This window comes from Pseudonocardia sp. GCM10023141 (genome assembly GCF_042653605.1).
In genome coordinates, this window is sequence record NZ_JBHSIR010000014.1 from 1 (window position 1) to 56498 (window position 56498).

Annotated in this window: 55 protein-coding genes and 1 tRNA gene (1 of these 56 running past the window's edge); 18 read left to right on the forward strand and 38 right to left on the reverse strand. The window is 70.3% G+C overall.

All coding sequences use genetic code 11. From position 1 onward, the window contains the following. Nucleotides 1-65: 65 nt before the first annotated feature. The 8 genes from ACFPFQ_RS07440 to ACFPFQ_RS07475 all read right to left on the reverse strand — a co-directional run bounded on the left by ACFPFQ_RS07440 (nt 66) and on the right by ACFPFQ_RS07475 (nt 5991). Nucleotides 66-338 (reverse strand): cation transporter, encoded by a 273-nt coding sequence (locus ACFPFQ_RS07440; RefSeq protein WP_379616148.1) that lies wholly within the window; start codon nt 336-338, stop codon nt 66-68. Nucleotides 339-402: 64 nt separating this feature from the next. After that, nucleotides 403-612: a hypothetical protein gene (locus ACFPFQ_RS07445; RefSeq protein ID WP_379616417.1), complete on the reverse strand. Its 210-nt coding sequence runs from the start codon at nt 610-612 to the stop codon at nt 403-405. A 5-nt stretch (nt 613-617) separates the two neighbouring features. Next, complete coding sequence (locus tag ACFPFQ_RS07450) at nt 618-782, reverse strand: metal-sensing transcriptional repressor (protein ID WP_379616150.1); 165 nt, start codon at nt 780-782, stop codon at nt 618-620. A gap of 162 nt (nt 783-944) precedes the next feature. Further along, nucleotides 945-1223, reverse strand: coding sequence for an SHOCT domain-containing protein (locus ACFPFQ_RS07455; protein WP_379616152.1), 279 nt, complete (start codon nt 1221-1223; stop codon nt 945-947). Beyond that, nucleotides 1220-1570 (reverse strand): DUF2933 domain-containing protein, encoded by a 351-nt coding sequence (locus tag ACFPFQ_RS07460; protein WP_379616154.1) that lies wholly within the window; start codon nt 1568-1570, stop codon nt 1220-1222. Before ACFPFQ_RS07460 ends, ACFPFQ_RS07455 begins: the two co-directional genes overlap by 4 nt. A gap of 264 nt (nt 1571-1834) precedes the next feature. Further along, nucleotides 1835-2761 (reverse strand): decaprenyl-phosphate phosphoribosyltransferase, encoded by a 927-nt coding sequence (locus ACFPFQ_RS07465; RefSeq protein WP_379616156.1) that lies wholly within the window; start codon nt 2759-2761, stop codon nt 1835-1837. A 354-nt stretch (nt 2762-3115) separates the two neighbouring features. Further along, complete coding sequence (locus ACFPFQ_RS07470) at nt 3116-4411, reverse strand: lipopolysaccharide biosynthesis protein (protein WP_379616158.1); 1296 nt, start codon at nt 4409-4411, stop codon at nt 3116-3118. Beyond that, entirely contained in the window at nt 4408-5991 is a 1584-nt protein-coding gene (locus tag ACFPFQ_RS07475) for an ArnT family glycosyltransferase (protein ID WP_379616160.1), read from the reverse strand. The genes ACFPFQ_RS07470 and ACFPFQ_RS07475 overlap by 4 nt, the downstream gene beginning before the upstream one ends. Nucleotides 5992-7664: 1673 nt before the next feature. Between ACFPFQ_RS07475 and ACFPFQ_RS07480 the strand changes: the two genes are divergently transcribed. Beyond that, a complete protein-coding gene (locus ACFPFQ_RS07480; protein ID WP_379616162.1) occupies nt 7665-8432 on the forward strand; it encodes a F510_1955 family glycosylhydrolase in 768 nt (255 codons plus the stop codon). 1106 nt (nt 8433-9538) lie between these two features. Here the strand turns inward: ACFPFQ_RS07480 and ACFPFQ_RS07485 are convergent. Both ACFPFQ_RS07485 and ACFPFQ_RS07490 read right to left on the reverse strand, forming a co-directional pair. Continuing rightward, nucleotides 9539-10159, reverse strand: a complete 621-nt coding sequence (locus ACFPFQ_RS07485) for a DUF305 domain-containing protein (protein WP_379616164.1) — start codon at nt 10157-10159, stop codon at nt 9539-9541. A gap of 662 nt (nt 10160-10821) precedes the next feature. Then, the gene (locus ACFPFQ_RS07490) at nt 10822-11088 is read right to left on the reverse strand and encodes a DUF5710 domain-containing protein (protein WP_379616166.1); all 267 of its coding nucleotides are present in this window, start codon (nt 11086-11088) and stop codon (nt 10822-10824) included. 484 nt (nt 11089-11572) lie between these two features. Between ACFPFQ_RS07490 and ACFPFQ_RS07495 the strand changes: the two genes are divergently transcribed. Further along, on the forward strand, nt 11573-12199 hold the full coding sequence (locus tag ACFPFQ_RS07495; RefSeq protein ID WP_379616168.1) for a hypothetical protein: 627 nt from the start codon (nt 11573-11575) through the stop codon (nt 12197-12199). Between the two features lie 1185 nt (nt 12200-13384). Here ACFPFQ_RS07495 and ACFPFQ_RS07500 read toward each other — a convergent pair. The 13 genes from ACFPFQ_RS07500 to ACFPFQ_RS07560 all read right to left on the reverse strand — a co-directional run bounded on the left by ACFPFQ_RS07500 (nt 13385) and on the right by ACFPFQ_RS07560 (nt 25665). Next, complete coding sequence (locus ACFPFQ_RS07500; RefSeq protein WP_379616170.1) at nt 13385-13945, reverse strand: hypothetical protein; 561 nt, start codon at nt 13943-13945, stop codon at nt 13385-13387. Between the two features lie 73 nt (nt 13946-14018). Next, nucleotides 14019-18581: a MobF family relaxase gene (mobF, locus tag ACFPFQ_RS07505; RefSeq protein ID WP_379616172.1), complete on the reverse strand. Its 4563-nt coding sequence runs from the start codon at nt 18579-18581 to the stop codon at nt 14019-14021. 413 nt (nt 18582-18994) lie between these two features. Beyond that, nucleotides 18995-19573, reverse strand: a complete 579-nt coding sequence (locus ACFPFQ_RS07510; RefSeq protein WP_379616174.1) for a hypothetical protein — start codon at nt 19571-19573, stop codon at nt 18995-18997. Next, on the reverse strand, nt 19570-20091 hold the full coding sequence (locus tag ACFPFQ_RS07515) for a hypothetical protein (protein ID WP_379616176.1): 522 nt from the start codon (nt 20089-20091) through the stop codon (nt 19570-19572). The genes ACFPFQ_RS07510 and ACFPFQ_RS07515 overlap by 4 nt, the downstream gene beginning before the upstream one ends. Further along, nucleotides 20091-20765 carry a hypothetical protein gene (locus ACFPFQ_RS07520; protein ID WP_379616178.1) on the reverse strand — a complete coding sequence of 225 codons (675 nt, stop codon included), beginning with the start codon at nt 20763-20765 and terminating at the stop codon, nt 20091-20093. Before ACFPFQ_RS07520 ends, ACFPFQ_RS07515 begins: the two co-directional genes overlap by 1 nt. Then, nucleotides 20765-21103: a hypothetical protein gene (locus ACFPFQ_RS07525; protein ID WP_379616180.1), complete on the reverse strand. Its 339-nt coding sequence runs from the start codon at nt 21101-21103 to the stop codon at nt 20765-20767. The genes ACFPFQ_RS07520 and ACFPFQ_RS07525 overlap by 1 nt, the downstream gene beginning before the upstream one ends. After that, nucleotides 21100-21600 carry a hypothetical protein gene (locus ACFPFQ_RS07530; protein ID WP_379616181.1) on the reverse strand — a complete coding sequence of 167 codons (501 nt, stop codon included), beginning with the start codon at nt 21598-21600 and terminating at the stop codon, nt 21100-21102. The genes ACFPFQ_RS07525 and ACFPFQ_RS07530 overlap by 4 nt, the downstream gene beginning before the upstream one ends. Beyond that, nucleotides 21597-21848, reverse strand: a complete 252-nt coding sequence (locus tag ACFPFQ_RS07535) for a hypothetical protein (protein ID WP_379616183.1) — start codon at nt 21846-21848, stop codon at nt 21597-21599. Before ACFPFQ_RS07535 ends, ACFPFQ_RS07530 begins: the two co-directional genes overlap by 4 nt. A 125-nt stretch (nt 21849-21973) precedes the next feature. Beyond that, nucleotides 21974-23989 carry a TraM recognition domain-containing protein gene (locus tag ACFPFQ_RS07540; protein ID WP_379616185.1) on the reverse strand — a complete coding sequence of 672 codons (2016 nt, stop codon included), beginning with the start codon at nt 23987-23989 and terminating at the stop codon, nt 21974-21976. After that, nucleotides 23986-24705: a DUF2637 domain-containing protein gene (locus tag ACFPFQ_RS07545; protein WP_379616187.1), complete on the reverse strand. Its 720-nt coding sequence runs from the start codon at nt 24703-24705 to the stop codon at nt 23986-23988. The genes ACFPFQ_RS07540 and ACFPFQ_RS07545 overlap by 4 nt, the downstream gene beginning before the upstream one ends. Continuing rightward, nucleotides 24702-25175 (reverse strand): WhiB family transcriptional regulator, encoded by a 474-nt coding sequence (locus tag ACFPFQ_RS07550; RefSeq protein ID WP_379616189.1) that lies wholly within the window; start codon nt 25173-25175, stop codon nt 24702-24704. The genes ACFPFQ_RS07545 and ACFPFQ_RS07550 overlap by 4 nt, the downstream gene beginning before the upstream one ends. Beyond that, nucleotides 25172-25387 carry a hypothetical protein gene (locus ACFPFQ_RS07555; protein WP_379616191.1) on the reverse strand — a complete coding sequence of 72 codons (216 nt, stop codon included), beginning with the start codon at nt 25385-25387 and terminating at the stop codon, nt 25172-25174. Before ACFPFQ_RS07555 ends, ACFPFQ_RS07550 begins: the two co-directional genes overlap by 4 nt. A gap of 20 nt (nt 25388-25407) precedes the next feature. Continuing rightward, complete coding sequence (locus tag ACFPFQ_RS07560; protein WP_379616192.1) at nt 25408-25665, reverse strand: helix-turn-helix domain-containing protein; 258 nt, start codon at nt 25663-25665, stop codon at nt 25408-25410. 115 nt (nt 25666-25780) lie between these two features. Between ACFPFQ_RS07560 and ACFPFQ_RS07565 the strand changes: the two genes are divergently transcribed. After that, on the forward strand, nt 25781-26143 hold the full coding sequence (locus ACFPFQ_RS07565; protein WP_379616193.1) for a winged helix-turn-helix domain-containing protein: 363 nt from the start codon (nt 25781-25783) through the stop codon (nt 26141-26143). Nucleotides 26144-26385: 242 nt separating this feature from the next. Further along, entirely contained in the window at nt 26386-27780 is a 1395-nt protein-coding gene (locus ACFPFQ_RS07570) for a hypothetical protein (protein ID WP_379616195.1), read from the forward strand. On the opposite strand, the gene ACFPFQ_RS07575 is transcribed toward ACFPFQ_RS07570, so the two are convergent. The 7 genes from ACFPFQ_RS07575 to ACFPFQ_RS07605 all read right to left on the reverse strand — a co-directional run bounded on the left by ACFPFQ_RS07575 (nt 27777) and on the right by ACFPFQ_RS07605 (nt 36794). Further along, a complete protein-coding gene (locus ACFPFQ_RS07575) occupies nt 27777-28679 on the reverse strand; it encodes a phosphotransferase enzyme family protein (RefSeq protein WP_379616196.1) in 903 nt (300 codons plus the stop codon). The genes ACFPFQ_RS07570 and ACFPFQ_RS07575 overlap by 4 nt on opposite strands. Nucleotides 28680-28710: 31 nt before the next feature. Continuing rightward, the gene (locus ACFPFQ_RS07580; protein ID WP_379616198.1) at nt 28711-30063 is read right to left on the reverse strand and encodes a tyrosine-type recombinase/integrase; all 1353 of its coding nucleotides are present in this window, start codon (nt 30061-30063) and stop codon (nt 28711-28713) included. 94 nt (nt 30064-30157) lie between these two features. After that, nucleotides 30158-30231, reverse strand: a tRNA-Thr gene (locus ACFPFQ_RS07585). 84 nt (nt 30232-30315) lie between these two features. Further along, a complete protein-coding gene (locus ACFPFQ_RS07590) occupies nt 30316-31467 on the reverse strand; it encodes a DNA polymerase III subunit delta' (protein ID WP_379616204.1) in 1152 nt (383 codons plus the stop codon). Then, nucleotides 31464-33458, reverse strand: coding sequence for a bifunctional MFS transporter/dTMP kinase (locus ACFPFQ_RS07595; RefSeq protein ID WP_379616206.1), 1995 nt, complete (start codon nt 33456-33458; stop codon nt 31464-31466). Before ACFPFQ_RS07595 ends, ACFPFQ_RS07590 begins: the two co-directional genes overlap by 4 nt. Nucleotides 33459-33697: 239 nt before the next feature. Beyond that, nucleotides 33698-34369, reverse strand: a complete 672-nt coding sequence (locus tag ACFPFQ_RS07600) for a hypothetical protein (RefSeq protein WP_379616208.1) — start codon at nt 34367-34369, stop codon at nt 33698-33700. Nucleotides 34370-34475: 106 nt separating this feature from the next. Further along, nucleotides 34476-36794, reverse strand: coding sequence for a penicillin-binding protein (locus ACFPFQ_RS07605; protein ID WP_379616210.1), 2319 nt, complete (start codon nt 36792-36794; stop codon nt 34476-34478). A 233-nt stretch (nt 36795-37027) separates the two neighbouring features. Between ACFPFQ_RS07605 and ACFPFQ_RS07610 the strand changes: the two genes are divergently transcribed. Beyond that, nucleotides 37028-37354 (forward strand): WhiB family transcriptional regulator, encoded by a 327-nt coding sequence (locus ACFPFQ_RS07610; RefSeq protein WP_379616212.1) that lies wholly within the window; start codon nt 37028-37030, stop codon nt 37352-37354. Nucleotides 37355-37360: 6 nt separating this feature from the next. Here ACFPFQ_RS07610 and ACFPFQ_RS07615 read toward each other — a convergent pair whose 3' ends face one another. Further along, nucleotides 37361-38569: an ArsA family ATPase gene (locus tag ACFPFQ_RS07615; RefSeq protein WP_379616214.1), complete on the reverse strand. Its 1209-nt coding sequence runs from the start codon at nt 38567-38569 to the stop codon at nt 37361-37363. Continuing rightward, the gene (locus tag ACFPFQ_RS07620) at nt 38566-39594 is read right to left on the reverse strand and encodes an ArsA-related P-loop ATPase (RefSeq protein WP_379616216.1); all 1029 of its coding nucleotides are present in this window, start codon (nt 39592-39594) and stop codon (nt 38566-38568) included. Before ACFPFQ_RS07620 ends, ACFPFQ_RS07615 begins: the two co-directional genes overlap by 4 nt. A gap of 72 nt (nt 39595-39666) precedes the next feature. Here ACFPFQ_RS07620 and ACFPFQ_RS07625 point away from each other — a divergent pair, with 72 nt between their 5' ends. Genes ACFPFQ_RS07625 through ACFPFQ_RS07640 form a run of 4 tightly spaced genes read left to right on the forward strand, consistent with a single transcriptional unit; the run spans nt 39667 to nt 43335 of the window. Further along, a complete protein-coding gene (locus ACFPFQ_RS07625; protein WP_379616218.1) occupies nt 39667-39846 on the forward strand; it encodes a hypothetical protein in 180 nt (59 codons plus the stop codon). Between the two features lie 4 nt (nt 39847-39850). Further along, nucleotides 39851-40324: a RidA family protein gene (locus ACFPFQ_RS07630; protein WP_379616220.1), complete on the forward strand. Its 474-nt coding sequence runs from the start codon at nt 39851-39853 to the stop codon at nt 40322-40324. Nucleotides 40325-40357: 33 nt separating this feature from the next. Further along, nucleotides 40358-40960, forward strand: a complete 603-nt coding sequence (locus tag ACFPFQ_RS07635; RefSeq protein ID WP_379616222.1) for a hypothetical protein — start codon at nt 40358-40360, stop codon at nt 40958-40960. Nucleotides 40961-40983: 23 nt separating this feature from the next. Beyond that, nucleotides 40984-43335 (forward strand): hypothetical protein, encoded by a 2352-nt coding sequence (locus ACFPFQ_RS07640; protein WP_379616224.1) that lies wholly within the window; start codon nt 40984-40986, stop codon nt 43333-43335. Between the two features lie 5 nt (nt 43336-43340). Here the strand turns inward: ACFPFQ_RS07640 and ACFPFQ_RS07645 are convergent, their stop codons facing one another. After that, a complete protein-coding gene (locus tag ACFPFQ_RS07645; RefSeq protein ID WP_379616226.1) occupies nt 43341-44234 on the reverse strand; it encodes a Gfo/Idh/MocA family protein in 894 nt (297 codons plus the stop codon). 38 nt (nt 44235-44272) lie between these two features. On the opposite strand from ACFPFQ_RS07645, the gene ACFPFQ_RS07650 reads away from it, so the two are divergent. Further along, complete coding sequence (locus ACFPFQ_RS07650) at nt 44273-45085, forward strand: NUDIX hydrolase (RefSeq protein WP_379616228.1); 813 nt, start codon at nt 44273-44275, stop codon at nt 45083-45085. Further along, on the forward strand, nt 45085-45870 hold the full coding sequence (locus ACFPFQ_RS07655; RefSeq protein WP_379616230.1) for an MBL fold metallo-hydrolase: 786 nt from the start codon (nt 45085-45087) through the stop codon (nt 45868-45870). The genes ACFPFQ_RS07650 and ACFPFQ_RS07655 overlap by 1 nt, the downstream gene beginning before the upstream one ends. Nucleotides 45871-45991: 121 nt before the next feature. Here ACFPFQ_RS07655 and ACFPFQ_RS07660 read toward each other — a convergent pair whose 3' ends face one another. From ACFPFQ_RS07660 to ACFPFQ_RS07670, 3 genes are all read right to left on the reverse strand, one after another. Beyond that, complete coding sequence (locus ACFPFQ_RS07660; protein WP_379616232.1) at nt 45992-47230, reverse strand: MFS transporter; 1239 nt, start codon at nt 47228-47230, stop codon at nt 45992-45994. A gap of 108 nt (nt 47231-47338) precedes the next feature. Beyond that, nucleotides 47339-48013, reverse strand: coding sequence for a Crp/Fnr family transcriptional regulator (locus ACFPFQ_RS07665; protein ID WP_379616234.1), 675 nt, complete (start codon nt 48011-48013; stop codon nt 47339-47341). A gap of 180 nt (nt 48014-48193) precedes the next feature. Next, on the reverse strand, nt 48194-48445 hold the full coding sequence (locus ACFPFQ_RS07670; RefSeq protein ID WP_379616236.1) for a hypothetical protein: 252 nt from the start codon (nt 48443-48445) through the stop codon (nt 48194-48196). Nucleotides 48446-48685: 240 nt separating this feature from the next. On the opposite strand from ACFPFQ_RS07670, the gene nth reads away from it, so the two are divergent. The 4 genes from nth to ACFPFQ_RS07690 are packed head-to-tail and all read left to right on the forward strand — an operon-like array spanning nt 48686 to nt 51954. Further along, the gene (nth, locus tag ACFPFQ_RS07675) at nt 48686-49399 is read left to right on the forward strand and encodes an endonuclease III (RefSeq protein ID WP_379616414.1); all 714 of its coding nucleotides are present in this window, start codon (nt 48686-48688) and stop codon (nt 49397-49399) included. Then, nucleotides 49396-50052, forward strand: coding sequence for a TlpA family protein disulfide reductase (locus tag ACFPFQ_RS07680; RefSeq protein ID WP_379616238.1), 657 nt, complete (start codon nt 49396-49398; stop codon nt 50050-50052). Before nth ends, ACFPFQ_RS07680 begins: the two co-directional genes overlap by 4 nt. Then, nucleotides 50049-50744: an NUDIX hydrolase gene (locus ACFPFQ_RS07685; RefSeq protein ID WP_379616240.1), complete on the forward strand. Its 696-nt coding sequence runs from the start codon at nt 50049-50051 to the stop codon at nt 50742-50744. The genes ACFPFQ_RS07680 and ACFPFQ_RS07685 overlap by 4 nt, the downstream gene beginning before the upstream one ends. Before the next feature lie 13 nt (nt 50745-50757). Next, nucleotides 50758-51954, forward strand: coding sequence for a MarP family serine protease (locus tag ACFPFQ_RS07690; RefSeq protein ID WP_379616242.1), 1197 nt, complete (start codon nt 50758-50760; stop codon nt 51952-51954). 59 nt (nt 51955-52013) lie between these two features. On the opposite strand, the gene ACFPFQ_RS07695 is transcribed toward ACFPFQ_RS07690, so the two are convergent. After that, nucleotides 52014-53294 (reverse strand): adenylosuccinate synthase, encoded by a 1281-nt coding sequence (locus ACFPFQ_RS07695; protein WP_379616244.1) that lies wholly within the window; start codon nt 53292-53294, stop codon nt 52014-52016. Between the two features lie 66 nt (nt 53295-53360). Here ACFPFQ_RS07695 and ACFPFQ_RS07700 point away from each other — a divergent pair, with 66 nt between their 5' ends. Beyond that, entirely contained in the window at nt 53361-54086 is a 726-nt protein-coding gene (locus ACFPFQ_RS07700) for a hypothetical protein (RefSeq protein ID WP_379616246.1), read from the forward strand. Further along, the gene (locus tag ACFPFQ_RS07705) at nt 54083-55153 is read left to right on the forward strand and encodes a winged helix DNA-binding domain-containing protein (RefSeq protein ID WP_379616248.1); all 1071 of its coding nucleotides are present in this window, start codon (nt 54083-54085) and stop codon (nt 55151-55153) included. Before ACFPFQ_RS07700 ends, ACFPFQ_RS07705 begins: the two co-directional genes overlap by 4 nt. On the opposite strand, the gene ACFPFQ_RS07710 is transcribed toward ACFPFQ_RS07705, so the two are convergent. Next, on the reverse strand, nt 55146-56069 hold the full coding sequence (locus tag ACFPFQ_RS07710) for an oxygenase MpaB family protein (RefSeq protein ID WP_379616250.1): 924 nt from the start codon (nt 56067-56069) through the stop codon (nt 55146-55148). The genes ACFPFQ_RS07705 and ACFPFQ_RS07710 overlap by 8 nt on opposite strands. A 74-nt stretch (nt 56070-56143) precedes the next feature. Between ACFPFQ_RS07710 and ACFPFQ_RS07715 the strand changes: the two genes are divergently transcribed. Further along, nucleotides 56144-56498, forward strand: the 5' portion of a protein-coding gene (locus ACFPFQ_RS07715; protein WP_379616252.1) for a TetR/AcrR family transcriptional regulator. Its footprint extends 275 nt past the window's final position; 355 of the gene's 630 nt are visible here — the first part of the coding sequence; it begins with the start codon at nt 56144-56146; its stop codon lies off the right edge, out of view.

Below are 56498 nucleotides of genomic sequence, written 5' to 3' on the forward strand. Positions count from 1 at the left end.
CCCCGCACGAGCCAGGGTGGGGCCAGATCAGACCATCACAGTGGGGCCAGATGGGGTTGTCATTCTCAGATGTGGGCAGTCGGTTCGATCAGCGGGTCGCACACGTGGGCCGGCACCGATTGGCCTTGGCAATGGTAACCGCAGTCGCGCACCCAGTTGGCCAGCTCGGCCACCGAGGTCTCAGCCGGGTCGTAGCTGATGGTGGCGGTCTGCGCGACCGGGTTGGCGTCGACGGACCGCACCCCCGGCCGACGCCCCAAGACGGCCTCGACTGTTGCCTTCTGCGTGGCCCATTGCACCCCGGAGACCTCAAGAACAGCGGTCTGTGCAACGGTCATCGGGAGCTCCTCATGGTGGCCAGGTCGTCGATCTCGGTTGTGGTCCGCCGGCAGGTGCGCTCGGTCACGGCTGGGTCGACACGGTGCGGAACCGGCGTAGCCGCAGGCTGTTGCTGACCACGAACACCGGGGACAGCGCCATCACGGCGCCGGCAATGAGCGGTTGGGCGGTGTAGACGATCGCTGAATGAGCTGGCTTGATCGCCATATATTTGCGCCGTACAGCCAGATTGCGCCGCCCGCAGCGCGGAGGTTGCCATGGACCAGCGGTCATCAACGTCAGCTCGACCGCTGCAATGCCTTGGCGGCGGCAGCGACCTGGGTCAGTATGTCGATGCAGTAGCTATCGGAATCGACCATTTGCGCTGCAGGCTCCCGTACCTCGCCCTCGGCCCACCGCAGTCGGGTGAGCAGCGCGTCCTTGCCGTCGATGCAGCCAGCCACGTCAGCCTCTCTCCCCAATCTTTATACCCCCGGGGGGTATATCTGTAAACCCATACTGGGTAAGGAGTTTGGAACTGGCTCATCTATGAGTGCGGGATCCGGCTGCCGACCTGCAAGCTCACCAGGGTCGACCCCGCGCGCTCGCGATGCCGACCAGGAGCGTCAGGGCTTGACGAGTGGTCGGGGCCCGCCGCGCAATGCGTCCAACCGCTGCCGGTACTCCGGTTCGTCGATCTGGCCGTGGGCGAATCGCTCGGCCAGCACCTGCTCCGGGACGGGCCGCGTGGCCGCCACCGAGCGTTCTTGGCGCCCGAGGTAGCGGAACATGGCGATCACGCCGTAGATGACCAGTCCCCAGAACAGCACCATGCTCACCGCCATCAGCCCGTAGCCCCAACCGTCCATCCCGTTGCCGTTGCCGTTGCCGTACCACCACATCATCGCAAGCACTCCCTCAGTCGATCAGGTTGTTGTCGAGCAGTCAGCGCGTGCCGAGAGGTCGGCGATCCCGCCGCGAGTGCGGAGTGATCCTTGGCGGCATCGACACGGCCCACGCTGTCGCCGCCGCGCCCGCCGTGGCCGACACCGCCGTGCATGCCACCCATCATGAAGATCATCATTAATGGGCAAAGCACCACGAAACCGACGATCCACAGACTCGATGTGGGGACGCTCAGCGCGATCGCCGCCACAAAATGGATCGCCGCAACGATGACGTAGAGCGGTTGACGTAGAGCGGTCGAAAACGCTTCATCACCGAACCTCTCTTCGACGCGCCGAACTACCACTCATGGTGTCCTTGCCGGCTCGGTGTCGCTTCGGTCCTCGGCCCCTGCTTCACGGGCCAAAGGTCCCGATCTGCCGATTCTGAGCACGAGCAGCACCGTGGGTGACGGGGTCGACGGCTTCGGCGTTTGAGTTGAGCAGCAAGGTCTGCTGGACAGGGCGGCTCGGCCGTGTCCGGACCGAGAACTACGACGAGCGCCAGGGCGCGAGTTCCGCGCCCGGCGCCATCTGCAGCACATCCAATCCGATGAAGTATCTGCCACCGTTCACGTGTAGACGGCGAAGGTGAGCGTGCCGATCCAGGCCAGTGCGAGCACCTGGAGCACGCGATCGCCGAGCGCGATGTCCTCCGGGGCGCCGCCACGGCCGCCGTCGACGTCGACGGAGTAGCGCAGCACCGCCACGACGAACGGCACGATCGAGATCACCGACCACACCGAGTTGTGGTGCGCGTCGCGGATCTCGAACGCCCACAGGCAGTACGTCATGATCAGCACGGTGGCCGAGAGCGCCCAGACGAACCGCAGGTAGGACGCCGAGTAGCTCTCCAGCGACTTGCGGATCTTGGCGCCGGTGCGCTCCGCGAGCATCATCTCCGCGTAGCGCTTGCCCGCCACCATGAACAGCGACCCGAACCCTGCCGAGAGCAGGAACCACTGCGAGAGCGGGATGCCGGTGGCCGCACCACCGGCGATGGCCCGCAGCAGGAAGCCGGACGCGACCACGCAGATGTCGAGCACGGGCTGGTGCTTGAGCCCGAAGCAGTACGCGAGCTGCACCGCGATGTACACGGCCAGCACGACCAACAGGTTGACGCTGGCCAGCAGGCACAGCGCGAGCGAGCCCACCAGCAGCACCGCCGCGACGACCACCGCGAGCCGGGCCGGCACGATCCCGGCCGCGATGGGCCGGTTGCGCTTCTTGGGGTGTGCGCGGTCGGCCTCGACGTCGTTGGCGTCATTGATCAGGTAGATGCCCGACGCCGCCAGCGAGAACGCGATGAACGCGATGGCCAGGTGCAGCCCGATGGAGCCGCCGAACAGATCGCCCTTGGCGAACGGTGCGGCGAGTACGAGCACGTTCTTGACCCACTGGCGCGGGCGCATCGTCTTGAGTACGCCACGGGCGACCTTGAGCGGGCCGAGGTGCGGAGGCTGCTCCGCCTGCTGCGCGGGCACGTCGGTGCTCGTCATCGGATTGCCTTCCGGGAGCGCGCCATGCTGGTTGGTCTGCGCCGCGGACCGGATATCAGTCACGAACTCGTCTGCCTTCTACTCATGTCACATCGGCCACACTCGCACGTAACCCTCCCGGCCAGCGGGCGGAATTACGGCTCAATACTGCGACTCCGGGACAAATATTAATGGACGCGAATGCCGCGACCCCGCCTTGCCCTAGAACCCCGATTCCCGCCACGGCAACTGATCTGGACGTGAACTACGAAGCAGTCTACGATGCGTTCGAGACTTTGACGATCGGGCCTTTTCTTCGACATGCTCGAAACATGCCGGATCAGTCGAAAATCGGACGACTTCCTTCCATTTTGGTCAGCTGGTCGGGTTGACTTCCGGTCGCTGCCGGATATTTCGCACGAGTGGTCCGAGTACGATCGCGAAGCACAACGCCTCTGATGCCAGGTAGGCTACGCCGATCCCGGTGATTCCCCAGGGTTTCACGAGCACGAGGGCCAGCGCCACGACGGAGATCCCGTTAACGAGCTGGAGGGCAACCATGCGACCGACCTGCTGTCGTGCGCGCAGGATCGCTCCGTACAAGCTGCCGATAGCGGCCAGCGGTAATGCCAACCCCATCATCTGCAGCAGCACTGTGCCTTCGGCAGCATAGGCCCCTGGCAGCAACGATAGCAGCAATGGCGCCCCGAAGAACAGGGACGGGGTCCCGGCGAGCGCGATCAGGGCGAGCAGGCGGGCGGTGCGGCGCGTTAGTGCAGCCATGTTCCCGATGTCGTTCGATGCCTCGGCGAGGTAGGACGACGACACATTCCACATCAAGGAAACAACAGCTTCAGAGATCAGCCAAGGTAGTGCGTAGTACGCATTAGCCTGGGTCCCCCATTGGGTCACCACGATGAGCGGCATCAACAGCGGCACGACGACAGCCATCGCACCCTCAGCGTATTCGCCCGCAATCAACCTCGCCAGCGTCCGGCGCCCCGGCAGCGCCACGGCACCCTCGACGACAACACGCCTGGGCAGGACGCGCAGAAACAGCACGGCCGAGACAACGACAACAGCCAAGGCCGACGGCGCGACCCAGGCGATGACAATGCCGTTCCGCAGCGCGGACACGGCGAAGATCGACACGAGACCGAACTTGATGCCGGAGAACAGCAACTGCTCAACCGGCACCCATCGGGCGGCCTGCAGGCCGATCAGTACCCAGTCCTGCAGCGTGAAAAGCGCCAGGACCACGACGAGCAGAGGGAACGCGAACCGTTCCGTGGTCGAGGCAAATAGAGCGTCGTCGGCGAACAAGACTACGAACCCTGCGCCCAGCACAAGCGCGATCACGCCCGTCACGACGTACCCGCCCAGCACCATGCGACCCGCTCGCGGCCCTACCGAGCCGAGGAATCGGGCAAATACGAGGCCGACCGCAAGCCCGGCCACGGTGCTGAGCATCATGGCCGTCGAGATCAGGGCAGAGGTACGGCCCACCTCTTCGGCCGGGTAGCGGGCAGCGACCGCCCAGAACACGAGGCCGAACAGCGCGGTCATCCCGGACGAGGCCATCAAGGCGATGGCGTTGAGCTCCAGCCCCCTCAATCGCCAGCGCGATTTGGGCGTCGCCCGATCGGCCTCCGGTGGTTGACCGGTGATCACGTTCGTGTCCGTAGCGACCACATATCGCAGCCGCCAACCATTACCGAGCGCACCTGTTGCGCGTTCTCGGCGAGCCACCGTGTCAGCGGCGCACCCGGGGGCAGCAGCGACGGGTCGGGTTCGACGAACCAGCGGGCCCCAGCAGCCAGATAGGACGCGACCAGGGCCGGGTCATGACGATCGGCCGGCAAGCTCCACCCCTTGCGGTCGGCCAGGTAGAAGACCGTGGGCTCCTCGAAGTTGTTCGACGTCCCGCGATCGACCGCGACGCTGCTCGTAGCGACGATCACAAGATCAGTGGGGGCGGACTTGGACTGCAGGACTTGTGCGCACCCGGCGAGTACGCCTCTGCGGTCGACGAACGACTGCGCGAATACCGTGATGCTCGCTACGGACAGCGCCACGACCGCGACCACGGCCAAGAGACCGCGATATCCGCGCCGCACCTCGTGCCGCCTCAGCCACTGCCCTGCCGCGGTCACACCGAGTCCGACCACGATCGCGGCGAACGGCAGCGAGAACACGTGATATTGCGGACCCAGCTCCATGCTGTAACGGGCCACGGCGACATAGAACACTGCAACGGCCGGGATGCCAGCGGCTAACACAACCGGCCCACGAGCGCGCCACGCCGTCCACGCGCCGAGCACCGCAAACGGGACACCGGCGACACCGAACACCAGCATCGTCTCGATCGTGGCGTTTCCCGTCCAAAACAGCGGTGACGTCCACAGCGCGAGATTGCCGAACTTGCTGTCCCCACCCGAGATAACCCCGAAGGTGTTGCCATAGGTCCGGTACAGGTTGCTCGCGTGCCACAGCCAGACCGCGACCGGAACCACAGCGGCCACCGCCGCGACGTAGAGCATCGGTCCCCGGAAACGTCGCCGGTCGGCGAGCAACAGCCAGATCAGCAGCACCAGTCCGACGTGCAACGATGTCGGTTTCACCAACGCCGCGACCGCGACGGCACCGGCGGTGGCTGCCAACCAGACCCCGCGGTCCTCGCTGAGCCACCGCTGAAACCCCAGCAGCGCGAGCACGTAGAAGGCCAGCACCGTGATATCAGGCATGAAGGCGTTGCCCCACGTCATGACAGCGGGCGACACCACGAACGCCAGCAACGCCCACCGGGCCGGCGTCGGTGGCAGGATTCGCCGCACCAGGCCCCAGAAGGCGAGCACGGCGACGATCGTGAACACCACCGAGATCATTCGGCCGACCCACGCGTGCTCGCCGACGAGGTGATACCCCGCAGCTGCGAGCCACGGGACGAGCTGGAGCTCTGCTTCGACGTACCCCGGACCGTTCCCGCCCCAGTTGATCTGTGGGAAGAACAGGTTCATACCGCCGCGGTAAAAGTTGCGGGCAATCGTGGCGGTGTCGGCGGGCCGCCAGATATCGCCGAGCCAGGGCATCGGGAGTAACGCACGGATCGCGGACAAGGTCGTGACGACTGCAACAACGCCGAGCACGAGGCGTCCGAATCGGTCGTCTCGAAGGCGGGGGCCGGCGGCAGCGGGCAGGCGGATCTCCTCGGTTACCGCAGTGCTGTTGCTGGGGGTGCGGACAGGTGGCATCGCGGTTCTCCTGACGAACACACCGTCGGCTGCCGACGGTGCGGGACACGTGGGGACGCTCGAGCCCGGCCCGGGATGTGCGGGCGCGGCGAGGTCTCCTATGTGCGCATCACGCAGAGAAGATGCGAAACCGGTGGCAGCGGCAGGAGTAGGTCAGGCGGCGCAGGGCCGTCGCCCAGCTCAAGTTGAGCTGCCGGCGCGCGGCCACCCTGTGACCAGATGCCGGTCGAGGTCGGGTGGACTGTCGTGGCGGCCTCAACGGCGCCCGCACCGCCGCAGCTCTCCTCAGCCCCTACCTGTACCGAAGCCTCGATGTCAGCAACCCGATCGACACCGTGACCGCCACCAGCCGAGGCTTCGTGCGGCGGCTCAAGTGACGCGATGGTGGCCGGGTCAGGTGTCGCGGCCCAGGACGTCGCCTCCTCGGCGCAGCAACACGCCGCGAACAGGGCAAGGAGTAATCCCACGACGACCGCCAGCGTGCAAGCCCTCGGCCATGCCCGCACGGGGCGATCAGCGCGGGCGGCGAGCATGACCTAAAGCCTACGCAACAGGTGCTGTGACAACGCTGAGCAACCGGCCGGCGTTCGCGACGGTTCATCTGCGACGTACGGTTACCGTCCTGACGATGCGTCACCTACTAGGATTAGGATCGTCACGTTGCTGCCACGCTCAGTCACGATCGAGACCGGTTCGCCGTTCACCTGGCTGCCAATGAACCTCATCGCGACAACACCACCCTGGCGCGCGCGTGATCCTAGACGTCCTTCGCGCGCACACGGCGCCACCTCTCGCGGCTCCGGGACCGATAACCCCGCACCTCGTCGACACGTCATGGCGATCTCGTGACCCCCGGGTACGCCACGAGCCGTGAGGCTTGAGTGCAATCGCCAACTCCCCCTTTGCGCGCCGATGCGGCATCATCGTTGACGATGCTGGCCAGCGGAGAGTCCTACGGCACCGGCCGCTTCGTCGTCGTCTCGCTCCTCGCGCTCCTGCTCATCGCCGGCGTGCTCGCACTCCAACACTGCGACCCGACAGCTGACCACACAGGGCATCTCCCGCCAGCCGCCTCTGTGCACATCTCAAATATTGAGCGCCAAAGCACCGACGGTCAGTTCGGCACGGCCTCCAGTCCCGTGAAGTGGATGGCGCCGTCTCACGGCATGGGCATCGCGGACGTTCTGGGAGGCTGCATTCTTCTGCTGTGCACTCACGTGGCTGTGTTGATGTTACGAATCCGGCACCCGCCGAAGCCGCGGCGGTACTCGTGCAAGACCTCGCCCCTACCCCCAACCACGCGACGATTTGCGACTCCTCTTTGTCCCGATGCGGTCCCGATTCTGTGTGCTGCGTCAGTGATGTGGCCGAGGTCCCATCCTGCGCGGCTACAGGTCGAACGATCCCGTGGTCGAGCGGTTTCGTGCCCTTCGGGTCACTGGGAGCTACTTGTCGATCAACTCAGCCGCCTCGCGTACCTGTCAGACCAGCGCAGCGCAGCCGCGTGAGCGGCCTGCCGCAGCAGCGACACCTCGAAGGCCACCATGTCTCGCGATCGACCTAAGCACGCCCACGCAGGCGCTGCCATCGCCCTACTTGCCGGTGCCCTGATCGCCGGATGCGGCCCGCCAGCACCGGACGCGCAGGTCCCGTCTGGAACCGGGTTCGGACACGTGCACGGACTGGCGAACAATCCGCAGAACGGCACCGTCTACGCCGCCACACATACAGGGCTCTTTCGCCTCGGGGCGGTCGTTCCGCGCCGCGTGAATCAACCCGACGGAGTCAATCGATTTCCCGACACCATGGGTTTCGCAGTGATCGGGCCGAACCGGTTCCTGGCAAGCGGACACCCCGGCCCGGGCGAGGGCGGCCCGTCGAACGTCGGTCTTCTGCGCAGCGAGGACGGCGGCCGCACTTGGGTTGCGGTCGCGTTGCCAGGGCAGGCCGACTTTCATGCCCTGTCCGTGGCAGGTGAAACGGTGTACGGGTGGGACTCGGCAACGGCAGCAGTGATGCGCAGCGACGACACCGGAACCACCTGGCAACGCGGTGCGCACCTCCCGGACGTTGGCTCGCTCGCGGTCGACCCCGACCACCTGCGGCGCGTTCTCGCCACCACCGCCACCGGCCTGCTGCGTAGCGACGACGGCGGGAACACCTTCGCTCTGGCGCCCGTGCAGCCCCCCCAACCGCTGGTCGTTCTGGACCACGCTCCTCGCACCGGGGGCGGCGGTGACACCGTCCTGGCCGGAATGGATCGGACCGGGACGGTCTGGACCTCGATCGACGGGACGTGGTCGCGCGGAGGGTCCATCGGCAGGACACCGCAGGCGTTCTCCGTACTCGGGCCCCAACGCTACGTGGTCGCCACCGATGACGGGGTGCACTCCACTGAGGACACGGGTCGGACATGGAAACTCCTCGCCGCGTCGAGCTGAGCTCCCCAGCGCTGCCGCCCTTGCGCTTCGCCGGGGATGTCGTTACTGGGTGTCGTCTCGGCGGCCATCGCCGTGATCGTGGGGCCCGCCGCTCTGGGCATGGCCGGCCTGGCGTGGATGGTGTGGCCGACCACAGGAGCGGCCAGCAAGGACCAGATCCGCAACGCCGAGGCCATCGTCGCGACCGGCGCACCTTGCAGGTCCCCGAGCGGGGGCAGTGGATCGCGCCACTCACCGCAATGCAGGAGTCCGGGCTGCGCAACCTCCCCTACGGTGATCGTGACTCGCTGGGACTGTTTCAGCAACGCCCATCACACGGCTGGGGCAGTCCCAGCCATGTCCTTGACGCGGAGTCTGCCGCAGCCCAGTTCTTTAACCGTCTGGTCGCTATTCCTGATTGGACGACGATGCCGCTGTGGCAGGCTGCGTAATCCGTGCAACAGTCAGGATTCCCGATGGCCTACGCCAAATGGGAACAGGACGCGGCTGACCTGCTGGCCATCCTCAGCTCGACAACGCCCTCTGCCCGTCCCAGCTGGACGCCCGGATGCACCCAGCCCGGCCCCGCTGGGGCAGTCCCCGCCGCACCTGGCGGGCCGAGTGGCTGCGTCGAGGACGACCCACGACCAACGGCTGCGTCACGTCCACCACACGCCTCCCACTCACCCAGGCCGAGATCACATTCGGCGGGCTACGCATGGGTCTGATCACCCGATCGACCGGCTGTTACTCTCCACGCCCGGCCAGCCAGAAAGCGACACCCTCTGGGACGAGCCTACGACGTCTTTCCCGGCACTGCCGGCCGTTTCACTAGCTGGCTGGCGCTGGACATCGGATAGCGCGCGGCGGGATGGTTTCGTACCCATGCCGCGGCAATGCAGGTTGCGTACGTGATTTGGCAGCGCCGCATCTGGACCCCGGGCATCCCCCGACCAGAACAGCTGTGGAACCCTCCACACTGCCGGCGGCATTCACGACGCAACCGACGCCACCGGCGGCCACTACAATCACCCTCCGCGTCCGCTTCGAGACGTAAGGTGGCCTGGTGAGTCGGCGCGCGCACGAACGGTGGGCCCGGCTGAGGATGCCGGGCCCACCGGGATCGATCAGACCGTGGGGAGTAGCTGCTGCATCGTGGTGATCTCGGCCTGCTGCGCGGCGATGATCTTCTGCGCCAGGGCCTTGGCGTCGGAGCTCTGTCCGTCACGTACCTCGGCCTGGGACATGGCGACAGCGCCGGTGTGGTGTTCGATCATCATCTGCAAGAACATCCGATCAAACACCGCTCCATTCGCGGCACCAAGCTGCTGCATCTGCTGATCCGACATCATCCCCGACGTCGCACCACCGTGCTCCATACCCGCCATTCCAGACGTTCCCCCCATGGAGCCGGTTGGGGCCGCAGCAACGTTCCAGGCCTGGAGGAAGCCCTGCAGCTGAGTGATCTCCGGGCCCTGCGCCTGGGTGATCTGCGCGGCAAGCTCGCTGACTTTCGAGGAAGCGACACGCCCTGCCGCGAGTCGAGACATCGCGACTGCCTGCATGTGGTGCGGGATCATCCCATTCACGAACGCCACATCGGCGTCGTTGTGTAGCGTAGCCGCGGGCGCCGCCGACGACGTGCCGCCGGCGGCCGAGGACGACGGCGAGGCAGCCGTGCCGCAGCCCGCGACAATCACCACGGCGAACGCGACTGCAAGCATGCTGATACTGGTCTTGCGGTTCATTCGATGGACTCCTCTGCGAATGTGCACAACGGATCGAGCCAGTGGGTGAGCTGGCTGATCAGTTCCGCAACACGCAGAGTTGAGCGAGTCTGACAGCCATTCGTGGTGGCGACCGTGGCCGGACAATCACGACCGCCGGCGCGCGCGGAGCGGGAGTGTTATCGCGCCGACCCCATGCCAGGAAGCCAGCCATCGCGAGGCCGAGCAGGATCGCAGCCACGAGCACCGCGAGGCATAGATGCAGCAGCTCATGGAGCATAGACGCGGGCATGGGCGGAGGAGGTTTAGTAGCGCCCATCACCGTTATCGGTTGCGCAGTATCGAGGCCTGCCCCGATGCTGCGCATTGCGGCGTCGCCGGCACCTGCAGGCGAAGACTGGGCCAAGGCGTGATCCGCCCGATCGTGCGCGGGCATTCCGGGCGCGACCGTCGCGTGCATCGCCACGACGCCGAGCAGTAGCACAACCAGCAGGAGCATCCGCCCCCACGGCAAGCGCCGCATCAACATCACCAGGGCAGGATAGCCCGGTGGGGTATGGAGCAGTCTGTGGCGGTAGCAACGACCGATCGCGAGGCGGTGCTTGCGGCGGCACATTCCTGGTGCCCACGGCGTCAGCGGCTCGCTCCTTCCGCTGTCGCGGATTGTGTCCCGGTCGGCGTGCTCATGGTGACAGGCCGCCGACCTGTAGGGGTGACGAGCGGTCCTCCCCCGGCAACAGATCCGGCACCTCCGCCAACGCCGCCCACCGCTGCAGGCCAGCCGTAGGTGGGCGGGGGTCGTACCAGCGTTTGACCTGCTGATCCCACCGGGCACCGAACGACTTCGCCGCGTCCTTGTCCGCGTACGGCACGTCCAACCAGACCCCCTCGCCCGACCGTGACGGCGTCGAGCCCGGTCGCGGATTCGCTGGTGCTGGGTGCTCGACCATGAGTGCTGCCCCGATCGCTCGATGTCACATCCCCAGGTCAGAGTCGCATCCGCCACCGACACCGCGGACCGGAACGAGCGCATCCGCCGCGCGACGGTCTCCGGGCTGAGTGGCTCCATCGTCGATCGGGCGTGCGTAGCAACGCCGCGCCGTCAGCAGGGGGTGCAAGGCGCGTCGCGGGTGGTGGGCGCGAGGCGTGTAGTTGGCCTCGTGCTCACTGCCTGGGCGCATCTTTGCCTTGCGGCCCCTGCTGACGGTGTGGCATCCCTTCAGGGCGACCGATCGACGCTGGAGACACGACCCCACCACCCACACCTCAACCACGACGTATCCGGACGTCCACGAGTTGGCCGGCACCATTGGAGCGAGGGCCGGGGTTCGGGGCAGCGCCCCGAGATCTCTTGCGCTGCCGCGCCGCTTCGCCGCGTTGGGCAGCTTTGCGAAACGGCCACGCCCGCGGGGTACTGCGACCTACGCTCCTTTCGTGCCCGCACGGACAGTCCGGGCCGGCCGCAGCAGAGGGGGACGTCCGGTGTGGTTCCGTAGACGAGCACGGCGCGACGATGATCGGCAAGCGCAGCAACAAACCAGCGAGCTACTTGATCAGTACCACCCGCGCGCCAGCATGAACGATGGCGAGCGGATGATCGTCGCACCGGGGAAAGTGCTGGAAAACATCGCGTTCTCGATGGAGCGTCTCGACACCGACATCAACACTCCGATCAGCATCGAAGACGACGTCGTCGCAGTCGACGAGCTCTTGAATCTCGTCCAAAACCTTCGAATGGGCCCGACACTGGCAGTTCACGTCGTCAACACCGCCCTGAAGATCATGGCTGCCCGCTATCCAGCCGAGCTCGTCCACAACCCCCTACCCGCCGCGTACGACCTCCGGGCAATCACACCGATCGACGTGACAGACCGCGAGCACGACGCTGCCAAGTCAATCTTCAATCTGCGTACCACCGCAGCCGACGATCTCGACCCAACGGACGTTGCCGCCGAGTTTGCCGATCTCGACGTGCCCGAGCAGATGAACGTCTTTGCGGCCTTGTACTACATGTTCGGAACGAAATTGGGGGCGCTGAAGGATCGGACGGGTGTGGAATAGCGGCCATCGTCGGTCAAGAATTGCGCTCCGGCCAGGTCCCGTGAGGCGTACCGGACCAGTGGACTTCCTGGAGCCCGATTCGATCTGCACCAGGCATCCGTGGGCGGGTAGCGTGCTGTGGGTCATCCGCGCTCCCCCGCGGGTATGTCGTCACATCCTGGGGAGCAGCAACGATGACCGGTGAGACACGGGGCCGCGGAACCTTTCAATGGACTGCCGCTGGCTGTGGCGGGTACCGGATCGAGCCGCTTCTCCCTCCCACCCTGTGCCTGGCGGTACCGATATGGGTTGGGCTACGCCACCACGACAAGCCCCGTCATGTCGTCGGCAAGGGCTTCGCCTGCGACGTCCATCGCGAACATCTAGACGTAGCCCACCTCATGACGGAACGCGACCAGGCTGATCTACAGCGCCGCCGTGACGGCGTCCGCCCTGAGCCGCTCGCGGTCGGTCGTGAGGCAGCCGACCTCATCGCTAGAGCGCGCCGATGGGCGGCCGCACGGTGATCCCCCGAGTCCGGGGGGAGGAACTCTGCGCATGCGATCTGCGGCACTGCCACGATCGACCCGACGGCTCTCGTGGCCGGTTTACACCATCAACCGCTATAAACGGCAAGAAAAATCATCCTTTCCATCACCGCCGTCGCCATTACCATCGCTGGTATGCGAAAGTTCACGACATGAATCGTCACGCTGGTAGCTACGGTCGCCATGACGGCCGCCGGTAGCGGGGTCGCTTCCGCGGCCAGCGCCGTCTCATCGCCAAGCACTGCTGCAGCTCGGACCCAGACCGCCCTGATGGACCCTGGAAAGTGCGGCGTCCGCCATTCTGGGCCGGACCCGGCGAGCCATGGGCATTTCTCCTACAGCGTTCAGAATAAGTGCGCCAACGCAATTTTGTTTACGTCGTTAATACGACCGGACTTGAAGTAACAGCCTGCGCAACGATCAATCCGGGCGCCATCGGAAAGCTCATCGGCTGGGGCTATTGGCCGAACTGAGCAGCCGGGACCTGCTGACCTGAGCATTGTGCCCTGCAATCCCTCACGCCCGTTCATTGCAAAACGCTAGCGATCTGGACGGAAGTCGGTACCTGAATCATTGAGCGACGCTTGTCGTCGCCGGGGTCCGCAGGACCTTACCTTCCTCTGCAGGTCGGAGAATGGGCCGAGCGATCTCGGGCCTCTCAGGCGTGCGAGTATCGATATGGCTGGTAGGGCAGTACCGCTGGACGGTTGGGCGGGGTGACGAGGTTGTCACCGGGCCAGAGCGGGCCGCTGGCCCGGAACTGGCGCAGGTGCTCAGCGAGGGTGTCGAGTTCGTGTTGGCGATGTTCCGGGCCGCGGTGCTCCGTCGTTCCGTCCGGGCGATGCAGGACGTTGTTCGTGTAGGGGCCCATCGACAGTAGGAAGAAGGGAATCTGCGGAAGGCCCAGCGTCATCGCGTCACACCGGCTGGCGCGCGAGACCGCCACAAGCGCGTCGGTGACGGCTTCCCAGTCGCCGATCTGGGGCCAGAGGTCGCCGCCGGCGAGTTCGTAGGTCAGCGTGGACACGGGCACGATCTCGCCGGGTCGGCGGTGGGGGAATTCGGTGAGGCAGCGATACATCATCCCGCCGTCGGGCTGGGGCACGTCGGGGTGCAGCAGCGTCAGCGCGTGCACGATCAGGGAGTTGATCGGCACCGGGTGGCGCGGGTCGGTGTAGGGCTCGTGAGCGGTGAGCAGGTAGACGTCCGGCTGTGCCATGGCGGGCTCCCCTCGGCGATGCACGTGGGCACCGTCGAGGGTCGCACCGGCCACCGACACTTCGTCGTGCTGCTCAGCGGGCCAGCGAGTCCTCGTCCCGGCCCGCGTCCGCATCATCGACGGGCGGGTGGGAGCGGTAGAGATCGTCATCGTCGACGCGCTCGACCGGATCGTGCTCGACGAGACTGGCTTGCTCGGCGCTGCGACGGTCGGCGACCTCGTTGAACGCCACCCGCGCCCGCGTGACCGCGGCGGTGGTTTCGTCACGGGGTGGGACACGGCGGCGCTGCTCGGGATCGGTGCGCTCACGCGGGTCGGGCTCGGAGACCTGGCGCAGATCGACAGGCGGCACATTCTCGACCAGCCGCGGATCCCGAGACTCCAGACGGTCGTGGTCGGGATCGGCACGCTCCCAGTGCGTCTCGACCTCCAGTGGGCCGTGGTTCTGCAGATCCTCGCCTTGATCGGGCGGGGCAATGTCGCGGGTGGTCTCGTCGGTCGAGAGGTCGACCTCGGTGACGATGCGTTCGGCGTCGCTGGCGGCGTGGTCGGCGGCCTGGGCGTCGAGCCAGTCCTGGGTGGTGACATGTTCGCCGGGATGGTCGAGGTCGATACCGCGCCACCCGGCGGCGACCCGAGCACGTTCGGCGTTGTCGCGGGTCACGATGCTGTCCATCCGCCACAAATCCCGGGCTTCATCGGCGAACTCCAGATCCCGGACCTGCTCGGCCAGGGTCTCGACCTGCGCGGCCGCGTGCTCGGCCGCTGACCGGAGTTCTTCGCGGGTTTTCGGGTCGGTTTCGACCTCGGCGCGCGCCGCCCAGAGGGTGGCGTCGTCGCGGGCGGTGCGCAGGGCGTCGTGGGTGGCTTCCAGCTCGTCGGCGACGTAGCGGGGCGCCCACCGGAGTTCGTGCTCCCACGCCGCGATCCGCGCCCGCAGGCGCCCTTCCGACATGGTCTCCTCTTCCGCGCCGAAGGTGGGCAGGTCCAGAGCGGCGTGCGCGGTGCGGAACAGGGCGTGCGTCTCCGGGAGCCCCGCTGGCGGGGCGGCACCGAGCGGGTCTTGCTCGGCGGTGTGGTCGGCGAGTTCGCGATAGGCCGCCGCCCATCCCGCCCGCTCCTCCCAGCGTGCGCGCCCGTCCGGATCGTCGGCGACATCGGGGGCCGGGCCGAGGGCCTCGCGGGCCCACTGCGGCGGATCGAGCGCCGTGAGTGCGCCGAGCTCAGCTCGGCGAGTGTCCGCGGCGTCGGCGAGTGCCTCGAGCCCGGCCCGGGTCTGCTCGGTGAGGTGGCGCGGCAGCAAATCAGCGAAGCTCGATACCTGCGGGGCCAACTGGTCTTTGAGGGCGGCGCGGATGCGGAAGTGCAGCACCTGCGCCACCGACGCCGCCCCGTCCAGCGACGTGGTCGTGACCGCGTCGGACAGGATCTGCGCGGGGTCGTGGCCGGCGAGCTCGGCGGTGCGCAGCAGCTGCTCCACCGAGGTGCGGGCCTCGTCGGCGGCGAACCCGATCCGGTGGTGTTCCGGGAGCGCCCCGGTCGCGGCGAGCTGATCGAGCCAGCCCTCCACCCGCCCAGGCGTGGACTCCTCGATCACGGCGAGCATCGGGTCCAGGTGCGCGCTGGTGGACCGGGCCTGCTCGGCCGCGACCTCCGCTTCGGTGAGCGCGGTGCGGTTCCGGTCCAGGTCGGGAGGTCGGATGATGTCGGCGAGGATCTCGGCGGGGCTGCGCTGGGCGACCTTGTGGGTTTCACCGGTGGCGGCGGAGTCGGCGACGTTGCGGGTCACCATGAACAGCAGGTTCGTGTCCCGACCGCGGGTCGACATCACATAGGCGGCGCCCGCGTCGGTGCCCGGGGCGGGCACGCCGAGTCCGACCCCGACGGTGCGGCCCAGCGCGGCGTGCGCGGTGGAGGCGTAGGCCAGGGTGACCTGCTCGCCCACATAGGAGCCCGGGAGCTGAATCGGGTCGGCCAGCTGCTCAGCCCCGTCCTCGTCGCGGCCGGTGACCCGGGCGACGCTCAGCCCACCACCGGCACGCAGGCCGGTGACCCGGTAAACGGTGCGGTTGATCGGGGCCTCGGTGTTGCCGCACCACCCATCCAAATGCCACGCATTCCGTCGGGCCTGGACCAGGTCCCCGACCCCGGCGATGGAGCCTTCCCACCCGGGCATACCCAGCGGCACCCCCTCGTCGGCGACCTGGCCCAGGCGCACGAGCTCGGCGCGTAGCTGGTTCGAGGTGCGCGCCGCGGCGGCGTTGCTGCCGACGGTCAACAGTGCTTCCTTGCCGTCCAGTGTCGCGGCCAGCCACGCCCGCGCGGCAGCGGCCTCAGCCTGCTCCGGGGTGCCCCCGTCGATCAGGCGCCCGTGTTTGGCGTACTCGTCCACCACACCCTGGTCCCCGTCGCGGAGACGTAGGGAGGCGGTGGCTTCCCAGGGTTGGTGGAATCGGCGGACCTCGGCCAGGTCGTAGGCGATCCCGCGGTCGGTGATGTCAGCCAACGCGCCACCCGCACCGACTGCGACGAGTTGCTTGTGATCGCCCACGAGGAGCAGCTTCGCCCCGGCCAGTTCGCAGAAGCGGTGGATCGCGACCAGGTCCGGTGTCGATGCGGTCCCGGCCTCGTCGACCACCAGCAGATCCCCGGCGCGTAGCCGGAACCTGTGGTCGTCACCGACCGGGCGGTCGTCGGCGAGGCGGTGTTGGGTGTCGAGCCAGCGCCGAATGTTGCGGGCGGTGACGCCTTCCTCGGCGAGGATGTCGGTCTGGCGCTGCCCGGCCGCGATCCCGAACACTCGCAGCCCCTCCCCCACCGGCTGCTCCGACGGACCCGGATCAGGGGTCGGGTCGGGGTTCGGGGTGGTGTCGCCCGGTGAGGGCGACGGGTCGGGCAGGCCCTGTCCGGTGAGTGGCCAGGTGTCGGCGAGGGTGCCGACCAGGAACGACTTCCCCGTCCCGGCCGGGGCGTTGAGGACCTCGACCGCGGCACCGGAGGTGAGGATCCCCCGAAGAGCAGCAGCCTGATCCACACCCAGCACGCGCCCGCCCCGGGCGAGGACGTCCATGACCTGGTCGACCTGCTCGCTCGTCCAGGTCGGGGCGCCGCGGCGGACCGCGGCCGCGCGCAGCTCCTCCTCCCCGAGGAGTTGGTTGGCGGTGGCGTAGCGCTGGGCGTGGGGTTTGACGAACACGCTCTCCCCGTCCGCGCGGTAGTACTGCGGATCCAGACCCTCCGGGCCGGTCCGCGGGTTGAGGTGCTGGGCCAGGATCTGGGCGCGGTCGGTCAGGCCTTCCAGCAGGCCTTCGATCTGCTCGGTGTCCACCCCGAGATCACCGGGCAGCGCGTTGGAGATGGCGAGCATCAGGTTGGAGCGGGTCCAGGACTGCCGCGACTCCTCCATCTCCCCCAACGCCCGAGAGATCACGTCACGCTCGGACCACAATGCGGCGGTGGCTTGTTCGCCCGCGGCGAGGGCGGTGGTGGCGATGTGGGTCATGGTGCGCCCGAAGTGGGCGTCGTACTCCGCCGCCCACCGCGACAACTGCCCGTCGCGGGTTTCGCCGCCGAACACCTTCGACTGCTTCGTGACCACGCTGGCCTGCTCGGCCAGCCCAGTCCGCTCCCGCTTCGACGGATCCCGCCCGGTCTCCGCCCTAAACTGCGCGATCTTCGCCTCCAACGCCGGCGTGATCGCCGACGTCCGCTTCGAGAACAGAATCGACTCCGCGATCTCGACCCCGGCCACCTCCCGGGCTTTCCCGTCGGCGCGGGTCTGCCACGACAACCCGATCTGCTGCGCCGCATAAGCCTCGGCGACCCGTTCCCCGTAGGCGGCGGCGGCGTCGTGCCACTGGGTGAACAGGGTGAAGTCCAGGGCGCGGACTTTCCCGTCGTCGCACTCGACCATGTTCGCGACCGTGCCGTGCACATGCAGCTGCGGATCATGCTCACGGGAGTCGTGCTGCAACCACTGCGCCGCGATCAAACCACCGGAACCATCCAGCCACTTCCCCGCCCCACCGCCGTGGTGCCCGGCGCGGGCGAAGGTGGCGTTGGACTCCAGGAACGACAGCACGGCGCGGTGCCCGACCATCAGCGAGTCCTCGATCGTCGCCGCCACCTGCCGCCACTGCTCGGCTCCAGCCGTGTCGCCGTTCTGGTCGGCGTCGTGGGCGCCGCGCTCGCACGCCACCCACAACAACGTCAGCGACTTCGGCGCGGAGAGGACCACGTCGTAGAACGACACCGACTCCCGCGCCGACCGGGCCGCCTGCCCGCGCAGCTCCGCACGCTCCTCCGGGCCCGCGTCGGGGTGCTTGTCGAGCAGGCCGGCGTAGATCTCGTCAGCCTTCCGATAATTCCGCGGCGGCGACCCGTACCGGGCCGCCTGATGCCACGTCTCACGAGAAGCGACGTTCGGATCCCGCGGGTCCAAGCGGTGGGTGAACACCGCTTTGATCACCTCAGCGTCGACCTCACCGGCCAGGCCGAGCCGATCGGCACCGCGGCCGAACCAGCGCCCCGCGGGCTCACCGGCGGCGACCGCACCGGTGTAGTACTCGTCCAACCCGCGCTGCGGCGCCTTCCCAACGGCATCGCTGTAGTAGTCGATGTCGTGCCCGGTGCGCATCCTCAACATGGCAGTCCTGTCCCCTCAGTAGTGGTGCGTGGATGCCTCGGGCCGCACCCGAGACGCTGTGGCGAGGCGCTTTGACCGGCACGGCGGTAGCGCTGGGCAGGAGGCCTTTCAGCGGCCTCTCAGTGCCCGCAGCGCCCGATTAGATGATCTTGAACGGGCGGGTTGATCCGCTGCTGGCGCGGGCCCGTAGGGCTCGCGCCAGCCACCATCGGATCGTGATGCAATGGTCCGCTTCATCTTTGTGGTTGCTTGTGTAGTTGTTCGTGGTTCTTCGTTCGTGTGCTCGTGGTGCTGTCTGACTGGTCGTTCTGGTGCTTGGTTGGGCGTGCTTGTAGTGCTGGTGCTGCGTGTTCAGTGGGCTCTGTGGCGAGCGTTGATGGGTGCTCTGGGTTGGCGCGTGTGGATCACTGACCGGTGTGGGCGCCGCGGCGGAGGCCGGGGCGGATCGCGACGCCGTGCGCGCGCAGCGTCGTGAGGACCGCGCCCGGGCTGACGCGGAGGAGTGCGGCGATCCCGCGGGCGCTGGCGCCGGCTCGGTAGAGCCGCACGACCCGATCGACATCCCTACCGGAGATCAGTGGCGGGCGGTGGCTTTGGATGGCGCGGCGGTGACACGAGCGACACCGCGCCCGGTACCGCTGCGGATCCGCGCTGAACCGCCGCCCCCGACCAGACTCCTCCCGTTCGTCCGGATCGGTCCCGTCATAGGCCCACAGCACCGCAGCGTCCTGGCAATCCGCGCACCGGTGCTGCCCGGCCGCGCCGCGGGCGGCGACCACGAGCCTGCGGGCCGCGGCGTAGGTGACCTGATCCCGCACCCGCGCCACGACCGGAACGGCGGCGAGTGGGTCACCGTGGCGTTGCCAGCGCACGTAGTGCGTCCGGCACCACCCCCGCGCCAGATGCGCACCGTCACAGCCCGGGATCGAGCACTGTCGGGCGGCCATGACGTGCGGGGCTCGATCCTCGGCGGCAGCACTCATCGCTCAGACACCTCCCCGTCGGTCACAGCGGCTGCCTGGTCGTCGGCGTGCCAGCGGGCGAGCTGGGCCCGTCGTTCGCTCTCCTCCGTCGCGCCCCGGGGCTCGTCGAGGTCCATCTCCGAGCGCCACTGCTCCTGCTGCCACGCCGCAGCGTCCTGCTGGTACTCGGCCTGCGCCCGCGCGTAGTCCGGGTCGGCGAGCAACTCGCGCTCACGGCGAGCCCGGTCCTCGACGCGGCGGTCAATCTCAGCCCGGGCTTCGGGGCTGTCATCGCGCCGCATGACGCCGTCGTCGCCGTGCACGTAGGCCGCCCGCTCGGACAGAAAGATCACGCGATCACCGGCACGGGGCCGTGCTGCCTCATGACGGGCCTGCCATTCCTCGGCCCACGCCTGCACCCGCAGTTCGTGCTCGCCACGCTCAGCGTCAGTGAACGCAGCTCCGAACGCTGCGATCTCCGTGGGGTCGGGGCCGCTCTGTTCGGCGGCGAACGCCTCGGCGTCTCCGTCGCGGTTCATCAGTGCCTCCCGAGGACGGCGAGGAAGTACGCCTTGGCCTCGACCAGCTGGATCAGGTTGGGCTCCGGCGCCCGGTTCCCGTTGGTGGCCCAGGCGGTGGCGACCTCGTTCCCGAACGCCGCCAGCGGTGCGGTCAGCGGCGGGTGGGACTCGCGTTGACCGGGCTGGTGCAGCATCAGCTCACACATCACGACCTTCGCGATCCGGCGGATCACGCCGGGGCGTTGGCGGTCGTGCCAGTCTCCGACCCGCAACCACGATCCGAACTTGGGGTCGTAGGCGTCGAGGTGGGCGCCGCGTAGCCACCACAGCTCCTCCACCACCTCGGGGTGCCACAGCCAGCATGTCGACAGGTGCGCGTCGGGATAGCGCAGATAGACCCGGTCGACCCACTCGATCAACGCCGCGACCGCCGCGACCGCGGACGCCGGGTCCTCGACCAGCAGCCACGACACCATCGCCGCCGGCGCTGCTGTGCCCTCCCCCGCCACAGCGGGAGCGGGAGCGGGAGCGGTGATGGGTGCCGGGTCTGCGTCGGGGTTTGCTTGGGCGCGGTGGGTGATGTCGGTGGCGAGCTGGCGCACCAACTTCTCCAATGCCTCGACCTTGCCGGCTTGGCGCTCCAAGGTCCGCGCCAGTGCCCGCACCTTCTCCTCCGGATCCGTGGCAGCCATCAGCCCCACCCCGCCGCGTACTCATCCGCGCTCGCGGCCAACAGGTCTCGGTCGGCGGCGTGCCAGCGCTGCAGCTCCTCGCGGGCCTGCAACTCCGCCTGCGCCTGCTGCGCTCCCGCCGATGTGGCGGGTGTTCGGCCCCAGCCGTCGGCGGGCGGGCCGGTGGCGAGGATGCGGGCGACCTCGGCGTCGTCGTGGCTGTCGAACGCGTCGTTGAGGGCCAGGAGCTCGGTCAGTGTGAACGTCGCGCGCTCTCCGGGCTGGGCGGTCACCCGGTCCTGCCCGGTCAGTGCCCGGTCGCTCCCGTAGCGGGAGATGCTCTCGTTTGGGGTGGTCACCACAGGCTCCCCTCGTCCACCCGTCCTGCCGTCCGGTCCTGTTCGTGGCTGCTGTGCTCGTGCTGATCGGCTGCCCAGACCAGGTGTAGCCGCGCCCGGTCGGTCGTGTCCTGCGCTTGCGCGCTGTCCCGATCCCGCTGCACCGGCACCGCGACGACAGGCGCCGCAGGCGTGCCCGTGGGGTCGGGGCGCCGGGCCGGTTGCGGGACTCCGGCGGGCCAGGCGGTGGCGGCGGGTGGCTGGTAGCGCCACAACCGGCGCGGCGCATCCGTATCGGGTCCAGCCGCGGGCTCGTAGTCCTCCGTCGGCTGATAGCCGCGGTGCTGCGCGGAGGGGTGCTGGTCGGGGTAGCCCTTCGCGCGGGTGGCGGCCTGCATCCCTTCCAGGTCGTCGCGCCAGTAGCAGTGCCGCGCCCACGGGCCGTCCGCGAGGACCGCGACCTCCCGCCCGGCCTGGTCCCGCGCTGCGCCGAGGGCGGGTTCGCGGCGGCGGGTCATGACCGGGCCTCCGACCCGTCCTCAACCCCGCCACTGTCGGCGGCGGTGTCGCCACTGGTCTGGGTGATGGTGTGGGCGGTGATGCGGTCCAGGAGCGCGGCCTTGTCGGCCTGGAACGCCGCCAGCTCGGCCGGGTCCACCTGCCAGCCGGCCTCCCGCATCGGGCGGAGCCGGGCGAGGAGCTCGGCCACCTCCCGGATGGTGGGCGGGACTGCAGGCGGTGTGGGGGTGGGGTCGGGCTCTACCATCGCGGTCTCCTCGCTGTCTTCGTGGTGGTTGGGGAGAGCCAGCCCGGCGGGGACGTCTTGGCGGAAGAAACCGCCGGGCTGGTGTCCAGCTGCGGCCCGCGAACGGGCCCGGTCCGGGGGCGGCATCAGGTCCACCGCCCCGGCTCCGCTGGGCCATGGCCGTTGCTGCCGTCATGGCCGTTGGAGTGACCGTTCGGGAGGCCGTTGGCGGTCTGCTCGGCGGGCCCGGCGTCGAGCGGCTGCCATTGCGCGTCGGGGCGTAGCCATGACGGCGCGGGCATGACCGTTACGGTGGCGCTGTCGCGGGCGGGTTTCACCGGTGCCGCGGTGATCGCCGGGCGGGTCTGGGCGGTCCGCTCGATCGGGGCCTGGTCGTTGCCGAGAATCCGCAACCGGCTGCGCAGCGCCGCCCACAGCACCGGGACGGCCTGCGCCCGCTGCCGTGTCCAGGCCAGCCCGCTGCGGGTGTGGCGGGCGATCGCGGCCGGGACGCGGATGCTGAGCGCGTTGGGGGTGTGGTGGGCGCGGACGTCGCGGCGCTGCCACGCCTGCTCCGCCTTCCCCACCACCGGCGCCATGCGACGGCGGAACACCACAACCCGCCCGTTGAGGTTCGCCAACTGCGACGCCGACAGCACCGGGACCTTCCGGACGGTCCGGGAGGTGACGTGCCCGTGGGTGTCGGTCGTGACGATCGGCTCGTCCCGATCACCGGCCAGGGTGGACCAGTAGTCCAGGTCGTCGCGGTCACCGGCACCGAACACAATCCTGGCGCCGGCGTTGTTGAGGATCACTGCCGCGTCGTCGCTGCCGTAGCGGGACAAGAGCTGCGCGCGGGACTGGAACAGCGCGATGATCGTGACCCCGCGCCCGCCCATGTCCGCGGTCCACCGATGCAACGGGACCGGGCAGATCAGCGCCGCCTCATCCAACGCCAGCGTCAGGGGCGGGTCGAGTCGGCCGCCGGGCGTGAGCAGGGCGATCCGGCGGGCCTCCCGAGCGATATAGCCCGTGAGTGCACACACCAGCGGCGAGACCTGGGACTCCTCGCCACCCAGCAGATACACCGTCGCCTTCGACGCCAGCAGCGCCTCGACGTCGAACGGGGTTGCTCCGCTGGCGGCCTCGCGGGCGGGGCGCTGGGTGAGCCAGCCCAGGGCGGGCATGATCGTCGAGGTGATGGAGGTGCGGGTGCGGTCGTTGGTCTCGATGAACTGCGTGATCACCTCGACAGAGGCCGGCTCCGGGCTGTGGTTGCGCAGCAGCGAGGTGACCTCACGCTGGCAGCCCTGCAGATCGGCCAGCCACTTCTGAACATCGGCCATAGTGCGTCCGCCCAGGGCGGCGGCGTGCATGAGGGCGGCGAGGTTGCGGCGGCCCTGGTCATTCCAGAACTCCCGCTCCTCACTCCCCCCATTGCTGCTCGCAGCGATCATGTCGGCGGCACGCTCGGCGGCGGTGACCGGATCACAGCACCCGGTCAGGGGGTCGAAGGTGATCGACGACGGCAGCTCGGCGAGCCCGACCGGGTTGAACACATAGACCGGGCCGGTCTGGGCGCGCATCGGCCCGGTCTGCGTGAGCAGGTCGATGCGGGTGGAGGTCGTGAGGACCGCGCCGGGGGCGTCGAGGATCCGACCGGCCAGCCACTGCGATTTCCCGACCCGGGGGCCGCCGAAGCCGAGGACGACGTCTTCACACGACGCCCACACCTTCAACACCCCGACCTTGCACAGCGCCACCCCGATCTCAGAGGCCGGCAGGGCGAGCAGCTGTCGGTACCGCGCGACCCGGCTGGTGGTGGACAGGGAGGGGCGGACCGTGGCGGCCTGGCGGCGCAGTGCCACTGCGGAGCCGACCTTCCAGATGTCGCCGCTGGTCGCGACCCCGGAGTTGCGACGGGACCGGGCACCCCACCGGGTCACGGTGGACGCGGTGCGGGCGCGGCGGTGTCGCACCCACACCACCGCCGGTCCGGCGAGCAGGACATACATCCACCACGGGGTTTGCTGCAGCAGCGTCCCGGCCGGGAGCAGGGTGAACAGGCCGGCGCCGAAGGCCATCCCGCGGGCACGGCGCTTCCACAGCAGCACCGTGATCCCGGCTGAGACTGCGAACACCAGCAGTGTTGATCCGCTCATGACCGTCCCTCCATTCCTGTCAGAACTGCTCCGTTGACCTCGAGCTCGTGCTCGTCGACGTCGGATTCCGCGTCGTCGTTCTGGCCGGTGCGCTGCGGCTGGTTGCGGGTGCGCTCCAGCAACAGCCGGGCCTCGTACTCGCTGATCTCCAGCTCCCTCGACAACCGCCGCCGACCCACACCCGCGGCGATCAGTTGCTCCACACGCTGCTGCTCGACGGTCTGCTCGGTGGGCGGGGCGTGGTCCCAGTAGCGCGACAGGCCGTGCTCGTCGAGCACCTCCGACAAGTCGTCCTCGTCGTCGTCGTCGCGCGGTGACGTGGCGGGCTCGGCTGGGCGCCCGACCAGGACGGCGAGGTGCACCACCGCGCCGAGCACGGCGGGGGCGATCGCGGAGACCACGACCACCACCCACCACGGCGGAGCCAGCGAGAACGCCGCCAGGCCGTGCCCGAGCGCGTTCGCCGCGACCGACAATCCCAGCAGGGTCAGGGCGAGGGTGCGGGCGAACCGGCGGGCGGATAGCGCGGCCCAGCCGCCGAGCCACACCAGCGACCCGGACGCGGCGCCGGCGTCCACGACGACCGGGAGCAGCCACGCCAACCACGCGGCGAAACCGCATGTCAACGCCAGATCCCGCAAGGCCGCGAACGACAGCACCGCAGCCGCCGCGGCGACAACCAATAGCAGCAGGTAGAGCACTGTCCGGGCCTTCATGCGACACCCCGCACATCACGCTGTGCCGCGGCCTCGTTGGCTATCTGGGTGGCCCATCGCTGCGCGGTGCGGACGGTGACCCCGAACTCGCGAGCCACCTCCCGCACCAGCTGACCGGCACGGATCGCCGCTCGACCTGCCTCGGCAAGCTCTGCCGTTGACGCGGTCGCCGGTGATACATCCCGGCGCTGAAACCGCAGCCCCGATGCGGAGGTAGGCAGCTCGCGCCGCTCCTGCGCCGTCAGCCCGCCCGCGATCCCGTCCGACAGGGCATCCCGGGCGAACTCCAGGCACTGCTGCCGGACCGGGCACGACGCGCACACCGCCTTGGCCTCGACCACCTGCTCGTCGAACACCGGACCGGACTCCGCCACCGGGAAAAACAGGTCCGGGTCGACATCACGGCACGCGGCCAGCGCGCGCCAATCCCCCACCGGCAGCTGCCGGGTCCACTCGATCGCGGCGCTCATCCCACGGCCTCCGAACCCGGGTCCGTCTTCGTCAGGACCGGAGTCGCGGCACCGTTCACCGCGTGCAGGAAGCTCGCCACGGCGCTGGGCAGGCCGTTGCCTGCTGGGGTGCCGACGAACAGGACCAAGGCGACGACGGTGAACACCACTGCCCCGGCGACCACCCGCACCTTCGCGCAGATGAACGCCGCAACCAGAGCGAAAAAGATCAACAGGCCAACGCTCTCCATGACTACCGCCCGCCGATCTTGTGGTCAGTGACGCCCGATCCGTTGCCGGTAGCGCCCTCCACGAGCGCCTCAATGACTCGGGCAGGGACGAGCCACCTGCCACGGATTCGGACCGCCCGAATCTCCCCCGCACCGATGGCGCGGTAGACGGTCATTCGGGACATCTTGAACATCGCTGCGACCTCCTGGACGTCGTAGAACGTCGTTCCGCTGACAGGTGCGTGATCGATAGACATCTGTGCTCCTCCTTGCTCATCCATGTGTACATAGTGCACCTTGCACATAAGGTATGCAAGGACTCCTCCTGCTGCGACTCGCACTGGCCTCCGCCCTTCGCCGCGGCTAGCTGCGTACGCTCCAGTCCCGGAGGAACCGATGACCGAAAACACCGGCCAGCCGAAGTACCAGCAGGTCGCAGATGAACTGAGGCGAGCAATCCGCGCCGGTACGTACCCCGTGGGCGGGGAACTGCCGTCGACGGCCAAGCTCACCCAGGCCTACGAGGTGTCGACCACCGTTGTCCGGGCCGCCATCCGCGAGCTCCGGGACGAGGGCCTCGTCATCGGACAGCCAGGCAAGGCCGTCTATGTCACAGCCGAGCCGGCCAGTCCTCGCATGGCCGCGAATGACATTGAGGGCCGCCTGGAACAGCTGAGCGCGACCGTCCATACCGCGCTTCGCGACCTCGACGCCCGCATGACCGCTCTCGAAGCTCACACGAACCTCAATCGGGGCTGAACCAGACCGGTCGGTGCCATCCGTGCTGGTCAGTGGTAGTTGCTGCTCCGTCATGCGAATCAGTTAACGGGCTGTGCGCCGCCGTCTACAGCGCGCACAGGGGGCGCACCGCTGCACAGGGGGCGCATGCGAGGGCGCACGGGATCGAGGCGAGCGCACGACGAGTTTTTCGGAACGGCCACGGGCACGACTGCTGCTGTGCCAGCCTCCAGGCACAGACCGTGCTCCTGGGGGTGTATCGCGTGGCCAAGGACGTGCAGCCGAACCGAGCGTTTGCAGCAGCACTCGCCGAGTCCGGCTTGAGCCACAAGCGCTTCGCATTGAACGTACGAGGTCTCGCGCAGAGCCGCGGCGGCGTCGTGTACTCGGACCATGGCAGCGTCAAGCGGTGGCTGGATGGTGTTCAGCCCAAGCCCGAGACGGCCCACTACATCGCTGCCGCGATGTCGGACGCGCTGCGCCGAGCGATCACCCCGCTCACACTCGGCTTTACCGCAACACTCGCCGAGGAGCATCCGGAGGCGCGACCGGTCCGACTTGATGTTGAGTATCCCCAGGACGCGAACATCGCGACGACAGCCTTGCGCTCCGTTGCCGGAGCCGACCTGGACGATGCGTCACCGGAGCAACTCCGAACCTGGGATATCCATGCGGCGCCCGGAGTGATCAGTGGATACCTGTTCGGAGATGGACGATCCGAGCTCGTCGACGCGCCATCAGATGGCGAGGCCATCGATGCGACCGCGATCCGACTCACCACGGCACGCCTGATGGATCTGGACTTCCACGTCGGAGGTGGCCACACACGAGAACTCTTGCTTTACTACTTCCGCAGCCAGGTTCTGCCGATGTTCGATGCGCTTCCGCGAGGCGCACATCGCCAAGAACTCTTCGTTGCTACAGCCGAGCTCGCGCAGATGCTTGGGTGGAGTGCATATGATGCCGGGCGACACGGTGCAGCGCAGCGATATTTTGTCCATGCGCTACGCCTCGCCCGAGAAGCGGACGACTTCCTTCTCGGCGCTAGACTCCTGTCGAACCTGAGTCACCAAGCAAACTACTTAGGCCATTTCACACATGCCGCACAACTTGCGCGAGCCGCACAGTCCGCTGCAGCACGGTCACCGTCATCGACTACCGTTTCAATGTTGCTCTCGATGGAAGCCCGAGCACTCGCATCCCTTGGAGACCATCGATCGTGCGCGGCCGTACTTGCTCGCGCCGATTCGGCAATGGACAACAGCAATCCTGGGGCCGACCCGGAGTGGATCAGCTACTTCGACCGCGCCGAGCTCGCAGGAGAAGCCGCTCACTGCTTCCGCGACCTCCGCAGACCTGAGGAGACGCGGCGGTTCGCCGCGCTCGCTGTGGCACCTGCCGATACTCCACCTCGCACGCGAGCGTTCATCAACATGGTCACCGCCATGGGCGCGCTCACCGAGGGATCACTTGACGAGGCCGTCCAGACGGCTCGCCATGCGATCACCCTCGCCGGCGCCCTTCAGTCGAGCCGCTACCGGCACTACGTGAAGGAGTTCGTCCAGGTCGCCACGTCGCTACACCCTCGCGATCCGGACGTCCTCGAACTCGTCACGTTCGCCGCACCCATAATCGGGAGCCCGAAGAAGTCCGCCTAGAACGCGCGCCACGCGCGACCGGGGGTGCCCCTGCGAATAGTTTCCATCCGATTTTCGTACTCGCCTCGAATTTCTCGGGACTCATCGATATTCTGCATCAGCCAGGTTGTCATCGTGAACTCCTGAGCTCGACGCAGAGTCGGAAATCCGCCCCACTCCATCACGTCACACCCGTAACCGCTAACAAATTCGCTATACTGTATTGTTGTCCAGAACTGGGCGGTGACGTACTCCGTGGCCGTCACGGCGAGGTCCCATTCAGGATGACCCCAGCAGACCCGCTCGAAGTCGATCAGCTCGACGGCATCGGACGTAATCATGAGATTCTGAACATGGGCATCTCCGTGTCGCACGGAAGGAGCCATAGGGAACGACAGCTCAGATATCGCAGACGTCAGCTCACCGAGCAAGCCTCGCAGAAAGTCCTGGTCAGCAGAAGGGATCTTGGACTGTGCGATCCGCGACTCTACTCGATTAAGGACATCATCCCGCGGGAGCTCGAACTCTTCTGGAGGTTCGAGCGAATGGAATCTGCGGAGTAGTTCGCCAAGTTCGCGCGCGTCCCCTGAACCGCCTGGACGGCCGTCGATGTACTGCCAAAACGTCACCGGGTGGCCACTGACTTCGACGGGCTGAGTGACAGCCCACGTCCGCGCCGCGGGCATGTCCCTCTCCGCGAGCCATCGAGAGACAGCGACCTCTTTGGCGGCGTCCGAGTAGTGCTCCATGCTGCGGGCGATCCTGACAACAACCGGTAACGTCCGCAGGCGATAGATCGCGTTCTCGCCCAGTCTGAGTAACTCGGCACCGTGCGGGTCGAGGCCAACGTGGGCACATGCCGCTTCCAAGACGGCACTCGTTGACTCCCGGCTGAACGTGGTGACGGACTGACCGGCCATGAACTCACCGTACGGGGAGCACGTAGCGCGCTCAGGTCCCGGTTGATGGCCGACGGACCGGTCGCGGGCGTCTCGCGGCGAGAGCAACAGCGGCGCGCTGGTCCGCTTCGAGGACGAACGCTGAATAGCTCCGTAGCGTCGTCGAACCTCCACCCGCGTGCCCCAGCCGGCCCGCAACGGTCCTGATGTCGACCCCGGCGGCGATGAGCTCTGTCGCCGAGTAGTGCCGCAGGCTGTGAAGGTGTGTGTCGAAGCCAAGGCGTTTCGCAAGACGCCAGTACCGCTGCGTCACAGTGTCAGGGCTCAGCTGCTTCGCACAGTCAGGCACCGCGGAGAACACGAAGCCATCCCGCCGCACGCGAGTGTCGACCGCAGCCGCGCGCTCGTCGCACCGCGCCCGGTGCTCCCGAAGTACGTCGATCAGCTCATCATCAAGTGTGAGCCGGCGATGCTGTCGGGTCTTGGTGTCCTTCTCCCACACCTCGCCCGCGATCTGACCAATGCTGTTCCGAACCGTCACCACTCCAACGTCAAGATCGACCTGGTTCCACCGGAGTCCGCACAACTCGCCCCGACGCATGCCGGTCGTCATGGCGAACCAGACCAGGACGCCCCAGTCCGGGTCCCTCCATGCTTCGGTGAGGATCGCTGCAGCCTCCTCCGCGCTCGGAGGCGCAGGATTGGGCTGGGGGACTGTAGGAGGCTCGGTCTGCTCGATCGGGCTGACTGCGATCCAACCCCAACGAACCGCGCGCATGAACGCTCCGCTCAGGATGGCGTGGACAACGCGGATGCTCCCGGCACTCAAGGGAACGCAGCGATGCTGTGCACACGCTCGCTTGCACCAACGGCAGAGCACATTGGGATCCCCAGCGACATCCTTGGCGCATTTCCGCCGAGCGGTGTGCTCGTCGCATATGTGCTCGACGTCGGTACGGTGCTGGACGAACTTCTCGCCTCGGCAGTGATCGCGGCAACGACGCAGTTGCGCATAGAGACCTTCGATCGTGTCCGCCCGGACCCGCCCGACCTGCAGACGACCGATCGTCGGCCGCACGTGCTTCTCGATCTTCCCCACGTACCCGGTTCGCGTCTTGCGCTCGATTTCGATTACCTCGAGCCATCGGTCTAGCAGCTCGTTCACCGTCGCCTCGGTACGGGGACTGCGGCGCTCGTCGACCCGATTGAGCAGTCGGGTCTGGACCTTCTCGGCTTCCTTCTCGGTCTCACGGCGCGTCGCTCGTGCCGCAACGGTCTCTCGCAGCTGCACACGCTTGCCCGTGAGCTGGTCGATCCCGCCATAGACCGTCACCCGGGCGGAGCCGCTGGGAAGCCAGTAGACGTTGCCCCGCGCCCGTCGAGCGCGCGGTTTGGATGGCGCCATGGAACCATCGTAGAGGCGTTTCGTTCCACGAATGGTTCCACGAGGCCCGTTCCAGGGCCTAGGTAGAGGCCCTAAAAGGGCCTCTGACCTGGGGAGCCGCCTTGGGGAGTCGAACCCCAGACCTACGCATTACGAGTGCGTCGCTCTAACCGACTGAGCTAAGGCGGCGTTGTGCGAGGGCCAGTGTACTGACCGGTTCCGGCGCCTCCGACAGCCCCCCGGTGCCACCGCGGCAGGCCCGGGCTGCGGCGATCAGCCGCGCTGCATCGCGATCATCATGGCCTCGACGGCGATCTCCGGCTTGACGTTCTGATCCATCGCCGTACGGCAGGCGAGGACGGCCTCGAGCCTGCGCAACACCGACTCGGCGGACCATTCGGTGGCCGCCCGGCGGGCGTCGGCCTCGCGGTCGGGGTTGGTCAGTGGCACCTGCGCACCGCTGCCGACCACGAGCGCGTCGCGGTAGAACCCGGCGAGGTCGACGAGGGCGCGGTCGATCGCATCGCGCTGGGTGCGGGTGTTGCGAGACTTCTGCTGGCGCTCGAGCTCCTTCTCTGCGGCTTTGGCGCCCCGAGCCGCCGCTGCCACGCCCTTGCCGACGCCGCCTGCTCCCATCGCGACCGCGAGCTCCTCGCGCTCGGCGGCATCGCGGGTCTCGCTCAGCTCGGTGGCCTCGGTCTTGGCATCGCGCACGAGCGTGCCGGCGTAGGCGAACGCATCGCCCAGCCCTCGGACACGCATCGGCAGGCCGAGCACCGCCTCGCGGTGGGCCCGGGCCTCCGGGTCGCGGGCGAGCCGCCGCGCCCGACCCACGTGGCCGCCGGACACCGATGCCGCCCACTGCGCCTGGGTGGGGTCGATGCCGTCGCGGCGCACCAGCACATCGGCGATCGCGGCCGGGGACGGCGTGCGCAGCGGCACCGGGCGGCACCGGGAGCGGATGGTGATGGGCAGGTCGTCGGGGTGGTCCGACGGCGCGCACAGCAGGAAGATCGTCTGCTCCGGTGGTTCCTCGATGAACTTGAGGAGCGCGTTGGCGGCCCGCTCACCGAGCCGGTCGGCGTCCTGGATGATCAGCACCTGGTACTTGCCGCTGGCCGGGCGCCGCGCCGCCGACTGGACGAGTGTGCGCATCGACTTCACCGAGATCGACAGGCCCTCCGGCACGATCTCCCGGACGTCGGCATGCGTGCCCGACATGACGGTGTGGCAGGACGCGCACTCGCCGCAGCCGTGGAACGGGCACTGCAGCGCGGCCGCGAACGCGCGCGCCGCCACCGACCGCCCGGAGCCGGGAGGGCCGGTGAAGAGCCAGGCATGGGTCATCGACGTGGCCTGCTCGGCCGCCGCGCTCAGTTCGGCGACGGCCAGCGGCTGGCCGACGACCTCGTCCCAGACCGTCACGGTTGTGCCTCCGCGGAGGGGACCGCGCTGTCGGCGGTGCCGGCCGCGAGCGCGGGCAGCACAGCGAGCAACCCGGCGAACACCCGCTCCGCGACGTCGTCGGCGCTGCCGTCGCCATCGACCACGGCGTAGTGGTGGGGTTCGGCCGCTGCCATCCGGGTGAGCAGGCGCTGCACGCGGACGTGCTCCTCGCCCGAGATCTCGGCGGCTGGGGTGGCGCCCATCGGCGCACGGTCGAGCAGCACCGACACGTCCGGCCGCAACCGGCCGGTGGCCCACTCGGTGAGGCTCTCCAGCTCGCCCTGCCCGAGCGCCGCGATGCTGCCGGCCGCGCCGAACTGGGCCAGCGGGCTGGCCAGGAAGCGTTCGACGACGACGATGGCACCGCCCGCGAGCGCCGGCCGGATCACGCGCTCCACCTGATCGGCCCGCACGGCCGCCGCGGCGAGCGCCTTGGCCCGCGAGCCCGACAACGACGCCTCCCGGGTGGCTGCGGTCCACCGTTCCCGGTCGCGTTCGGTGCTGTCGGGCTCGACCACGGTGTGACCGGACGCGCGCAGCCGCGCGGCCAGCCGAGCCGCCTGCTCCGTGGTCTCCTCGGCCGAGGCGCCCTCGACGGCGACGAGGATGCCGGAGCCCTGTCGCGGTTCACCCCGCCGCAGCGCGGCCAGCAGATCCGGCAGCATCGGCTCGGTGCGGCGATCCTGCATCTCCCGGTAGGCGAGCACGCCCACTCCCGCCGCCACCAGCCCGCCCGCCAGCATCACGACCCGCGTGCCGTCGATGACGAACGGGAAGCCGAAGACGTCGATGGTCTGCGCGCTGACCAGCCCGACGATCAGCGGCACCAGCGCCATCGAGCCGAGCAGCGTGAGCCGGACGATGGACTGCACGAGCGCGACGATCCGGCCGCGGATCTCGTCGGCCACCTGCGAGCCGATGATCGTGAGCCCGGTGAGGAACGCGATGCCGGCGAAGCACCCGACCAGCATCACCGCCGCGATGGCGACGAACAGGTGCGGTGCGAGCGCGACCAGTACCAGCGCCACCCCGGCAGCGACGATGGCGGCGCCGAAGAGCCGGTTGTGCGGCAGCCGCCGCGCCATCCGCGGCGCCGCGCCCATGCCCAGCGCCAGCCCGACGAACACGGCCGCGAACAGGATGCCGTACGCCGCGTTGCCGCCGCCGAGGCTGACGGCGTAGAGCGTGGCCGAGCCGATGACGGTGCCACCTGCGGCGAACGCGCCGATGATGCCGATGACCAGCCCACGGATCAGTGGTGTGCGCGCCACGAAGGCGGCGCCGTCGCGGATCAACGTGAGCACGCCCGGCGCCGTGGCCCGCCGTTCGAGCCGCCGCCCGGAGATCTCCGGGATCCGGAACAGGACGGTGAGCGCGATGACGAGGTAGGCGAGCCCGCTGAAGCCCAGAGCGAGGAACAGCGTGTCCATCTTCGACCAGCCGAACACCCGCTCGGTGCTCGACAACAGCGTGAACAGGCCGGACGCCGTGATCACCGAGACGCCGTAGGTCATGACGAGCGCGAGCTGGTTGGCCGTTTCGACCTGGTCGGGCCGCCGCAGCAGGTTGGGCACCGACGCGTCCTTCGCCGGGATCCAGAACAGCGCGCAGATCTCGATCAGGAACGTGGCGATGAACAGCCAGACGAGCGACTCGGCCAGCAGGATCGACACGAAGAGGCCGGCCCGCAGGAAGTCGCAGACGACCATGACGCGGCGGCGGTCGAACTTGTCGGCCAGCGCGCCCGCGAGCGGGCCCAGCAGCAGCGCCGGGAGCAGCTTGGTGGCCACGACGCCGCCGAGCGCGAAGCTCTGCGCCTGATAGCCGGTGGTGAGCTGGGTGGCCAGCGCGGACAGCGCGAGCAGGCTCATCCAGTCGCAGATGCCCGCCAACGACGTGACCAGCCACAACCTGCGGAAGGCGGGGATGGCCAGCACGCTGCGAACGCGGTGCGACGTGGGTGCCGCCATCTGCGGCAGCGCAGCGACGGGTTCGGCCTGCCGGGGCGTCGGGATGGCGTCCGGCGGGCGCGACGAGGCAGGCTCGGGGCCGATCGCGCGTCACCTCCTCGGCCGGGCCGACAGCATGCGCTGGGCGATGCGTTCGGGACCGCGACGACAGCCGGAAAGCTGCCGGTGACAGCGTAGACGGCAGTACCGACATCGGCGCCCGGGGACGTGACGATCCACCGGCGGTTGTCGGTGATCGGTCACGGGTTCATGAGCACGGCGATCATCTGGATCAGGATCAGCGCGAACACCGCGACGAAGAACCAGGTGAACAGCCGGGAACCGATCTTGCTGCGGGAGTGCCTGGTCAGCCCGAGCAGGCTGCCGTCGTCCACCACCCGGGGCCGGGCCTCCGGACGCGGCGGGAGCCGGTTCGGCGCCGGCATGCTGGGGCGGGGCAGCCGGGCCACCGGGACCGGGCGGCGCTCGACGGGCAGACCCGGGTCGCGGGTGGGCTCGTCGAACGCCGCGACCTCGGTGTGGGCGACCTCAGGGCGGACGATCTTGGGTGGCGCCGTTGCGTCCGGGGGCGGGTCGACCCGCCGCTCCGGCTCCGCGACGGGCGCCGGCGGCGTCTTCATCCGCCAGCCGGACACGACCTGCCCGGCATTGGCAGGCCGGGCGCCGGAGGGGGGCGTGGCGGGCGCCGGTGGCTCGCGAAGTGCCACCGGCGGAGCAACCGGCGGGCGGGAAGCCGGTGGTGCCTCCGCACCCGCATCCAGGTCGGCGTCGAGCTCGTCGAGGCCGGTGATCTCGCCGTCGAGCCCGATCGTGGGGAGGCGCACGACCGGCAGCTCGAATCCCGGCAGGGGACCGACGCCGTCGCCGGTGCCGTCCTGCCCGAAGAGCGCGTCACCCGGCCAGGTCGTCATGTGCCCGGATCGTAGGCCGCTCCGGGCCGCGGCGGTGGTCATCGCGGGCGCGTGGCGTGCCGGACCACACCGACGGGCGACCGCGTTGCGGGCGGGGAAATACCGGTCAGTTCCCGGGCCGCCCCTGACCCTGTCCTTGCCCTTGGCCCTGTCCCTGCCCGTCTCCGGGCGGCGGCTGGCCCTCCTCACCGGGAGGCGGCGGTGCGGGCGGCGCGGTGCCGCTGCTGACCGTCAGGATGATCGTCTCGCCGGGCAGCGCCGAGCCGTTGGGGCTCTGCCCGACCACCGTGCCCTTCTCCGCCGCGTTGTCGACGGTGCGGGTGGAGACCGACCAGTTCGCCTTCTGCAGGATGCCCCTGGCGTCGTTGAGGCTGCGGCCCACGACGTCGGGCACGCGGGTGGCGGCGCCCCCCTCCAGGTACTTGCTGACCGGCACCGGCAGCGGGAGCACGGGCTGGCCCTCGAGGTAGGGCTTCATCGTGCCGAACCACGTCTTGGCGGGTGTGCCACCACCGAAGATGTTGCCGCTGCCGCAGGCGAACGGCGACTTGGCGCCGACGCAGAGCGGCCGCGGCGAGCTGGAGTTGTCGAACGTGATCACAGCACCGGCCAGCTGCGGCACGATGCCGACGAACGCGGCCGACTTGTGCTGCTGGGTGGTGCCCGTCTTGCCTGCCATCGGCCGCTTCCACCCCACCGAGCCCGCCGCGCCCGCCGCCGTGCCGTTGACGTCGTCCTTGCTCAGCCCGACCATCAGCGTGTCGGCCAGCCCGGGGTCGACGGCCTGCTCGCAGGGCGCCTCCGTGAGCGGCACCGGCGCGCCGGCCTGATCGGTGATCGACTCGATGGGCGACGGCGGGCACCACTTGCCGTGGCTCGCCAGCGTGGCGCCTACGTTGGCCAGCTCCAGCACGCTGGTGGGGCTCACGCCGAGGGTGAACGACGCGAGCTTCTGGTCCTTGGTGACCTCGGCGATGGAACGGTCGGTGACCTTGCCGCTGTTCGGGTCGATGAACGGCGTGGTGGCCAGCGACTTCATCCCCAGCCGCACGGCCATGTCGACGACGGGCGGGACGCCGGTGAACTCCTCGAGCTTCACGAACGCGGTGTTCGGCGACTGCGCGAGCGCGTCCTGCAGCGACATCCGGTCCGGGAGCGGGCCTGCGTTGGCGTTGGCCACCGGGAACGGCTTGCCGTTGGCGTCGGTGTAGATCGGGGACGCGTAACCGCTCGGCGGCACCGCCAGCTGGTAGTTGATGCCGAGGCCCTTCTCCAGGGCCGTGGCGGCGGTGAAGATCTTGAACGTGGAGCCGGCACCGAGGTTGACCGGCTCGTACGGCAGCCCGTAGCTCGTCTCGAGCTGTTCGGCGTCGAGGCCGTAGGTGCGGCTCGACCCCATCGCGATGACCTTGTGCTTGTCCTGGCCCGGCGCCACCATCGACATGACGTTGGCGACGTTGGCCTGCTTGGGCGGCACCTCCGCGTTGAGGGAGGCCTTCATCTTCGTCATGGCGTCGCGGTCTAGCGTTGTTCTGATCGTGTAGCCGCCGCGGTCGATCTGGTCGGTGGTGAAACCGGCCGTGGTCAGGTACTCGACGACGTACTTGCAGAAGTAGCCGGCGTCACCGGCACCGATGCAGCCCCGGCTCTGGAGCACCAGCGGGTTGGCGATGCCCAGCGGGGACGTCAGCGCCGCCTGCATCTGCGTGTCGTCGATCATCTGCTGCTCGCGCATCTGCTTGATGACGAGGTTGCGCCGTTCCAGCGCGGCCTGCGGGTTGGTGAGCGGGTCGAACGCCGTGGTGCTGCGGACCATGCCGGCCAGCAGCGCCGCCTGCGGCACCGTCAGCTGATCGGCCGTGGTGTTGAAGTACGTGCGCGCCGCGGAGGCGATCCCGGCGGCCCCGTTGCCGAACGAGACGATGTTCAGGTAGCGGGTGAGGATCTCCTCCTTGCTCAGGTTGTGCTCCATCTGGAGCGCGATCTGCGCTTCCTTGAGCTTGCGGGCCGGGGTCTGCTCGGTGGCCTTGAGCCGCTCGGTGTCGGTCTTCGCCGTGACGTAGAGCGTGTAGTTCTTGACGTACTGCTGCGTGAGCGTGGACGCGCCCTGCACGACGTCGCCGCTCGTGGAGTTGGCGATCAGCGCCCGGATCGTGCCCTGCCAGTCGACGCCCTGGTGCTGGTAGAAGCGCCGGTCCTCGATGGCCACGATGGCGGCCTTCATCGCCGCCGAGATCTGCGACGCCGAGACGGGCGTGCGGTTCTGGTTGGTCTCGAAGAAGCGGGCGATCGGGGCCCCGGCCGAGTCGGTGACGACGGTGGTGCGCGGCACCGGCCCGTCGACGAGGTCGGTGGACACCGTGTTGACGCTGTCGCCCGCGTCGTTGGACACGAGCCCGACACCCGCGACGATCGGGAACGTCATCCCCGCGATGATCACCCCTGCGACCAGGCAGAGTGCGAGCAGCAAGCCGATCGGACGCGCACGCCTGCGAGGGGAGCTCACAAACGGTCAGACTACGCGGAACCACGTGATCGGTCCGTCAGGTCGACAACGGCAGAAGTTGAGTACTTCTACTCGGTATCAGGTGGAACCTCCGGCTCCCAGAATTCGTCTGTGCTGGTCATGACGACCACATCGACGACGAGGGAGCGACCATGGCGGGCCGGTGGAACTGGCGGATGGCCGCGCGGTGCCGTACGACCGACGCCGAGGAGCTCTTCGTGACGGGCGCTCGCCAGCGGGAGGCGCGGCAGTTCTGCCGCACGTGCCCTGTGCGAGCCGAATGCCTGGCGCACGCGCTCGACGAGGGCATCGAGTTCGGGGTGTGGGGTGGCATGACCGAGCGGGAGCGCCGGGCGCTGCTGCGATCGCGCCCGGATGTCGACTCCTGGTCGGATCTGCTGGAGCAGGCCCGCGACGCGCACTACGGCGGTGCGGGCGAGCACGTCGACGACGACGTGGAGCTCGACCGCACCGGCTGAGGGCTGTCAGCGGGCCTTGCGCAGGGGCTGCTGCACCGGAGTTGGCGGCGCCGGTGCGGCCTCGACGGGAGCGGCGGCCGATGCGAGCCGGGCGCCGATCTCGCGCAACCCGCCGAGGTCGGTCACGTCCTCGGCCACCACCGGCACCCGGCTCACCGCAACGGAGGGGTGCGCGCTGGTGAAACGGGCCAGCAGCCGCTCCTCGCGCTCGGCGAGGTCCACGCGGTCAGCGTGCAGCCGCAACACGGCCGCGGCCAGCGGCGCGCCGCGCAGCTCGTCGGCCACCGTGCGGGCCTTCGTGGCCGACAGCTCGGCCAGCACCGGGTGCGTGCGGTTGAGCACGAGCCCGGCCAGCGGCATCTCCTCTGCGGAGAGCCGGTCCACGAAGTAGGCGGCCTCCCGCAGCGCGTCCGGCTCCGGGGCGGCCACCACCACGAACGCGGTGCCCGGCGAGCGCAGCAGCTGGTAGGTGGCCGTGGCGCGCTCGCGGAAGCCGCCGAACATCGTGTCGAACGCCTGCACGAACGACGACGCGTCGGCGAGCAGCTGGCCGCCGAGGATGGTGGACACGGCCTTGGCGAACAGCGCGAACCCGGCGCCCACGATCTTCATCAGCCCCCGGCCGCCGGCACGTGCGGGTGCCGACAGCAACCGGATCATGCGGCCGTCGAGGAACGTCGACATGCGCTGCGGGGCGTCGAGGAAGTCCAGCGCCGAGCGCGACGGCGGGGTGTCGACCACGATCAGGTCCCACTCACCGGTGGCCGCGAGCTGCCCGAGCTTCTCCATCGCCATGTACTCCTGCGTTCCCGAGAACGAGGAGGAGATGGTCTGGTAGAAGGGGTTCGCGATGATCTTCTCGGCGCGGTCGGGCTCCGAGTGGGCCTGCACCATCTCGTCGAAGGTGCGTCGCATGTCGAGCATCATCGCGTGCAGCTCACCGCGGTTCCCGCCGGCGCCGGAACCGCCGATGCCCTCGACCCGACCGGGCTCGTTCGACAGCGCCGCCAGGCCCAGCGCCTGCGCGAGCCGCTTGGCCGGGTCGATGGTGAGCACGACCGTGCGCCTGCCACGCTCGGCGGCCCGGATCGCCAGCGCCGCCGACGTGGTGGTCTTGCCCACCCCACCGGAGCCGCAGCAGACGATGACGCGGGTGGCCGCGTCGTCGAGGAGCGTGTCGATGTCCAGGGCCTGCGGCGCCTTCGACGGGCTCATGCCGACACCTCCGCAACGGCGCCGACGCCGTACTCGCGCAGTTCCTCGGCCAGCTCGTAGAGCGAACCGAGATCGATTCCCTCGATCACCCGCGGCAGCTCGATCCGGGGCAGCGGCCGCACCGGCTCGGCATCGAGCCGGGCCAGTGCCATCGCCTCACCGTGCACGCGCACGGCGTGTTCGACCGTCTCGGCCACGAGCCCGTCGATCACGTCCGGCGGCAGGTCCAGGCCGGCCGAGGCCAGGCCCGAGCGGATCCGGTCGGCGTCGACGCGACCCCCGGCCGCAGCCGCGACGGAGCGATCGGGCAGCCACTGCGGCCGCACCTGGTTGGCGACGACGACGCCGGGACGCATGCCCTTGGCGCTGAGCTCGTCGACGGTCTCGAGCGTCTCGGTGACGGGCAGGTCCTCCAGCAGCGTGACCAGGTGGACGGCCGTGAGCGGCGAGTGCAGCAGCTCCACGACGCCCTTGGCCTGCGTGTGGATCGGGCCGCTCTTCGCGAGGTCGGCCATCGCGGCCGTGACGTCCAGGAAGCTCACCACGCGCCCGGTCGGTGGCGCGTCGAGCACCACGGCGTCGTAGACCGGGCTGCCGTCGCGCTCCTTGCGCCCGACGCACTCCTTGACCTTGCCGGTGAGCAGGACGTCGCGCAGGCCAGGCGCGAGCGTGGTGGCGAACTCGATCGCACCCATGCGGCGCAGCGTGCGCCCGGCCATGCCCAGCCGGTAGAACAGCTCGAAGTACTCCAGCAGCGCGGCCTCGGCGTCGATCGCCAGCGCGCGCACCTCGCCGCCGCCGGGCGCCACGGCGATCTTGCGCTCCTCGTAGGGGAGCGGCGGGGTGTCGAACAGCTGGGCGATGCCCTGGCGGCCCTCCACCTCGATGAGCAGGGTGCGCTTGCCACCCGTGGCGAGCGCCAGTGCGAGCGCGGCGGCCACCGTGGTCTTGCCGGTGCCGCCCTTCCCCGTCACGACATGCAGGCGGGCGGCCGACAGTGCTGCTGGCCACGCGGTTGAGGTCACTCCACCAGGTTAATCGGGCCGACGCCGCCCGGCCGCCCGAACGGGATGAGGCGCTGACTACAGTCTCAGGCCATGAGCTCCCCCGGTTCGGCCGCGACGAAGTGGGAATACCTCACAGCGCCGGTCCTGATCCACAGCACCCAGGCCATCCTCAACAACTTCGGCCGCGACGGCTGGGAGCTGGTGACGGTCACGACCGGCGCCAACCCCGAGCAGCTCGTCGCGTGGTTCAAGCGCCCGGCGCAGGGCTGATCGGATGGCTTCCGTCAGCAGCCCCTCCGCCCGCCTGCGTGAGCTCGACATCACACTGCCGGGTGTCGCCGCACCGGCTGGTTCCTACGTCCCCGCTCGCCGCACCGGCACGCTCGTCTTCACCGCGGGCCAGGTGCCGTTCGTCGACGGCAAGCTCGCCGGCTCGGGCAAGGTCGGCGCCGCGGTCACCGCCGAGGACGCCAACGCGCTCGCCCGCATCTGCGCGATCAACGCGCTCGCCGCGGTCGACGCGCTGGTCGGCATCGACAACGTGGTGGGTGTCGTGAAGGTCGTCGGGTTCGTGGCGTCGGCCCCCGGCTTCAACGGCCAGCCAGGTGTGATCAACGGCGCGTCCGACGTGCTCAAGGAGATCTTCGGCGACGCGGGCGCGCACGCCCGCTCAGCCGTCGGCGTCTCCGAGCTCCCGCTCGACGCCCCCGTCGAGGTCGAGATCATCGTCGAGGTTTCCGCCCCGTGACACCAGGGGCCCAGCCCCTGTGGAGGTAGTTCCATGACCGCCGCTGATCAGGCATGCCACGACCTGCTCGTCCGGCTCGCCGGGCGGCTGCCCGACGAGCTGTTGTGGCGGCTGCGCGACTGGTTGGCGGCGGGCGGCCGCTCCGCGATCAGCGCGGTGCTGCCCCGCGAGCTGCTGCGCAACCGCGTCGGCCTCGCCGAGGACGAGCGCGACCTGCTGGGTGCCACCGCGGGTGAGTGGGGTGCCTCCCGGCGCCTGATCGACGCCGTGCTGCCGCTGCACGTTCCCGACGAGCCCACCGCCGCGTTCCACCCGGATTCCGGTGCCGTCGACCAGGCCGCGCTCAGCGTGCTGGCCGTCGTCCGCGGCCACGCGGGGTGCGTCGAGCTGCGGCAGGCATGGCGGTCCGGAGCGCGCCGACAGCAGCGTGTGGTGCTCGTCCACGGCGCCGAACGGCCGTGGGTGCTCACCGGAACGTTGCAACGGGTCCTGCGGGCGCACGGTGACCGCACACCGTGCGTGGAGGTGCTCCCACCGCACGGGGAGCCCCCGGCCTACCACCAGGCAGCCATCATCGGATCGGCCCCGCTGTGGCGTTCCCCCGTCGTGGCAGGGATGGCACAGGCGGGCGTGTGAACGCCGGAACCGGAGGAGGTCACGTGGACGAGCGCACGGCGGCGGAGTCGACGCACGACCTGCTGCTCGCGCTGGCCGGCCGGGTGGACGACGACATGCTCGGCTGGGCTCGCGAGCTCGCGGCCGTCGGCGAGGACGCCCGTGCCGTCGAGCTGCTCACCGCGAGCCTGCTCGCCGAGGGCACCGGCCTGCCGGAACCGGTCCACGCCGCACTGGTCGCCGCGGGTCGGGCGGCCCGGGTCGATCCCGACGCCGCCACGCTGCCCATCGGTGGCCTCGACGAGTTCACCGTGCACCGGTTCGACCACGAAGCCGGCGCCGGGCCCGACGTCGCCGCCGCTGTGCGCGCGTTGCCGGCCCGCCAGCTGCGCGACTGCCGCGTCCTGCTCACCTGGCGCCTGACGCCCGCGGGGTCCGCACCGGGCCCGTTGCCGCACCCGGTGCTGCTCGTGGAGGTCGACGCGGGTGGCCCGCCCACCGACGTGCTGGCCTACCAGCTCGCCGTCGCACTGGAGCGAGCCGGCGCGCAGGCCTCCGTCGAGGTGCTCACCGCCGGTCGTCCGCTGTCGGCCTACCACGCAGCGGCCCTGCGCAACGCCGTCCCGGCCCGTCCCGACGAGCCGGCCGCCGACGTCGCGGCCCACCACGCGCTGGAGCTGCCGACGCCCCTCGACGCAGCGCACGTCGAGGCGCGCGCCGGGTCCGATCACGACGGGCCCGATCACGACGACGATCGGTTCGACGCCCCGCTGCCCTCCCCCCTGTTCCCACCCGGAAGCGATCCGCTCGCCGATCCGATGCCCGTCTCGCCGCTGCCCGCCGCCCGAACGGACGCAGACGCCGCAGGGCTGGGCGACGACGGCCATCCGTCGGAGTCGTACGCGGCCGAGGAGTACGCGCCCGAGGAGTACCCGGAAGCGGAGTACGAGCCGGACGAGCAGCACCGCCCGAAGCCGACGGCCCCGCCGCGGCCCACGCCGGTTTCCACCGGGCCGATGCAGACAGCCAGGAACCCCCTGTTCCAGGACCGGCCCGAGGATTCGATCGATCGGCCCCAATACGAGAGATCCCAGGACGAGACACCTCAGTACGAGACATCCCTGGACGACCGTGACGGCACGCCCGACGCTGCGGTGCCGCTCGACCAGGACGGCCAGGAGCAGGTTCACCTGCGCCCCGAGCCGCCATCGGTCGATGCCGCCCTGCCAGCAGCCGACGAGCCCCTGCACTCGCCGCTCACGGCACCGCTGCAGACCCCCGCGCCGTCAGCGGAGCAGGAGCCGCTGCCCCCGCCGGTGCCGATCCGCGCCGTGCCCGATCCGGGAGGCAGGCGCAGGCGGTCCGTGCCCGCGGACGACGTCGCGCCCGATCCGATCCCGCGACCGGCCCCCCGACCCGTTCCCGGGCGCGGTCCGCAGCGACGGCAGATCGTCACGCCGATCTCGCGCAACTCCGCGCCGAGCCCGATCCCGCTGGTGCGCCGCGACGGGACGCCACCGAGCCCCCGCGCACTGCAGCCGGTATCCGGTGATCCCGAGCCGTCCGCCGGCCGCGGTCCCGACGAGGCACGGCCCGGTGCGGCGTTCGCGGCACTCGACGACCCGCTTGCGGGCCCGCTGAACGAGCCACTCCTGGAGGCCCGGCTCGAGCCCACGATCCTCGAGAGCGATCCGCTGGGCCTCGGCGACATCCGGCCGGTCGATCCACCCGCCCCCGTCGATCGGGACGAGGCCACGAGCTCCCCGGTGGTCGAGCCCACCGACGAGCGCTGGGCGAAGGAGTGGGCGTCGGGATCGTGGGCGATGGCGCCGTCGGCGCTGGTCGACAGCACGCCCGCCACCCGCACCGACGAGGCGCCCACCCAGCCCGAGCAGGGTGGCAGGCGCCGGGCCCGCCATCGCTCCGGTGACGAGGACCTCGTCGCAGCGGCAGCACCGGTCGCGGAGCCCGAGGAGCGCGCCGTCGAGGCTGCCGAGGGGCACGCCGAGGCGGACCGGGAAGCCGATGAGCCGGCGGCTGCGGTCGAGAGCGTGTCCCCACCCTCGGATCAGCAGGTGTCCTCCCCACAGCCGGCACCCCACCAGCCACCGGCGCAGCGATCCCCGTCGCCGGTGCCCTCTCCGCCGCGCGGCATCCCGCAGGAGACACCGGAACTGCAGTTGCGGCCCGAGTCGCTGGCCCGACTGAGCGAGGCCGACCGGGAGCTGCTCGCCCGGCTGCAGGCCGAGCTGGGACAGGGCCGCAAGCCCCGCGTGACGCGGCGGGCGGGGGTGGCAGGGGTGCCCACGAACGGCTCAGCCACCAACGGGTCTCCGGGCAACGGCTCCGGCCCGACCAACGGTCACGGCGGCGGCGGGCCCGACATGTCGGGCTGAGGCTCTCAGCCCCGGCCCAGCACCCGCACCTGCTCCACGACCTCCTGCAGGCGCAGCCCGTGTGCTGCATCCAGTGCCGGCGCCGGGCCGGTGCCCCGCACCGCGGCCACGAGCTCGTCGACGAGCCGGGTGAAGCAGCCGCGGGCGTCGGCCGACCGCTCGGCCAGCCGGTGGCGTCCGGCGCCGCCGAAGACCGTGAACTCGATCTCCGACGGGTCGATGGGCATGCGCAGCGAGATCACGGACGTGCTGCGCGCCCCACCGGCGTGGAGGAGCCCGAACCGGGTGAGGTCGGGCTCGCCGCGGTGCACCCATTCCACCTCGCTGACGGGGCCGAGCGCGGCGTCGAGCAGGTCGATCACGTGCGGGCCGATGTCGAGCAGCGCGCCGTGCTCACCGCGCCACGGCGACGTCGCGAACGGCCCGCCCAGCAGCGCGCCCGACAGCCAGCGCGCGGAGCCGACCGTGTCGATCCCGGCCGTGGCGGTCGGGATGTCGGCGAGCCATTTCTGCACGTCCGGGTCGTGGCGCAGCGTCAGCACCATCGACGAGAGCACGCCGGCCCGCTCCACGGCGGCAGCAACGGCACGGGCGGCGTCCAGGGTGTCGGCGAGCGGCTTCTCGCAGATCAGGTGCCGGCCTGCCGCGGCGGCGCGGACGGCGAGCTCGCCCTGGGCCTGCGGCGGCACCGCGAAGGCCACCACGTCGACGTCGGCGAACAGCTCGTCCGGGTCGGCGACGGCGTGCGTGCCGAACTGGGCGGCCAGCTCCGCGGTGACCTCCGGGCGGCGCGCCCACACCGCTGCGAACTCGACATCGGGATGGGCCGCCAGTGCCGGCCCGTGCACCAGGCGGGCCCAGGGCCCACCGCCGACCAGACCGACGCGTAGACGTTCCACGCACCCCATCCTGCCGTTCGCGGGGTTAATGTCCGACGGTGACCTCCGCTCCCGCCATCCCGCGGCCGGCGGCGACCGTGCTGCTGGTCCGCGATCATCCGAGCCCGGCGCCCGGGCGCTCTGCGCTGCAGGTATTCCTGCAACGTCGCGTCGCAGGCATGGCCTTCGCCGGCGGGATGACCGTGTTCCCCGGTGGCGGTGTCGATGACGCCGACCACGCCGACGACATCACGTGGAACGGCCCCGGGCCCGAGGTGTGGGCCGATCGGCTCGCCTGTGACGTGGATCTCGCAGGCGCCTTCGTGCGTGCCGCGGTCCGGGAGACGTTCGAGGAGTGCGGGGTCCTGCTCGCCGATCCCCGCCCCGACGCCGCCGCGCTGCAGCACGAGCGCGCCGAGCTCGTGAGCCGCCGCCGGTCGCTGGGCCAGGTGCTCACGGGCGCCGGGCTGGTGCTGCGTTCGGACCTGCTGCGCGCCTGGGCCCGCTGGGTCACCCCCGAGGAGTCCCCGAAGCGCTACGACACCGCGTTCTTCGTCGCGCTCGTGCCGCCGGGGCAGGAGGCCGACGCCCACACCAGCGAGGCCGTCGAGGCCACCTGGTGGCATCCCGACGACGCGCTGGCGAGCTGGGAGGCGGGCGAGATGAAGCTCATGCCCCCCACGTTCCACTCGCTGCGGGAGATCGCCGAGCTGCCCGACAGCGCCGCGGTGCTCGCCGCCGCCGAGGAGCGCGTGGTGCGGCCGGTGATCCCGCGCGTGCGCCGCGAGGGCGACCGGATCGTCGTCGTGCTGCCCGATCACCCGGACTACGACGTTGCTGCCAACCACCTGACCCCAGGAGGGCGTCGCTGATGACCCACCCGTCCTACGGCGAGCTCCGCACCGTCACGCCGCTGGCGTCCGTGCTGCTCGAACGCAACCCCGGCATGATGACGCTGGAGGGCACCAACACGTGGGTGCTGCGCGCGCCCGGCGTCGAGGAGTGCGTGGTGGTCGATCCCGGCGAGGACGACGAGGAGCACCTGCGCCGGGTGGCCGAGGCCGGCCCGATCGCGCTCGTGCTCATCACGCACCACCACCACGACCACGTCGGGGGCGCGCGACGCCTCGCCGACCGCACCGGGGCCCCGGTGCGGGCAATCGACCCGGCGCTGACGATCGGGGCCGAGCCGTTCGTCGGCGGCGAGGTCATCACGGCCGCCGGCGTCGAGCTGCAGGTGGTGACCACACCGGGGCACACGTCCGACTCGGTGTCGTTCCTGCTGGACGGCCCGGATGCGCCGCAGGCCGTGCTCACCGGCGACACGATCCTGGGCCGCGGCACCACCGTCATCGCGCACCCCGACGGCTCGCTGGGCCCCTACCTCGACTCCCTGCGCCTGCTGGCCGGGCTGCCCGACGGCACCCCGGTGCTGCCCGGCCACGGCCCGGAACTGCCGGACGCCGCCGCGGTGGCGGGGATGTACCTCGCGCACCGGGAGCAGCGGCTCGACCAGGTGCGCGGGGCGCTCACGAAGCTCGGAGCCGACGCCACGCCCGTCGAGGTGGTTGAGCTGGTCTACGCCGACGTCGACCGCTCGCTGTGGCCGGCTGCGGAGCTGTCGGTGCGGGCGCAGCTGGAGCACCTGCGGGGCTGAGCGGCCGCCTGCTCGGAACGGTGTCCAGCCCGTTCCCGAACTGCAGCATGGTGGCCATCCAAGCGTTCAGTCGCAGGATGGCCACCATGCTGCGATCCCGGGGGTGGTGGGCGGCCCGCGCTCAGGCCGCCGCCACCGCCACCACCGGCGGGGCCGGGGCCAGTGACATGCGGCGCGCCCAGATCACGGCGGCCATCACGATCCCGGCGATCCCGCCCACGAGGAACGCGGCGGGCGGGCCGGACGCCTCGACGACGACACCCGCCACCGACTGGCCCACGGCCAGGCCGAGGGTGGCCGCGGTGATGACCCAACCCCACGCCTCGGTGGTGGTGCCGGCAGGCGCGGCGATGTCGACCAGCATCGAGTGGGCGGTGACCTGCGGCGTGATCAGCGCGCCCGCCATCAGCATCGCCACGACCAGCACCGGGATCGAGCCGAGCGGGCCGGTGAGCGCCATCGCGGCCACGCAGCAGCCGAACGCCACGAGCAGCACCGGCATTCGCAGGTGCAGCGGGCGCGGCCACGGTCGCATCGAGTAGGCGATGCCGGCGAGCACCGAGGTGACCGACCACGCCGACAGCAGCACCCCACCCATCGCGGGCGCACCGGCAGCGGCCGTGACCGCGGGGACACCGACCTCGACCGAGCCGACGACGAGCCCGAAGCCGAGCGAGGCGAGCGTGACCGTCCGCATGCCGGGGTGCGCCAGCGCACCCAGCAGCCCGACGGACGGGCCCCGCGGCGCGATCTCCTGGGTCCGGACCGCGCGGCTCAGCGCGAACCCGATCGCGCCGAGCACCATGGCCACGGTGGCGATCAGCAAGCCCGTACCCGGCCACGGCGCGGTGACCAGGAACGCGGCGAGCGCCGGCCCGAGTATGAAGAAGACCTCCAGGCTGATCGCCTCGTAGCTGTACGCGGCGTCGCGGCGGGGACCGACCGGCACGAGCACGCTCCACAGCGTTCGGGACGCGCCCGGCAGCGCCGGTTCGACGAAGCCGGCCACCACGGCGAGCAGCACGACCAGCGCGAGGGGCTGCGCCGTCTCGACGGCCGTCACCAGCCCGGTGACGGCCAGCGCGAACAGCCCCGCGGCGATCAGGAGCGGGCGGCTGGCGCCGAGGCGGTCCATCACCCGGCCCTGCAGCACCGATCCCAGCGACACGCCGGCCAGCTCACCGGCCGACACCAGCCCCGCCGCCGCGAACGAGCCCGTCGCGCGCTGCACGTAGAGCAGGGTGGCGAGACCGAGCATCGCGATCGGCAGCCTGCCGAGCGCGGACGCGAGCACCGGCACCAGGGCGCCGGGAGAGGTCAGTGCGGCGCGGTAGTCGGCGAGCGAGGCGGAGGAGGACACCCGAGCAGGATCGCACATTCTGGTACGGACGTACCACTTTTTTCTCCGGACGCGACGAAGAGCACCCCCACCACCGGCAGGAGTGCTCTTCGGTCGAACTGCTACCCGCTAGCGGGCGCGGCGCGCCAGCCGCTCAGGCTCGAGGATCAGCACGCTCTTGCCCTCCAGTCGCAGCCAGCCACGGTGGGCGAAGTCGGCGAGCGCCTTGTTCACCGTCTCCCGGCTCGCGCCGACGAGCTGGGCGATCTCCTCCTGCGTGAGGTCGTGCGTGACCCGCAGCAGCCCCGACTCCTGTGAGCCGAACTGACGCGCGAGCTGCAGCAGCGACTTCGCCACGCGACCCGGCACGTCGGTGAAGATCAGGTCGGCCAGCATGTTGTTGGTGCGGCGCAACCGGCGCGCCAGCACCCGCAGGAGCTGCTCCGCGATCTCCGGCCGCTTGCCGATCCACTCCCGCAGCGCCGCCCGGTCCATCGTGTAGGCGCGCACCTCGGTCACGGCCGTTGCCGACGACGTGCGCGGCCCCGGGTCGAAGATGGAGAGCTCGCCGAACATGTCGGACGGACCTGCCACCATCAGCAGGTTCTCCCGGCCGTCCGGCGACTTGCGCCCGATCTTGACCTTGCCGCTTCCGACGATGTACAGCCGGTCGCCCGGCTCGCCCTCAGCGAAGATCACGTGCCCCCGCGGGAACTCCGTGGGCTCGAGCGCCTCGGCCAGCGCGTCGGCCGCATGGGGCTCGACGCCCTGGAAGATCCCCGCGCGGATCAGAATCTCGTCCACTGCACCGCTCCTCGTTCCGGCCGCTGCCCCGCGGCGGATCATCGGCGCGCCAGTCTAGGGGGTCCACCCACCGTCTGTGACGTCGCAAGGGTCGTTTCGGCTGCCCGTACGGGCGACATCATTGTGTCAGGCGCCCCTGAACGGGGAACGAGGCCACCCGGAACACGCCAAAGGCGATGCTCAGGCCGCTTTGCTCCGCTTTGTCGACTTGCGTCCACGCGGGTTGCGACTGCGGAGCCGGAACAGCTCGAGCGCCCGCCCGGTGCCCTGCCGGAACAGGGCGCGCACCTCGTCGGGACGTGGCCGATCGAGGAGCTCGTCGAGCTCCTCGGGACGCACGGTGGACTCCCGCAGCTTGGACTCGACCCGCTCCATTCCGAGCGCGAAGAACATCACCAGCAGCGGCACGAGGACGGACATCCAGGCAGTCATGACGGAGAGATGGTCGCGCACGAACCCTCACGATGGGACATCGGGGGGTCGGCGCGTCACCGCGCCGTGACCAATTCGTGATGAGACGTGACCGTGGGCGACGGGCCGTCGGGGTGTCGTCGTACCCTCGACATCGTGACGACGGCCCCCACCGATGCCCTTTCCCGCAACGCGGCACGGCTGGCCAAGCGGGTGGCCGCGGGCGAGCCGGCACTCGGCCGCGCGCGCCGGGTCGGGCGCATGCTCCGCACGCTCGCCACCACCCACACCGACGCGCACTGCGAGCTGGATTTCCAGACTCCGCTCGAGCTCGCCGTGGCCACCATCCTGTCGGCGCAGAGCACCGACAAGCTGGTCAACACCGTCACCCCGGCCCTGAACGCGTACTACCCGTCGGCGCTGGCCTACGCGCAGGCCGATCGCGCCGAGCTCGAAACGATGATCCACAGCACCGGCTTCTTCCGGAACAAGGCCAACTCGCTCATCGGGCTCGGTGCCGCCGTCGTCGAGAAGCACGACGGCGTGCTGCCCCACACCCTCGATGAGCTCGTCGCACTGCCCGGCATCGGCCGCAAGACGGCCAACGTCATCCTGGGCAACGCCTTCGACATCCCCGGCATCACGGTCGACACGCACTTCGGCCGGCTCGTCCGGCGGTGGGGCTGGACGGCCGAGGAGGATCCCGTCAAGGTCGAGCACGCGATCGGCGCGATGGTGCCGAAGCGCGACTGGACGATCGTGTCCCACCAGGTGATCTTCCACGGCCGTCGGGTCTGCCACGCCAAGAAGCCGGCCTGCGGGGCGTGCACGCTCGCGGCCGACTGCCCGTCCTACGGCACCGGCCCCACCGATCCCGGACTGGCCGCAGCGCTGGTCAAGGGCCCGTCGCGGCCGCACCTGCTCGAACTGGTCGGCCTCCCGTCCGACGAGCCGGTGGCGCAGGGAGCCAGATGACCTCCGCCCGGGCCCGGCCGCGGCGCTCGGAGCTGATCACCACCGCTGTCGTCGTGGTACTGCTGGGCCTCGGGGTGTTCGCGTTGTGGCCCCGCGGCGGCCCCACCCCGCAGGCGCCCGCCTCCGACAGCACGTCGACCACCCCCACCGCCGTCTCGGTTCCCGACGCCGAGCTGGCCCCGCTGCGGGCCACGGCGGCGCTGGCGGCGTGCCCGGCCGCAGGCGGCACCACTCCGGCGGGGCCGCTGGCCGGTGTCACCGTGCCCTGCCTGGGCGCTCCCGGTGGCGTCACGCTCGGCCCGGCGCTGGCCGGGCGCACCACGCTGATCAACGTCTGGGCGTCGTGGTGCGGCCCGTGCCGCGACGAGCTGCCCGTGCTCGCGCAGTACGCGGCCCGGCCCGGCGCCGTCGCCGTGCTGGGTGTCGACGTCCGCGACGACCCGCGCCCGGCCCTGCAACTGCTGGCCGACCTGCACGTCACGCTGCCGTCGGTGAGCGATACCGACGGCGCGCTGCGGTCGGCGCTCAAGCTCCCGCCCGCCGTGCCGGTGAGCTACCTCGTACGCCCCGACGGCAGCGTCGCCATGGTCGACCCGCCGGTGCCCTTCCGCAGCGCTGACGACGTCGCAGCGGCTGTGGAACGGCTCTCGTGAGCGCCGGCCTGCGGCCCGAGGAGGCGCCCGCCTGGCTGACGCCCCTGCTCACCGCGGTGCGCGACGTCGATGCTGCCGCACTGAGCCTGCACCGCATCCCGCCGCCTGCGGGTGGGCGGCGAGCTGCGGTGCTCGTCCTGTTCGGCAACGACCAGGGGCACGGTCCCGATGTCCTGCTCACCGAGCGCGCCAGCACGTTGCGCGCTCACGCCGGGCAGGTCTCGTTCCCCGGCGGCAGCGCCGATCCTGGCGATGCCGGACCGGTGGCCACCGCGCTGCGGGAGGCGGAGGAGGAGACCGGCGCCGACCCGTCCGGGGTGGTGCCGCTGGCCGAGCTGCCGGAGCTGTTCATCCCACCGTCCGGCTTCGTGGTGCGGCCGATCATCGCCCACTGGGCCCGGCCGAGCGCCGTGCACGCCGTCGATGCAGGCGAGACGGCCAGGGTCGTGCGGGTGTCGCTGGACCAGCTCGCCGAGCCGGCCAACCGGATCTCCGTGGGTCATCCGTCCGGGTTCACCGGCCCCGCCTTCGTCGTGGCGGGCCTGCTCGTGTGGGGGTTCACGGGGGGCATATTGTCCGCGCTGTTGGATCTGGGGGGCTGGGCACGCCCATGGGCCGCCGACCGGATCCTGAACCTGGACGAGGCGTGGTCCGCGGCGAGAGCCGGTCGGCAGGAGGTCGCGGGATCATGAGCGAGGTCACACGTTGAGTTGGGTCGACCTCGTCGTCGTGGCGCTCGCGCTGATCGCCGGGGTGTCCGGCTGGCGGCACGGCATGGCCGTGGCGCTGCTGTCGTTCGTCGGCGTGCTCGGCGGCGCGATCCTCGGGGTGCGCCTGGCCCCGCTGCTGGCGGCAGGCGTCGAGAACCCGAGCACGCGCATCATCGTCAGCATCGTCGTGGTCGTGCTGCTGGTGGCGCTGGGCGAGACCACCGGCGTGTTCTTCGGCAGGCGCATCCGCGATCGGATCACCGGTGAGCGCACGCTGACCGTGGACTCCACCCTCGGCTCGCTGCTGCAGGCCGTCACCGTCGTGCTGGCGGCCTGGCTGGTGGCACTGCCACTGGCTTCGGCGAGCTTCCCCGGGCTGGCGTCCGGCATCCGCGGCTCGCAGGTGCTGCGGGCGGTCGACGGTGTGATGCCCGCCGGCGCCAAGCAGCTGCCCAACGAGCTGCGCCAGCTGCTCGACAGCTCCGGCTTCCCCGATGTGCTCAGCCCGTTCGCCAACACGCCGATCACCGAGGTCGGCCCGCCCGACGCCACGCTCGCCCAGGCGCCGATCGTCGCGGACGTCGCAACCAGCGTCCTGAAGATCCGCGGCCGCGCTCCGTCGTGCGCGAAGCAGCTCGAGGGCAGCGGGTTCGTGATCGGGCCGCAGCTCGTGCTCACCAACGCCCACGTCGTGGCCGGCACCAACGACACCGGTGTCGAGGTCAAGAACCGGCGCGGCAAGACCGTCGAGCTGGCCGCCGAGGTGGTGCTCTACAACCCGAGCGTCGACGTCGCCGTGCTGCGGGTGCCCGATCTCGACGTCAACCCGCTGGTCTTCGAGCCCAAGCCCGCCTCCCCCGGCGACGACGCGATCGTGCTCGGCTACCCGCTCGACGGGCCGTTCACGATCACGCCGGCGCGGGTCCGGCAGAACATCAAGCTCAAGGGCCCCGACATCTACGACTCCGGCGAGGTCACGCGCGACGTCTACACGCTGCGGGCCAAGGTGCAGTCGGGCAACTCGGGCGGGCCGGTGATCTCCCCGAGCGGCCGCGTGATCGGCGTGGTCTTCGGCGCGGCGGTCGACGACCCCGAGACGGGCTTCGTGCTCACCGTCGACCAGGTGGCCGCAGCCGTGCAGGCGGCCCCCAAGCTCACCCGCGAGGTCGGTACCGGCAGCTGCGCGGCCTAGGCCGGCGTCGTCGGCAGCCCACCGGTGCGGTGGGTGCCGACGACCTGCGGTGGGTGCCGTCAGATGTCGCGGGTGATGGTCTGCTCGCGCCCGGGGCCCACGCCGATCGCGCTGACCGGCGCGCCCGTCAGCTCCTCGATGCGGTGCACGTAGGCCTGCGCGTTGGCCGGCAGCTCGTCGAACGTGCGGAACGCGGAGAGGTCCTCGAACCAGCCCGGCATCTCCTCGTAGACGGGCACGGCGTGGTGCACGTCGGTCTGCGTCATCGGCATGTCCTCGACGCGCCTGCCGTCGATCTCGTAGCCGACGCAGATCGGCACCGTGTCCAGCCCGGAGAGCACGTCGAGCTTGGTGAGGAAGAAGTCGGTGATGCCGTTGACGCGCACGGCGTAGCGACCGATCACGGCGTCGAACCAGCCGCAGCGGCGCGGGCGGCCGGTGGTGACGCCCACCTCGCCGCCGGTCTTGCGCAGGTGCTCGCCCATCTCGTCGAGCAGCTCCGTCGGGAACGGGCCCGAGCCGACGCGGGTGGTGTAGGCCTTGAGGATGCCGATCACGCGGGTGATCTTGTTGGGGCCGATGCCGGAACCGACGGCCGCGCCGCCCGCCGTCGGGTTCGAGCTGGTGACGAACGGGTACGTGCCGTGGTCGACGTCCAGGAGCGTGCCCTGCGAACCCTCGAGCAGGATCGTCTCGCCAGCCTCGAGCGCCTTGTTGAGCAGCAGGCGCGTGTCGGCGATGCGGTGGGCGAACCGGCGCCCGTGGGCGAGCACGGTGTCCACGACCTCGTCGACGTCCATCGCCCGGCGGTTGTAGACCTTGACCAGCACCTGGTTCTTGTAGGCCAGTGCCGCATCGACCTTCTGGTGCAGGATCTTCTCGTCGAGCACGTCGGCCACCCGGACGCCGACGCGGGCGACCTTGTCCTGGTAGGCGGGGCCGATGCCGCGACCGGTGGTGCCGATCTTGGCCTTGCCCAGGAACCGCTCGGTGACCTTGTCGATCTCCACGTGGTACGGCATGATCAAGTGCGCATCCGCGCTGATCATCAGGCCGCTGGTGTCGACACCGCGGTCCTCCAACCCGGACAGCTCGTGCAGCAGCACGCCGGGATCCACCACCACGCCGTTGCCGATGACGTTCTTGGCGCCGGGGGTGAGGATCCCGGACGGGATGAGGTGCAGGGCGAAGTTCTCGCCGCTGGGGAGCACCACCGTGTGGCCGGCATTGTTGCCGCCCTGGTAGCGCACCACCCACTGCACCTGGCCGCCGAGGATGTCGGTGGCCTTGCCCTTGCCCTCGTCGCCCCATTGGGCGCCGATCAGCACGATCGCCGGCATGTGAAACTCCAGTCTGGACACGCGGTACGGACGCGCATCGTCGCGGCGGGGAGGGTAACCGATCTGGTGAGCACGATCGACTCGAAGCTGGTGCTGCTGACCTGCGGGCAGGACGAGCAGGCACGGCGGCTCCGCGACAACGGTAGTCGGCGCGACGCCCGGCTCGCCGCGCTGCCCTCCGTCAGCTTGCCCACAACCCCGGGAAAGACCGACGTCGATCCCGTTCTCGCCGACCACGAGCCGCGCCGGCTGGTGGTGCTCGGCACCGATGCCGACCTCGCGGCCGTCCTGCTGCGGCTGCTGCGCTCGGACCGTCTCGACGTGGAGCTGGCCCACCTCCCGACCACCCGGTCCGACGTGGCCGCGCTGTGGGGCATGCCCCGGGGCGCGGCGGCCGTGACGCTGGCGCTGGAGGGCACCGCGCGCCCGACCCCGCTGGTGCGCGACGATGCGGGCGGCGTGCTGGCCGGGCGAGGGGAGATCCGCGGGCTGCAGGGCGAGTGCTACTGCGACGACGCGCTGGTGCTGCGGGGCGCGGCGCCCCACCTCGTCGTCGCGGCGGTGGCGTCCGGGATCGCCGTGCGCGCCGGTCGTACCGGGCGGCTGCCCGACGGCACCGTCGCCCCGGTGCCACCGCACGCCCCGCACGGGCGGGGCGCGGCCGTCGGGCGCGCGGTGCAGGTGGGCGGCGAGCTGAAGGCCGTGCTCGCCGACGGTGTCGCGCACCCCCGCGGCCTGCAGCGGCGCACCTGGTACCGGCACACGTCGGACTGGCTGCTGGCCCGCCCGTGACCGTCGATCGGCTGCGGCGGTTGCGCGCGGCGGCCCAGCTGCTGCACCGCTGGGAGCCGCGAGCACCCGTCGAGGTCGTGCACCGGCTGCTCGCGGTACAGGCCCAGGACCTGCGCGCCGCGATGCTGGCCGTACGGGCCCGCAGCCGCGGAGCCACGGCGGCCGACGTCGCCCGGGCGCTCACCGACGACCGCTCGCTGGTCGTCACGTGGCTGTGCCGCGGCACCCTGCACCTCGTCGGGCGGGCGGAGTACCCGTGGCTGCTCGGGCTGACCGCGCCCGCCCAGCTGACGACGAGCAGGCGGCGGCTCACCGAGGAGGGATTCCCTCCGGACGCGGCCGACGCGGCCGTCACCGCGATCGAGGGGGTGCTCGCCGAGCAGGGACCGCTGACCCGGCCCGCGATCGTCGCCGCGCTGGCCGGGCGGGGCATCGTCGCCGCCGGGCAGGCCGCCCCGCACCTGCTGCGCCTGGCTTCGCTGCGGGGGATCGTCGTGCAGGGTCCGATCGTCGACGGCGGGCACGCGTTCGTGCTCGTTCGCGACTGGCTCGGCGCCCCGCCTGCGGCACTGGCGGATCGCACCGCCACCCTCGCCGAGCTCGCGCTGCGCTACCTGCGCGGCCACGGTCCGGCGTCCGATGCCGACCTCGCGATGTGGTCCGGGCTGCCGCTGCGGGACGTCCGGGCCGGGCTGGCAGCCGCGCGCGACCGGATCGTGGACGCCGGGTCCGGGCTCGTCGACGTCGCGGGCCGCGACGAGGATGCCGGCGCCGGGCCGCCCCGACTGCTCCCCGCCTTCGACCCCTACCTGCTCGGCTGGCGCGACCGCGGGGTCGTCGTACCCGAGCAACGGCGACGCGACGTGCACCCGGGCGGCGGGATGCTGCGTGCCGTCGCCATCGTCGACGGCATCGCGATCGGCACCTGGAGCCGGCCGCGCGGCGAGATCGTGATCGCACCGTTCGACGCCGTCGAGCCGGGCGTCGAGGCGGCGCTCGCCGTTGACGCGGCCGACGTGCTGCGATTCGAGAGGCTGGGGTTTAGTAGGGGGCTGCCGGTCAGGTGAGCGACGTGGTGTGGCGCCCGTGCAGCACGCCGACGCGTTGCGCCAGCCTGCGTCGCAACGCCGCGGTGGGCCGCCCGCCTGCCTCCGCCCGTGCGAGCCTGCGGGCCAGCCGCGGGGTGGCCGGGTAGCGCAGCCACTCCGGGCTGAGCCGGACGGCGTAGCGGACGGCCTGGCCGAGCAGCCGGAAGAGCCGCTCGTCGCGCGGTGTCCAGTCGATCCCGAGGATCGCGCGGACCTCCGGCGGGAACGTGCCGTGCACCGTGAACCGGCTCGCCGCGCCGACCAGCGGGATGACCGCGCGCCACAGCGGGTGCAGCACCGCGGGGAGCTCCGGGGGCGGCCCGACGCGCGTCAGCTGGTCGAGGACCTCGTGGACGAACGGGTGGTCGACCAGCCGGGTGGAGACCATCTCGTCGTAGTAGACCCAGAAGTCCTCGACGGTGGGTGGGATGTGCTGCTCGCGCACGCCCAGTATCCGGGCCAGGTTCTGCACCTCGGCGTAGAGGCGGACCCGGTCGGCGGCGTCGAGCGGGTCGCCGAACACCTCGCACTGCATCAGGAACGCGGGATAGGCCGACAGCGGCACCCAGGACCACACCTCCGGCATCAGCGCGGAGTGGTCGCGCCCGTCGGGCCCGCGGCCCTTGACGGGCTTGTGCAGCTCAATGAGGCGCCTTCCCTCGGCGACCGCCTCCGCGCCGCCATAGATCCAGAGGTGGATCGAGTCGACGGAGCGCTCGCGGCGCCCGTACGGGTCGGTGAGCACCACCGGCATCCGCGACAGGGCGTCGCCGATGATCGGATGCATGGCCTGCATCAGCGTCGGCATGAGGAAGACGAGCATGCCGCGGTGCTCGCCCGCCAGGTCCCACAGCAACGAGCCGGGTGCGAACGGAACGGGTTCGACCTGTGGCATCGACGACCTCCCCCCATCTGTCAACGTATGTACGCAGATTAAGGATCTGCACACAAGTGTGTCAAGATGGAGCGGTGAGCACCCGCGTCTACGGCGGCCGCGACACCGCCGCGCGCCGGGCCGAGCGCCGGACACGGCTGCTGGACGCCGGCCTGCACCTGCTGGGCACCGGTGGCCTGCAGGCCACCACGGTGCGCAAGGTCTGCGAGCAGTCACAGCTCGCCGCCCGCTACTTCTACGAGAGCTTCCCCGACGTCGATGCGCTGGCAGTGGCGGTCTTCGACGACATCATCGAGGAGCTCGTGCTGGCCGGCGTCCGGGCGCTGGCGGCGGCCGGCCCCGATCCCGTCGCGCGGCTGCGGGCCGGACTGGGCTGCGCGATCGACCTCGTCGCCGACGACCCGCACAAGGGCCGCGTCGTGATGGGGC

Coding starts and splice junctions, on each gene's coding strand:
- ACFPFQ_RS07455 (WP_379616152.1), bottom strand. CDS start 1,223: ATGATGTGGTGGTACGGCAACGGCAACGGCAACGGGATGGACGGTTGG.
- ACFPFQ_RS07560 (WP_379616192.1), bottom strand. CDS start 25,665: ATGGATGAGCAAGGAGGAGCACAGATGTCTATCGATCACGCACCTGTC.
- ACFPFQ_RS07605 (WP_379616210.1), bottom strand. CDS start 36,794: ATGACGTTCCCGATCGTCGCGGGTGTCGGGCTCGTGTCCAACGACGCG.
- ACFPFQ_RS07565 (WP_379616193.1), top strand. CDS start 25,781: ATGACCGAAAACACCGGCCAGCCGAAGTACCAGCAGGTCGCAGATGAA.
- ACFPFQ_RS07520 (WP_379616178.1), bottom strand. CDS start 20,765: ATGGCTGCCACGGATCCGGAGGAGAAGGTGCGGGCACTGGCGCGGACC.
- ACFPFQ_RS07465 (WP_379616156.1), bottom strand. CDS start 2,761: ATGACGAGCACCGACGTGCCCGCGCAGCAGGCGGAGCAGCCTCCGCAC.
- ACFPFQ_RS07550 (WP_379616189.1), bottom strand. CDS start 25,175: ATGAGCGCCGCGATCGAGTGGACCCGGCAGCTGCCGGTGGGGGATTGG.
- ACFPFQ_RS07530 (WP_379616181.1), bottom strand. CDS start 21,600: ATGACCCGCCGCCGCGAACCCGCCCTCGGCGCAGCGCGGGACCAGGCC.
- ACFPFQ_RS07575 (WP_379616196.1), bottom strand. CDS start 28,679: ATGGCCGGTCAGTCCGTCACCACGTTCAGCCGGGAGTCAACGAGTGCC.
- ACFPFQ_RS07515 (WP_379616176.1), bottom strand. CDS start 20,091: ATGAACCGCGACGGAGACGCCGAGGCGTTCGCCGCCGAACAGAGCGGC.
- ACFPFQ_RS07610 (WP_379616212.1), top strand. CDS start 37,028: ATGGCGGGCCGGTGGAACTGGCGGATGGCCGCGCGGTGCCGTACGACC.
- ACFPFQ_RS07670 (WP_379616236.1), bottom strand. CDS start 48,445: ATGACTGCCTGGATGTCCGTCCTCGTGCCGCTGCTGGTGATGTTCTTC.
- ACFPFQ_RS07445 (WP_379616417.1), bottom strand. CDS start 612: ATGACCGCTGGTCCATGGCAACCTCCGCGCTGCGGGCGGCGCAATCTG.
- ACFPFQ_RS07440 (WP_379616148.1), bottom strand. CDS start 338: ATGACCGTTGCACAGACCGCTGTTCTTGAGGTCTCCGGGGTGCAATGG.
- ACFPFQ_RS07490 (WP_379616166.1), bottom strand. CDS start 11,088: ATGGTCGAGCACCCAGCACCAGCGAATCCGCGACCGGGCTCGACGCCG.
- ACFPFQ_RS07580 (WP_379616198.1), bottom strand. CDS start 30,063: ATGGCGCCATCCAAACCGCGCGCTCGACGGGCGCGGGGCAACGTCTAC.
- mobF (WP_379616172.1), bottom strand. CDS start 18,581: ATGCGCACCGGGCACGACATCGACTACTACAGCGATGCCGTTGGGAAG.
- ACFPFQ_RS07595 (WP_379616206.1), bottom strand. CDS start 33,458: ATGGCGGCACCCACGTCGCACCGCGTTCGCAGCGTGCTGGCCATCCCC.
- ACFPFQ_RS07500 (WP_379616170.1), bottom strand. CDS start 13,945: ATGGCACAGCCGGACGTCTACCTGCTCACCGCTCACGAGCCCTACACC.
- ACFPFQ_RS07680 (WP_379616238.1), top strand. CDS start 49,396: ATGACCTCCGCCCGGGCCCGGCCGCGGCGCTCGGAGCTGATCACCACC.
- ACFPFQ_RS07695 (WP_379616244.1), bottom strand. CDS start 53,294: ATGCCGGCGATCGTGCTGATCGGCGCCCAATGGGGCGACGAGGGCAAG.
- ACFPFQ_RS07625 (WP_379616218.1), top strand. CDS start 39,667: ATGAGCTCCCCCGGTTCGGCCGCGACGAAGTGGGAATACCTCACAGCG.
- nth (WP_379616414.1), top strand. CDS start 48,686: ATGCTCCGCACGCTCGCCACCACCCACACCGACGCGCACTGCGAGCTG.
- ACFPFQ_RS07630 (WP_379616220.1), top strand. CDS start 39,851: ATGGCTTCCGTCAGCAGCCCCTCCGCCCGCCTGCGTGAGCTCGACATC.
- ACFPFQ_RS07710 (WP_379616250.1), bottom strand. CDS start 56,069: ATGCCACAGGTCGAACCCGTTCCGTTCGCACCCGGCTCGTTGCTGTGG.
- ACFPFQ_RS07475 (WP_379616160.1), bottom strand. CDS start 5,991: ATGCCACCTGTCCGCACCCCCAGCAACAGCACTGCGGTAACCGAGGAG.
- ACFPFQ_RS07545 (WP_379616187.1), bottom strand. CDS start 24,705: ATGAAGGCCCGGACAGTGCTCTACCTGCTGCTATTGGTTGTCGCCGCG.
- ACFPFQ_RS07635 (WP_379616222.1), top strand. CDS start 40,358: ATGACCGCCGCTGATCAGGCATGCCACGACCTGCTCGTCCGGCTCGCC.
- ACFPFQ_RS07510 (WP_379616174.1), bottom strand. CDS start 19,573: ATGAGTGCTGCCGCCGAGGATCGAGCCCCGCACGTCATGGCCGCCCGA.
- ACFPFQ_RS07540 (WP_379616185.1), bottom strand. CDS start 23,989: ATGAGCGGATCAACACTGCTGGTGTTCGCAGTCTCAGCCGGGATCACG.
- ACFPFQ_RS07535 (WP_379616183.1), bottom strand. CDS start 21,848: ATGGTAGAGCCCGACCCCACCCCCACACCGCCTGCAGTCCCGCCCACC.
- ACFPFQ_RS07485 (WP_379616164.1), bottom strand. CDS start 10,159: ATGAACCGCAAGACCAGTATCAGCATGCTTGCAGTCGCGTTCGCCGTG.
- ACFPFQ_RS07655 (WP_379616230.1), top strand. CDS start 45,085: ATGACCCACCCGTCCTACGGCGAGCTCCGCACCGTCACGCCGCTGGCG.
- ACFPFQ_RS07615 (WP_379616214.1), bottom strand. CDS start 38,569: ATGAGCCCGTCGAAGGCGCCGCAGGCCCTGGACATCGACACGCTCCTC.
- ACFPFQ_RS07600 (WP_379616208.1), bottom strand. CDS start 34,369: ATGACGACCTGGCCGGGTGACGCGCTCTTCGGGCAGGACGGCACCGGC.